The organism is Geomonas diazotrophica (assembly GCF_019063885.1).
Lineage (GTDB): Bacteria > Desulfobacterota > Desulfuromonadia > Geobacterales > Geobacteraceae > Geomonas > Geomonas diazotrophica.
In genome coordinates, this window is sequence record NZ_CP077684.1 from 3,472,501 (window position 1) to 3,517,500 (window position 45,000).

Sequence of the window (45,000 nt, forward strand, 5' to 3'; positions counted from 1 at the left end):
CTTGGTCAGGGAGTAGACGACGATGTCGGCTCCGTGCTTCAGCGGCTGGAACACGAACGGGGTCGCCGCTGTGTTGTCAACGATGTACGGGATGCCGGCATCATGGGCGACTTTGGCGATAGCTTCGAAATCGTCGACGTTGTTCTTGGGATTGCCGATGGCCTCGCTGTAGACCAGGCGGGTGTTCTCGTCGATGGCTTTGCGAATGTTCTCCGGGTCGGAGGAGTCGACAAATTTCACCGTGATGCCGAGCTTCGGCAAGGTGTAGTGAAAGAGGTTGTAGGTTCCGCCGTACAGGTAACTCGTTGAGATGATGTTCTGGCCTGCGCTCGCAATGTTGAGGACGGCATAGGTGGTGGCAGCCTGGCCGGAAGCCACGGCGAGAGCAGCGACACCTCCATCCAACTCGGCTACCCTCTTCTCCAGCACGTCGGTGGTCGGGTTCATCAAACGCGTGTAGATGTTGCCGAACTCCTTGAGCCCGAAAAGGTTGGCTGCGTGTTCCGAACTCTTGAAGACATAGGAGGAGGTCTGGTAGATGGGCACGGCACGGGACAGGGTGGTCGGATCTACCGTCTGACCGGCATGAAGTGCAAGGGTGTCAAATCCAAAAGATTTTTCTGACATAGTTCTCTCCCGTCCTTTTCTGAAGCTTTTTTATAAAGAATGCACGATGTATCCTCTATACAAAAACATCAGCCAACTTGTCAACAAATTTGCCATTAAAAACTCTACCGATCTAGTCCGGGAGCCTTCCGTAAAGCTCGGTTGCCCGTGCGAGTTTAGTGGCCAGCTTCCCTGAGAAGGCGTCGGACGGGCACCGCCAGCTCCAGTTGCCCCCCGCCACCCCCGGCATGTTCATCCTGCCGCTGCTGGGAAGCTCCAAGAGGTCCTGCATAGGGATGATGGCGTAATCGGCCACCGAGGCGAGCGCGCATTTCACCATCTGCCACACGATGTCGTTTCCGTCCCGGTCGAAATAGGCCAGCACGTTCTTCTGCTCTTTCGCCTTCAAGGAACTGAACCACCCGGCGGTAGTGTCGTTGTCGTGAGTCCCCGTATAGACTACGAACGACCTGACATGGTTGTGCGGCAGGTACGGGTTGTCGGGCCCGGAACCGAAGGCGAACTGGAGGATCTTCATTCCGGGGAAGCCGAACTGGTCCCTCAGCGCTTCCACCTCAGGAGTGATGACCCCGAGGTCCTCTGCGATGATCGGCAGGGTTCCCAAGGCCTTACGCAGAGCGTGGAAGAGCGATTCGCCCGGCCCCTTGACCCAGCGACCGTTGACGGCAGTCTTCTCCCACATCGGCACCTCCCAGAATGCCTCGAAACCTCGGAAGTGGTCGATCCTAACCATGTCGTAGAGGGAGAGATCGTTGCGCAGCCGGGCTATCCACCAGCCGTACCCTTCCTGAGCCATCCTGTCCCAGTTGTAAAGCGGGTTGCCCCACAACTGCCCCGTCTTGCTGAAGTAGTCGGGAGGGACCCCGGCGACGACGATGGGAACGCCTTTCTCGTCCAGATGGAACAAGTGGGGGTTCGCCCAGACATCGGCTGAATCGTAGGCTACGAATATGGGAAGATCGCCGACGATGGAGATGCCAAGAACGTTGGCGTAGGTTTTCAGTTGCTTCCACTGCCGGGAGAACTGCCATTGTATGTACTTTTGCTCGCCGATGGCCGTTCCCAACTTCTCGCTCCAGGAGGAGAGCGCCTCCGGTGCCCGGTTTGCCAGGTCATCCGGCCAATCCTTCCAACTGACCTCCTTGAACTGTTCCTTAAGCGCCATGAAAAGCGCGTAGTCATGCAGCCAGAAGGTGTTGTCGCAAAAATGCCAGAACTCCTCCTTGCGCTTTTGTGGCGACTCCATGAAGAAGCGAGCGGCGGCATCCTTGAGCCTAGCCATCTTATATATCTCGGTGGCGCCGTAATCGACCCGCTCTGAATCAAGTTCCTGCTTGAAATCCTCCGTCAGCAGATCGCCCTCGTCCTGCAGCATCTCAAGATTGATCAACAAGGGGTTGCCGGCAAAGGCCGAGTAACAGGAGTATGGCGAGTTGCCGTAGGCTGTGGGGCCAAGGGGAAGGATCTGCCACAGGGACTGTCCTGACTTGTGCAGAAAATCTACGAATCTCTTTGCTTCTTCACCGAAGGAACCAATCCCGCCCGGGCCGGGCAAAGATGTGGGGTGCAACAGTATCCCACTCTTTCTCTTTCTCAGCATGTAGACCTCGATAACATCGAAATGGGCAACAGAAGGTGGTGCCGGAAATGAGCAGAAATCACTATGACATAAAACGCCTGTAATGCAATGATGCAAAGACTTTACGGCACGGACGGCAAATGGTATAGTGCCGCCCATGGAAACCATAAAGACTGCATCTTTCGAATCGCTGATCGAGCTCGCGGTACCTGATGGGGATGGGTACATCTTCACCCTGGATGGTGAGACTTTCCGGATCAAGGACACTCTTGAAATAACGGGGATCGCCAGCAGGAAAGGGTACATCATCATCTATTAGGAGCGGACGGGACTGGTTGGGCCTGTTCCGACTGATCGGAACTTTTCTGACTGGTTGGAGCGAGAGTGGGCGGCGGCGTCTTTGTGGCCGGTCATGCGGCGGCCAGGATCTCGTCCACACGCACTCCATCCAGGGTCTCCTCCTCGAGCAGGGCTACGGCAAGCGCATCCAGCTTGCTGCGGTTGCCGCCGACCAATTCCATCGCCTTCAGCTCAGCGGAATGGATCAGGGTCGCTATCTCCTGATCAATCAGCCAGGCCATCTCTTCCGAAAAGGTCTTTTCCTCCGCAAGCTTCATCCCCAGAAACGGGTGTTCCTCTCCGCGCGGAAAGGTCATGGCCCCTATCTTTTCACTCATCCCCCATTGACAGACCATCCTCTCGGCGAGTTCCGTGACGTGCTTCAGATCGCTCTGAGCACCTGAAGAGACGTCGTTGAACACGATGCGCTCCGCGACCCGTCCCCCCAAGGCCACACAGAGGCGGTTCACCAGGTAGGCACGCGGGTAGTGGTAACGATCATCCTCGGGCAACTGCTGGGTCACGCCCAAGGCGCGCCCCCTTGGCAGGATGGTCACCTTGTGCACCGGGTCGGTACTGGGAAGCAAGCGCGCCACAAGCGCGTGGCCCGCCTCGTGATAGGCGGTGATCCGCTTTTCCTCGTCCGAGATCACCATGTGGCGTTCCCCCCCCATGAGGATCTTATCCTTCGCCCGTTCCAAGTCCTCCAACCCCACCACGACCTTGTTGTCGCGAGCGGCCAGGATGGCACCCTCGTTGACCAGCCCTTCCAGGTCGGCCCCGGTCATGCCAGGGGTTCCCTTGGCGATCACGGCCAGGTCCACCTCCGGCGCCAGGGGAATCCTCCTGGTGTGCACCTTGAGAATCTTCTCCCGATCCCGCCAGTCCGGGCGCTCGATGACCACATTGCGGTCGAAGCGACCGGGGCGGAGCAAGGCCGGATCGAGCACGTCCGGTCGGTTGGTCGCCGCGATCACGACGACCTCGGTGTGAGGATCGAAGCCATCCATCTCGGAGAGTAGCTGGTTCAGGGTCTGCTCCCGCTCGTCGTGACCGCCGCCGAAACCGGCGCCGCGGCTTCGTCCCACCGCATCCAGCTCGTCGATGAAGATTATGCTGGGCAGCACCTTCCGGGCGCTGGCGAACAGGTCCCGGACCCGGCTGGCGCCGACGCCGACAAACATCTCGATGAAGGCGGAGGCGGAAATGGAGAAGAAGGGAACGCCGGACTCCCCCGCCACCGCCCTGGCCAGGAGCGTCTTGCCGGTTCCCGGGGGACCTACCAGGAGCACCCCCTTCGGCACCTTCCCCCCGATCTGCTGGAATTTCCTTGGTTCCTTCAGATACTCCACCACCTCGCGCAGTTCCTGCTTTGCCTCTTCCATCCCTGCCACGTCCGCGAAGGTGACATCGATCCGCTCGGAGGTGTAGGCCTTGGCCCCTGAGCGCGAGAAGCCTCCCATCATGCCGCTCGCCCCCTGCTTGCGCATCCCTCTCATCACGAAGAGCCAGACCCCGATGATGATAAGCCACGGCAGCAGGTACAGGAAGATGGACCCCAGAGGAGACCCTTCGGTGGAAATGACGTTCACGTCGACGCGCCGGGCGCTCAGTTCCGGCAAAAGGGTGGGATCTTCCAGCGCAGGGAGGGTGGTGCTGAAGTTGGCAGCATCGACACTCTGACCTTTTTGTTCGACGGTCGCAGCCGGCACCTTGATGGCGGTGCGGAACTGCCCCTTGGCGCTCTTTCCCCTCAGGGTCAGCTTGGCAATGTTATCGGCGGCAAGCTCGGCGCGGAAACGGCTGTAGGTGATTTCCGCCCCACGCTCCGCCGTCTGCTTCACCATCGTCCCGTAGAAGAGATCGAGCAGCAAAACAAACAAGGCGGTGATCAGCAACGGCCTCCAAAAGGTGTGGGCCATGACCCTGCTCCTTCAACTCAGGCTGAAAAAGGCACCTCGGTATTCTAACCAAGTTGGAGAACATTACAAGATTTTAACCGTAGCTCGGACCGGCGCGCCCCTTACCCTTCCACGCGGTAGGAGCCAAAGCCAAACGATGCGCTTTTGCCGAGATGGGTAGCTTGTCCCAACTGCAGCAACAGGTGGAATGGTTCCAAGTCGCCGGCAAAGCGGGCACTACCGAGGATCCCCGCCGGGCGGCCGTTCCAGGATACGAAGCGGCAGTCCGACTCCACGGTGCGCACAGACTCACTGTGCTGGGACAGCCAGCGATAATCCAGGGCAGGTTCGGCGCCTTCATAGTGGTAGGCGAGCGAGGACACCCGGCGCATCAGGGTGCGGGCGAAGTTGGCAAAGGTGAAGGTCTTGAGCAGGCGGCCATCCTGCACCAGCTTCAGGGGGGTCAGTAGACGTATCGCGACGGTTTCCGTCGGCAGCGGTCCGGTAAGGGCCGGGTCCAGGGAACCCAGCAGAGGGAGGGAAAGGGAGCCGTCGCCGGAGTATGCGGTGCGCTCTCCCCCCGGGGATTCGGCCATCACACCGACCGGGGCGCCTCCCTTTTGTTCGATGAGGAGTCCGACCGCCGCGAGGTAGGTCGGGAGGTGCTGGATGGCGCTGCCGACGAGGGTGAGCACAAGTTCGCAGACGCGGCCGCGGTTTGGGGGTGGCAAAAGCACCGGGAAGTCGAAAATGAAAGGAAGGGGCGGCTTCTGGTGGCGTCGGACCGCCTCCGGGTCCTCCGCTATCTGCTGGTCGAACGTCGCCGCAAAAGCACATTCCACGTTACGGCAACCGGCGCAGTCGCCCCTTTTGCAGGAGAGGGCCGTACGGAAGGCGGCCTCGAAGTCCGCCCTGGTGGCGTAGAAGGCGTAGGGATCACCGAGATCCTGCCTGAGGGTGAAGCTGAACCACAGCCTCGCGTAATGCAGTTCCACTGGTATTTCCTTTTACTGCTGGGGGAAGTGCGCCGATTCGCGCAGCCTGCGCTCGAGGTACCGGCCGACCTGCGCCATGACGTCCAGGACCTCGCCATCCTGGGGAAGCATCGCGCGGAACCGTTCCAGCACCGACCGTTCCCGGATCAGCCTCAAGGTCGCAGGATAGTTGATGTCGTAGATCCAGGAAACCTGCAGCAGCTTGAAATCGTTGAGGCTCTTCAGCGTGGAGAGTTGGACCATCTTCCCGGCGGTTACGGCGGCGAGAGGTTCGGCGGAGCAGCCGGGGAGATCGGGGAAGCCAAGCCCCGCGCCGGAGGCGCGCTGGTCTGCGGGGGCATTGAAGTACTCAATGAAGACGCGCCAGATGTCGAGTTTGTCGGCATCACGCAGCAGCCTGAGCAGGTCGGTGGTTACGGCGGGGAGTCCATCGGGCACCTGAAAGGCGTTGTGCATCCGCACCGCTATCTCGATGCAGGCACGCTCCTCCCCGGGAAGGAACTCGAGCAACTGGTGCTGTTTCATGAGTTGCGCGGAGAGGTGGGCGTGGTTCAGCGAGTCGCTGTCCTTGAAGGTGTGGTGATCCCTGAATTGGGGGAAGCGGCCGAGGTCGTGGCACAGCGCGGCGATTTCGGCCAGCATCTCGAAGCGCGGCCCCATCCCCTGCGCGATGAGCAGGGCATCCCGGCAGACGTTACGGGTATGCTCTTCCTTCAGGTCGAAGTTGCGCTGCACTTCCCGGTCCGGGGTGCGGAAGGAATTGCAGTAGGAGGTGAACCAGTCGCGCAGCGGCGCCAGGTCCGGCAGAGGTACCGCTTCACTCATCGTGCATCTTCTTGACCACGTACTCCGAGAACTCCGCCATCACCTTGGACTCGTCGCCCCCCTGGTAGGAGATGATGCTGCGCAGGTGGGCGAAGGACTCCACGTCCATTTTGTCGAAGGCGCAGCCGAGGCCTCCGGGGACCAGCCGCGCCACCGTACCCTTCACGTTGATGACGACCGGGTCGGGGGCCGCGGAGAGGTAGATGGTCACCTCGACCGGCGTGCCGACCGGAATCAGCTCCTGCGTCTCCATGTAGAGGCCGTGCAGACTCACGTCCGTCACCTCTCCCTTGACTGCCACTCCCTCCGCCTGCAGCAAGGCGGAGACCCTGAAATCGACCCGTGAAAAGTTGCGCCTTTCTTTCATCGTGTTCCCCCTTCAGACAGCCAGCTACAAAAGGGGGCGCGAGGCCCCCTCTCGGTGTTTCTCAGCTTGATGGCGGTGCTAGTCCTCGAAGTTGCCTTCCGGTCCCTTGTCCCGGGTAAGTCCCTGGGCCTGCTTGGGGAGCTGCTCCTTGGTCCACTCAGCCGGGTTCTCGATCCGCTTTCCTTTGGGGCCGAGGTCGTAGGATCCGGCCTTGAGGATGGCGTCGATGGCAAGCGGCGCCGTGTCGGCGGAGTTGAAGACGTTGGCGATCAGGTTGTAGGCGAAATCCTCGACCCTCTTACTCATGCGCTCGCGCACTTCCTTGGGCTGGGCCAAAAGTTTGTTCTCGAACGGGAGGTTGAGGTTCTTGTAGTCCCCCTTCTTCCACCCCTTGGACTCGGCGAATGCAACCATCTCGGCCCACAGCTCCTCGCTCATCCCCTCGCCCTTCACCTTGATGAAGTTGCCGTTCTCGTCGAGCTTGGCGTTGCCGTAGTCGTTGACCTCGAGCCCCCAGGAGATGAACTGCAGGGCGGTCGCCACGTTGGCCTTGGTGGTGCGGGTGTTCTGCGCGATCTGGCGCAGCCTGTCGTAGCTGTTGCCGGAAGTGCCGTGCTGGGCGCCGTTAACGCCGTACTGCTTGATCGCCTCGTGGATTTCTGCGGTGAGGTCGACCTGGATGCCGGCGTCGGAGGCCTCGATGCCGTGGGTGGTGCCGTTGTTCAGAGCGATCCAGTCCGGGAAGATACCGTGGGCGTTGAGGCCGCGGATCAAAAAGAGCGCTTCGGGAACGGTGGAAAGCCCCTCCTTCCCCTTGATCTCGCCCACCTCGGTCTCGAGACCGGCCCAGGCCGGGATCACGCCGCTGAGTTCGATGTTGGCGAGGAGGTTCTCCTCGTCGGGAAGGTGCGATGCGTCGATGGCGATGGAGGTGATGCCGGCTTCGAACATGCTCGGAATCTCGACCTTGGCCGACTTGACGTCCCCTTCCCCCTTGATGCCGTAGTGGTCGGCGTGGATGGCTACCGGGATGGTGATGCCGAGCTCGTTGGCGACGGCGTCGACCTGGCGGGCCATGTTCCAGTAGTTGACCGGGCAGTATGCCTTCTGACCACCTTCGCTCTTGGCGATCTCGATGATGACGGCGGCGTTGGCGCGCTGGGCCGCGGCGAGCACCCCGCGGATGACGAAGTGGTTGCGGCCGTTGGCAGCCAGGGCCAGGGCATGTCCCTTGGCGTTCATGGCGCGGTCGATGACCTTGCCGCTTACGAGCAGTGCTTTGGAATTGGGGAAGAGTTTCGCTACGTTGGGGGGACGCCCTACTTCGAGCGCTTTGACGAAATCTGAAGATGTTGCAGTCATATCTCCTCCTTTGGGTGGGAATATCAAATCACATGAAAAAAGCCGCTTTCTTATAGCATCTTAATCATACAAAGGCAAGGACCTTCGCTACTGCCCCAGGGTGAACACGGTGCTGCCTCCCCCGGAGAACGGCGCGCTGCCTAGATATTCTCCCTTCCAGTAAAGAGCGGCGTCCCCGGCAGGGAGACCGGCCTCGACCGGGGCGAAAGCGAAACGCTCGGGAGGCTCTGCACCGGCGGCACCGGTGACCGTGAGCGGGTAGCGGGCCAGGACCGGGAAATCTCCCCGCACCGCATCGACCGCTCCCGGCTTTGCCGTCGTTCCTCGCGCCACCTGGTACTGCACACCTTTCTCGCGCTGCTGGAGCTTCGCGTGCAGCAGCAACTCGGCGCCCCCCTCCCCCGAGAACCGGAGATCGTAACTGGGGATCCAGCGCTCGTTACCCACCAGGTAGGAGACGCGGGTTTTGCTGCCGGTGACCCAGATACGCGCCGACGCGACCCCCTTGGCGGCCATCGCCAGCTCCCGCTCCACGGCGTCGAGGGCGAGTCGGCACTTGCGCTTGCTGCGGTAAACCGCCTCCATCTGGTTCAGAGCGAACTCGGTCCCCTGCTGCAGCGTGACCACCGGATCGGGGTTGGCCTTCGTCTTCCTTGGGGCCTTGCCACTTTGCGACCTGGCAGCGGCGGAGAAGATCTCCTCGCGCCGGTTCAGGGCGTCCATGCGGTCCTGCAACTCGCCGCGGCGTTCCCGGAGCCTGGCTATCTCGCCAGCCCGGCGCCGGTCCTGTTCAGCCGGGACCAGCTCTACCCTCAGCACGCTCCCCCCCGGCGCCTTCACCCGGAGCGACCCCGGTGCGAAGCCGTCCGGCAACGGGAGTTCGAGGTAGCCGCCGGAGGCGGAAAACTCCTGCTCCACCCGCGCCCCGTCCAGGTACAGGGTGACGCTCTTTTGCCCGGCGACGGCCTGCTGGCAGAGCAACACCGGGAGCAGAAAAAAGGCAAGCGGCATCAGGCGCATGGGGCACCTCGCAACGAAGCCTGGGGCTAAAAAGCACAAAGCACAACTTTACAGCGCCCCGGTACCATTGCAAGCAGCCGGTATGATTACTTCTCTACGTCGAGAAGCTCCACTTCGAAGATCAGGGTGGCGTTCGGGGGAATCACCCCGCCGGCGCCGTTGGCACCGTAGCCCAGCTGCGGCGGGACCACCAGCTTACGCTTGCCCCCCACCTTCATGGACATGACCCCCTCGTCCCAGCCCGGGATCACTTCGCCTGCCCCGATCCTGAAGATGAAGGGCTGGCCGCGATCGAGCGAGCTGTCGAACTTGGTGCCGTTTTCCAGGGTCCCGGTGTAGTGCACCTTCACCCCCTTGCCCGAGGTCGGGGAGGGGCCGGTACCTACCACGAGGTCGGTATAGGAAAGACCGGAGGGGGTGGTCACCGCCCCCGCGGCGACCTTGGCTGCGGTTTTTTCGGTTGCCGGCTGCTTGGCGGGATCCTTCTGGGAGCAGGCGGGTATGGCTACCGCCGCCATGAGCAGCAGCAGCACGAGGAACTTCTCTACGTTGCGCATCAATTTTCCTCCGTGAGGTTTTGGTATGCAGTTAATCCAGCAAATGGATGAAGAGGCCGCTTCTGAGTTTGGGCTCGAACCATGTCGATTTGGGCGGCATGATCTTGTCCTCGTCGGCAAGCGACATCAGTTCCTCGATCGAGGTCGGGAACAGCGAGAAGGCCACCATGTACTCCCCGGAGTTGACCACCCGCTCCAGTTCCTCGACGCCGCGGATGCCGCCGACGAAGTGGATGCGCTGGTCGGTGCGGGGGTTGCGCACCCCGAGGACCGGGCTGAGCAAGTTGTCCTGCAGGATGGAGACGTCCATGGAGGCGACCGGGTCGTTCTCCTGGAAGGAATCCTCGCGGGGGGTGAGCTCGTACCACTTGCCTCCCAGATACATGCCGAACTGGTGGCGCTCCCCCGGGTTGACCGCGCCGGAAACCGGGGTGACCTCGAAACGCTCGCCGACGCGCGCCATGTACTCGGCGACGCCGCGGCCGTTAAGATCCTTCACCACCCTGTTGTAGGGCATGATGGTCATCTCGTTGTCCGGGAAGATCACGGTGAGGAAGTAGTTGTACTCCTCGCTGCCGGTGTGCTTCGGGTTGGCGTCCCTTCTCAGGTCCCGCACGCGGCTCGCTGCGGCGCTGCGGTGATGCCCGTCTGCGACATAGAGGGTCGGTATGGCGGCGAAGCTCATGGTGAGGGATTCGATCAGCTTCGGGTCGGCGATGTCCCAAAGGGCGTGGGAGACGCCGTCATCGGTGGTGAAATCGTACAGGGGCGTCCCCTGGGTCACCCGATCGATGGTCGCCGTGATCGCGGCATCGTGACGGTAGGTGTAGAAGACCGGTTCGTCGTTCGCGTTGAGCGCGTCGATATGTTTGACGCGATCCTCCTCTTTGTCCGCCCTGGTCAGCTCGTGCTTCTTGATGGTGCCGGTCTGGTAGTCGTCCACGCCGGCACAGACCACGAGGCCGGTCTGGGTGATGCTCCCCATCTTCTGGCGGTACACGTAGTAGCGCTCGGTCTCGTCCTGCAGCAGCGCCCCCTCGGCCAGGAATCGCTCAAGGTTTTCACGCCCCTTGAGGTACACCGGCTCCGAATGCACATCGACCTCCCGGGGAAGATCGATCTCGGGACGGGAGATGTGCAGGAAGCTCACCGGGTTGCCGGCGGCCATCTGGATGGCCTCCTCGGTGTTCATCACGTCATAGGGAAGGGCGGCGACCTTCTCAGCCAGCTCCTTTTTGGGGCGTACCGCCTTGAACGGCTTGATAAATGCCATAACTGCTCCTGTCTCTTTTTTCGTTCAACGTTCAACGTTCACCGTCAACGTCTTAACACAAGTTCTCGGTTCGATGTTCTACGTTTGAGGCTTATCGGCCGCCGGAGCGCCGGGATTAAAAATACCGTTTCGCCCCGACGAACTTCTTCTGGAAGTAGGACTCGTCCATGGAGCTCACCTTGATGTCGTCGCCGCGGCGCGGCGCATGCACGAACCGGCCGTTGCCGACGAAGATGCCGACGTGGTTGATCTCGTCGGAGGAAGCCCCGAAGAAGACCAGGTCGCCGTCTTTGAGCTCTTCACGCCCGACCGCGTCCCCCACCCGGTACTGCTCCCGCGAGGTGCGCGGGATGTTGACGCCGCACAGGTTGTAGACCGCGCGCACGAATCCGCTGCAGTCCATGCCGTCCACCACGGTGTCCCCGCCCCAGCGGTAGGGGATGCCCACGAACCGCTCGGCGGTGCGGGCCGCGATGTTCCCCATGTCGCTGCGGTCGCGCTTCACCGGCTCCTCGCGCTTCCTGCCAGGCTTCACCGGGGTGGTAATGGAGGGCGCGGGCGCCTTCTCGATCACGGTCTCCCGCACCAGCGCGGTGCGGTCGGGCTGCGGCGGCGCGATGAAGTAGGAGCCGATGGTGCGCTCCTTCACCAGCTTCTGGGCCGCCTTGCGCGCCTCTTCCCGGCGGGGGAAGTCCCCGAAACGGACCGCGTAGATGCCGTTTTCCCGCTTGAAGTAAAAGGCCTCGATACCCTGCTCCTGCAGTTTCCTGGTGAGGCGCTCGGCGTTTTTCACGTCGGAGAAGGCCCCCACCTGGATGGCGAAACCGACGCTGGAAAGGCCGGCGCGCTGCGCGGCGCAGCCGGTGGCCGCGGGTGCGAGGAGGAGGAGATATACAATCAACAGTCTTGCCGTCTTAAGCATTATGGTTCCTTGTCTGGTCCCGCCCCGGAGGGGGAGAGGTACAGCTCGTACGCTTGCAGGGAGGAGGTCGGAGCCCCTAGATGTCCTTGGTTTCCCGGCGCACGCCCATTAGGTAGGGAACCACGAAGTCGTCCAGGGCGCCGTCCAGCACGTTGTCCGGGTTGCCGCTCTCCACGCCGGTGCGCAGGTCCTTGACCATCTTGTAGGGGTGCAGCACGTAGGAGCGAATCTGGCTCCCCCAGCCGATCTCCTTTTTCTCGCCCGCGATATCGGCCGCCTTCGCCTCGCGCTCCCGGAGCTCCATCTCGTAGAGCTTGGAACGGAGCACCTTCATGGCGGTGGCCTTGTTCATGTGCTGGCTGCGCTCGCTCTGGCAGGCCACCACGGTGCCGGTGGGAAGATGCGTGATCCTGATGGCCGAGTCGGTGGTGTTGACGTGCTGGCCGCCGGCGCCCGAGGAGCGGTAGGTGTCGATCCTCAGGTCGCTCTCCGGGATCTTGATCTCGATGTCGTCCTCCTCGATCACAGGAAAGACGAACACGGACGCGAACGAGGTGTGACGCCGCGCGCTGCTGTCGAAGGGGGAGATGCGCACCAGCCGGTGGATGCCCGCTTCCGCCTTCAGGTAACCGTAGGCGAACTCGCCGGTGGCCGCGAAGGTGACCCCCTTGATCCCGGCCCCATCACCCTCCTGGTAGTCGGTGATCTCGGTCTTCCACCCCTTCTTCTCGCAGTAGCGCAGGTACATGCGCAGGAGCATCTCGGCCCAGTCCTGAGACTCGGTGCCGCCGGCCCCGGAGTTGATGGAGACGAAAGCGCCGGAGGCGTCATGGGGGCCGGAGAGCATCCTGCGGAATTCCGCCTGGCTCACCCCGATCTCCAGCTGCTCGTTCATGCCGTGGACCTCGGCCAGCGTCGCCTCGTCCTGCTCCTCGTTCCCGAGCTCGATCAGCTCCTGGATGTCGCGGGCCTGGCGCTCGAGGGTTTCCCAGGTGGTGACGTCCTTCTCCATCGCCATCCTGTCCTTGAGCACCTTCTGGGCCTTTTCGGCGTCGTTCCAAAAGTCGGCGCGCGAGGTCAACTCCTCGAGCTCGTGCATCCGCTCCCGCTTGTCATCTACGTCAAAGAGACCCCCGAAGCTTGTGGATTCGCTCGGCAAGGTCCTCGATCTTGGCAATTTCTTCTCTGAACATCTCAAAACTCCTTATGGTCGCATCGCCGGCAAGGCGATCACTGGTATTGGCAAAGCGTCAGTTACGGCGCCCGCGGTAACAGGCGATCCCCATCCCGATACTGCCGGAGAGGCAGAGCAGGGCGAAGAGATCGCCGAAACGGTTATAGAAGGTCCGACCGGTCCCCGGCCTCACCTCGCCGCTCAGGGTCGCCTCCTGGAAAAGCTGGGTCATGCCCCGGATGTGCCCCTTGCTGTCTATCACCGAGGAGATGCCGGTGTTGGCCGCCCGCACCAGGGGAACCCGGTTCTCCACGGCCCGGAACACGGTCATGGAAAGGTGCTGGTAAGGGGCGGAACTGCGCCCGAACCAGGCGTCGTTGGTGATGTTCACCAGCACCTGGGCTCCCCTTTCAACATAGGCGTTGGCCACTTCCGGGAAGATCCCCTCGAAGCAGACCAATACGCCGAGTTTCCCGACCGAGGCCGGCAGCACAACAGCCTCCCTGCCGGGGGAGAAGTCGCCGATCCCGGTGACCAGCTTGTTCACGAAGGGGAGCAGCGGGGCCAGCGGCACGTACTCGCCGAAGGGGACCAGGTGCAGCTTGTCGCTTCTCCCCGCGATGGCGCCCTGTTCGGAGATGAGGTACGCGCTGTTCAGGTAGCGCATCCTTCCCCCCTCCTGCTCGTAGGCGGGGCTCCCCACCACCAGCGGGCTCTTCAACTCTACGGCCAGCGCACGCACCCGCGCCGCGTAGGCCGGCTCCCGCTGCAGGAAAAACGGCAGGGCACTCTCCGGCCAGACCACCAGGGTCCCCGGCTCCCGGCACGCCTCCCGGGTGAGCCGTTCGTAGGTCTTAAGCGTCGCATCCTGGAAGGCGGGATCCCACTTCACGTCCTGCGGGATGTTCCCCTGCACCAGGAGGACCTTCCGGGGCTCCCCCTTTTCGACGCGGGTCAGCGCGGTGACGCCGTAGACCATGGTCGCCGCCAGCAGCAGCACCAGCAGCAACAGGGCGCGCACCGGGTAGGGTTTGCGGTGGCGCATCGACACCCAGTTCCGGTAGAACACCACGTTGCCCAGGGCGACCAGGAAGCTTACCCCGTACACCCCGGTCACGTCGCTGATCTGGATCAGCGGCAGGGTCCGGTATTGGGAATAGCCGAGGCTCGCCCAAGGAAACCCGGTCAAAATGTAGGAGCGGATCGCCTCCCCCGATACCCACAAAAGCGGGAAGGAGCAAAGGAGCGGAATCCGGCTCCCTTCGCAGCGCCGCACCAGCCAGAGCACCGCGCCGGGATAGAGCGCCAGGTAGCCGACCAGGGTGAGGTAGAGCGTCACGCTCACCGTCCAGTGCAGCTTCCCGTAGTTCATCATCACCACGTTGAGCCAGTACAGGATGCCCGCGTAGGCGACGCATCCGGCCGTGAAGCCGAACTGGAAACCGAGCCGGGGCGAGACGCGATCGGTCGCCAGGAAAAGCGGCACGAAGGCGATCCAGGCCAGGGGCGATATCCCGGGCAGCGGGAAGGAAAGTGCCAGCAAAACGCCAGAGAACAGCGCCAGCAGGTAGCGTCCCGCGGTCGCCTCACCGGCGATGGCGGTGCGCGCGGTCACGGTTCCTCGGACTCCCCGGCCTGTTGCTGCCTCCTCGCGATGTGCACCTTGGCGATCCGTCTCTCGTCCGCTTCCAGCACGGTGAGCACCAGCGAGTCGTTCTCGATCACCTCGCCCTCGGCGGGGATGCGGCCGGTCAGGTGGAAGAGGAGCCCCCCCACCGTCTCGAAGTTTTCCTTCTCGATCTCGACGTCGAACTGCTCTTCCAGTTCCTCGATGGGAAGCCTGCCGTCGGCGACGATGGAGCCGTCCGTCTGCACCGAGAGGCGCTCGGTCTCAAGGTCGTACTCGTCCTGGATGTCCCCCACGATCTCCTCCAAGAGGTCCTCGATGGTGACCAGTCCCGCGGTGCCGCCGTACTCGTCGATGACCACCGCCATATGGACCCGGCGCTTCTTGAAGTCGTGCAGCAGCTCCTCGAGGTTCTTGGTTTCCGGGATGAAGAAGGGGGGACGGATCAGTTTCCTGAGCTCGATGGCGTGGTCGGGCTCCCCCCAGTAGCGCAGCAGGTCCTTGGCGTATATGAGGCCGATGACGTTGTCGATGGTCCCCTCGTAGACCGGAAGGCGCGAATGGCCGGAGGCGATGATGGACTTCAGCACCTCGCGCACCTCGTCCTCGATGGAGACGCAGGCCATCTCCATGCGCGGCAGCATGATCTCGCGCACCATCGAGTCGCCGAGGGTCAGGATGGAACGGATCATCGCGTTCTCTTCCTGGTTGATGACCCCTTCTTCCTCGCCGGCATCCATGATCTCCTGGATCTCCGCCTCGGTGACCTTCTTTTTGCCGTACAAGAGCCGGGTCAGGGATTCGATGAGTCCCTGGCCCCTGCGTCCGTTACCCTCTTCCAAGGATCTGTCTCCTTAATGTTGCTGCGTTGTCTGTCAAAGCCGTCTCACCAGAAGGCGCGGAACAGCAGGTGCACCGCCATGGTGATCCCCACCCCGACCAGCGCGCCCACCACGATCTCCCGGGGGCGGTGGATCCTGAGCAGCAGGCGCGAGTGGCTGACCATCACGGCCAGGATGAAGCTGAAAAGCGCGATGAGCGGTTCCTGGGTGCGCAGCGCCACCGAGGTGGCGATGGAAAAGGCGACCGCCGAGTGGCCGCTGGCGCCCCCCCCTTCGAGCGGCTTTCCCGTCCCGCCGTGCGCCTTGAGGATCACGACCACGATGAGCACCAGGATCGCCGAGACCACCATCCCCAGTTCCGACTCCGTCCCCAGCATCTCCAGACCCTGCCTTTGCCAGGGGAGCACGTACTTGGCGAGCACCAGGTATCCCATGATGGCGGTGCCGAAAGCGGCCACCAGCACGGCCCCCGCCGCTACGTCCTTGGCCAGCTTGGCCATGGGATGGTAGTCCGGCGAGATCATGTCCACCACCACCTCGATGGCGGTGTTGAGCAATTCGGCGAAGAGGACGAAGCTGATGGCCAAGGCCAGCAGCATGAACTCTATAGAGGAGACCCGCAACAGCAGCGCAACGAACAGCACGGCGAGCGCGGCCAGGAAGTGGTAGCGCATGTGCTTCTGCGTGCGGGTGGTGTGAAGGATCCCCTCGATGGCGCAGTTCACGGAGTCGATGAAGCGGGTCGGCTTCATATCAAGCCCCTGCCCCGGCTAGACAAGCCCTTCCTCAACCAGCAGGGAGAAGATCTCCCGCTCCTTGGCCTCCATGCGGGCGGCTTCGGCCTCGCCGCTTCTTTCATGGTCGTAGCCGGTGATGTGCAGGACGCCGTGCAAAAGCAGGAAGTACAGGCGGTTCAAGAAGGTGTCGCCGGCCTCCTCGGCCTCGCGCGCCGCGGTGTCGACGGAGATGACCACGTCCCCGAGAAGGCCGGGGTTGATGGAGCCGAACTCCCCCTCCTGCATGGCGAAGGAGATCACGTTGGTAGCCTTGTCCCGCCCCAGGTACTCCCGGTTCAGGACCCGGATGGCCCGGTCCCCGACGATGCTGACGGAGAGTTCCGCCTCAGGACATCCCAAGGCGTCTAAGATCCTCTGCGCCACCTTTCGCAGCTGCGTCTTCGCGACCGGTATCCGCCTTTGGCGATTCGCTATCGTTATCCTCTGGCTTCTTGGCAATCGTCTTCTCCTTGTAGGCAGGCTCGGGGTAATCGATGCGCTGGTGATAGATCCCCGCCAGTATCTGGTTGAAGCTCTTGGCTATCTCGTGCAGGTTCTTGAGTGTCAGCTCGCACTCGTCCAGCTGGCCGTCGATGAAGATGTTGTTGATGATCTTCTGCACCAGCCCCTGGATCCTGGCGGGCGTCGGGTCGGTGAGGGTGCGCGAGGCGGCCTCCACGCAGTCGGCCAAAAGCACGAGCCCCGCCTCCCTGGTCTGCGGCTTGGGGCCGGGATAGCGGAAGTCCCGCTCGTCGACCGGGGGAGAGCCCGGCGTCTCGAGCCCCTTCGCCTTCAGGTAGAAGTAGTTGATCAGCGAGGTGCCGTGGGACTGCCGGATGATCTCGATGATCGGCTGCCCGATGCGGTGCTCCTTGGCGAGTTCGACCCCGTCCTTCATGTGCGAGATCAGGATCAGCGCGCTCATGCTGGGGGAGAGCTTGTCGTGGCGGTTCTCGCCGTCGCGGATGTTCTCGATGAAGTACTGCGGCTTCTTCAGCTTCCCGACGTCATGGTAGTAGGCGGCAACGCGCGCGAGCAGCGGGTTGGCGTTGATCGCCTCGGCGCCCGCCTCGACCATGTTCCCCACCAGGACGCTGTGGTGGTAGGTGCCGGGGGCGCGGATCATCAGTTCGCGCAGAAGCGGCGAGTTGAGATTGGCCAGTTCCAGCAGCTTCACGTCGGTGGTGTACTGGAAGAGCGCCTCGATGAGCGGGATGGTGCCGGAGACGTAGACCGCGTTGATCAGGCCGCCCAGGAAGGCGAAGATGATGCAATAAAGCGGCTGCAGGGAAAGCGGGCTGTCGTTGTAGACGTGGAAGCAGACGGCGAGCGCCATGTTCACCGCGCTTACCTTGAACCCCGCGCTGTAGATGGTCCCCCGCTCCTTGCACTGGCGCACCCCGTGGGCGCCCACGATGCCTCCGAGCAGGGCGTAGACCACCACCTGCAGCGAGTTGTTCAGCATGATCCCGGTGAGCGGCGCCGTGATGGCGCAGTAGACCAGGGCGACCTCGGAGTTCAGGATGATCCTGACGATGATGGCGGAGGCCGCGAACGGGAAGAGGTAGAAGTAACTCGCCGTGTCGATGGAGGGGAAGAGCCCGCCCAGGGCGGTCGACACCGCCGACACCAGCTTGAGGACCGCGAAGTTGGCCACCGTCAGAAGGGACAGCAGCAGGACGTCCTTGTTGCTCGGGTTGAACTTCCTGATGTTCTTGCGGCCGAAGCGGTACGGGGCGTAGCAGAGCACCAGGATCAGGCCGAAGATCCCCAGGCCGGTGAGAACGGGGGTACTGTTCCTGGTCTTGAAGATCTTCTCCAGCTTCATCGCCTGCTCGGAGGTCACCCGCTCCCCCACCCGGACGATCATCTCGCCGCGCTTCATCTTGAAGAGCACCGGGCGCACCGCGGCGCGCGCCTCGCTCTTCTTGGCGTCGGTACCGTTGCGATCGAAGGTGAGGTTGGGCGCGATCATGCGTAGCGCCACCCCCTTCAGCAGTTCCAGCTCGTGGGGCGCCGCCCCCTGGGTCAGGGCGGCCTGGGAGAAGATGCGTCGCGCGGCGGGGAGGTCGATGCTCGCGCTGTAGTCGCCTCCGGCGACGTCCTGCCTGGTGGCATCATCCACCACCACGATGCCGTGGCGCAGGTCGGCGGCGAAGTGGCCGCGGTCGGCAACGATGCGCTGCCGGTACAGGGGGGCCAGCTGCCGCGCCAGGTCGGCGAGGAAAGCGCGCTGTTGCTTGACGTGGGAGAGTGCCGCGAGTTCCTGGGCCGAGATATCGACGCCGAGCACGGCGACTGCCGCCTTGCGCCTGGCCTCCCCGTGCAGGGTGGGATCATCCACGACATCCAGCGCGTCATCGAAGCGGCGCACCAGTTCAATGTTGCCGTTGGCGGCGAGGGTGTAGACGAAGGGCGCGGCACCCTCCGCCTCCGCCCGTTTCTTCTCGGTCAGCAGCAGGTCCTCGATGAGGTAATCTTGGCTGGCACGGATGTCGGAGGTGGCAATGTCCCCCTCGCGGTACTGCACCGAGAGGAACTGCGGGCTCGGAATGATGAGCAGGGTGAGGAACAAGGCGGTGAGGAACAGCATGATGAAGCGGCTGCGCTTCTCATACCGGTCGCAGGTGAAACCCTGGGCAACCGCGTCCATCCAGCTGTCGCAAAGCCGGATCAGCGAACTCTTCTGAATTGTCTGTTTGTCGCCGCTTTCGGTGGGCATTATCTTCAATGGTTCCCGTGTCGTAAGGACAGAGACTGCAAGAATAGCAGCAAGGGGACAATATATCCCGTTTATTTGAGTACTGTCAATCTAAACCAAATGCCTTGGGAACCGCTGTCGCTTCGGCATGTTAGCAAAAATTTACAAAACCTGCTTCCCTTTGAGGGCAGATATGTTATATAACGGAGGCTCCATTAAGACGGGCGGCGCTGCCCGTTCACAATTAAAATTTCAATCCAGGGGGGTAGAGATGAGCCAGATAACCGACGTTTACGCCAGGGAAATACTTGATTCCAGGGGAAATCCGACACTTGAGGTCGAGGTGTTCCTGGATTCCGGTGCTATGGGCAGAGCCGCGGTTCCCTCCGGCGCCTCCACCGGCGAGCGCGAAGCGCTGGAACTGCGTGACGGCGACAAGGGGCGCTATCTCGGCAAGGGCGTGGAGAAGGCCGTCGCCAACGTCAACGACATCATCGCGGACGAGATCACCGGCATGGACGCCACCGACCAGGTGGGGATCGACAAGAAGATGCTGGAGCTCGACGGCACCGAATTCAAGAGCCGCCTGGGCGCCAACGCCATCCTCGGCGTCTCCCTCGCCGTGGCCAAGGCCGCGGCCGACGAGGTAGGCCTGCCGCTGTACCAGTACATCGGCGGCTCCAACGCGAAAGAGCTGCCGCTGCCCATGATGAACATCATCAACGGCGGCGCCCACGCCGACAACAACGTCGACATCCAGGAATTCATGATCATGCCGGCAGGCGCCAAGAGCTTCAAGGAGGCCCTGAGGATGGGCGCCGAGATCTTCCACGCGCTGAAATCCGTCCTCAAGGGCAAGGGGTACAACACCGCCGTCGGCGACGAGGGTGGCTTCGCGCCGAACCTCAAATCCAACGAGGAGGCCCTTGAAGTGATCATGGAGGCCATCGTGAAGGCGGGGTACAAGCCGGGCGAGGAAGTGCTGCTCGCGCTCGACGTCGCATCTTCCGAGCTCTTCGAGAACGGGGTCTACACCCTGGAGAACGAGGCGGAGCCTAAGAAGACCGCCGACCAGATGGTCGATTTCTACGAGAACCTGGTCAACAAGTACCCGATCATCTCGATCGAGGACGGCATGGCCGAGAACGACTGGGACGGCTGGAAGAAGCTCACCGACCGCCTGGGCAAGCGCATCCAGATCGTGGGCGACGACCTGTTCGTGACCAACCCCTCCATCCTCAAGGAAGGGATCAAGAAAGGGATCGCCAACTCCATCCTGATCAAGCTGAACCAGATCGGCACCCTGACCGAGACCCTCGACGCCATCGAGATGGCCAAGCGCGCCGGCTACACCTGCGTCATCTCGCACCGCTCCGGCGAGACCGAGGACGTCACCCTCGCCGACCTCGCCGTGGCCGTCAACGCGGGGCAGATCAAGACCGGTTCGCTCTGCCGTACCGACCGCGTAGCCAAGTACAACCAGCTGCTCAGGATCGAGGACGAACTGGACGAAGTCGCGCTGTTCAGAGGGGCCGAGGTCTTCTACAACGTGAAAAAGTAGGGGCGAATAAACATTCGCCAGCTCTTTGGATGTACCAAGGGCGCACCCTCAGCGGGTGCGCCCTTGTCTTTGTCCCTCCCCCCGGACCCGGGATCATCACATGCGGGGCAGATTCCCTTGCGCCTTCTTCCTCATGAAGGTATACTCCGTCCCATGTTAACCTACCAGATAACGGCCCAAGACCACCTGCGGCGCGTGGACAGCTTCATGCGCAACCTCCTTCCCAGCGCGCAGTTCTCCTACATCAAAAAGCTGATCAACTCGGGGCACCTCAAGGTGAACGGTGTTCCGGCCGAGCCCGGCGACGCCCTGCACTTCGCCGACCAGGTGACGCTCAAGGAGAGCGCGAAGACCGCGGCCTTCCTGGCCCGGCTCACCCCGGAACTGGACATACTGTTCGAGGACAGCTGGATCCTCTGCCTGAACAAGCCGGCAGGGCTGGCCGTGCACCGTACCGAAGATCCCGAAGAGATCACCCTGGTCGACCTGGCCGAGGCGCTGCTGAAAAAGCGCGACGGGGTCGGGAGGCTGCGCCCGGTGAACCGGCTGGACAAGGGGACGTCGGGGGCCATCATCCTGGCCAAGAGCGCGGTTGCCGCCGGGATGTTCGGCAAGATGGTGCAGGAGGAAGGGCTCGGCAAACTGTACCTTGCCATGGTGGAGGGGAAGCTGCAGAAACAGGGAACCATCGATGCCGCTTTGGACGGCAAGGAGTCCCAGACCAGCTACCAGAGGATCTTCCAGGGGGGAGGGGTTTCCCTGCTGGCCGTGTACCCGCTCACCGGGCGCATGCACCAGATCAGGCAGCATTTCAGGATGATCGGGCACCCGATCCTGGGCGACAAGCGCTACGGCGGCAGGGGGCTCTCCGGCTTCACCGGGCACGCGCTGCACTCCTTCCGGACCACGCTGATTCACCCGGCCACGGGGGAGGAGATCGACATCCCGGCGCCCTTGCCGGAACAGCTGCTGCGGCTTGCTACCCGCTGCGGTGCGGTGAGCGACGAGTCCTTCCTGAGGACCCTGAACGAGGTCCCGGCCGCCGAGACACTGGCACTTTCCTAGTCCTCCCACCCCTGCGCGCCGATCAGCGGCACGAAGCGGACCCCGCAGAGGGCTTCCCGGTGCAGCGCGCCTTCTTTATCGCGGCGCACACGCACCAGGTCCTGCAGGTGGGGGGTCGGCCCGACGGGGATCACCAGCCGCCCTCCCGGCGCCAGTTGCAGCTCAAGCTCCTCCGGAACGCCGGGCGCTCCGGCGGTCACCACGATGGCATCGTAAGGGGCATGTTCCTGCCACCCCAGGGTGCCGTCCCCCAAGCGCACCGCCACGTTGCCGTAGCCGAGCTCGCGCAGGCGCTCCGCGGCCAGGTGCGCCAGGGACGGGAGCCGTTCCACGGTGAAGACCTGGGCCGCGCACAGACTCAAGACGGCTGCCGCGTAACCGGAGCCGGTGCCGATCTCCAGGACCTTCTCGGTCCCCTGCAACTCCAGCGCCTCGATCATGTAGGCGACGATGTAGGGCTGGGAGATGGTCTGCCCCTCCTGGATCGGCAGCGGGCCGTCCTCGTAGGCCAAAAGCTCCAGCCCGGCGGGAAGAAACGACTCCCTGGGCACCTCGCGCATCGCCCTCAACACCGCCGCGTCCCGGATGCCGCGCCCCACGAGGTGCAGGCTCAGCATCTGCTCCTTCCTCGCTTCGAGTTCCCTTTTCGCATTGCTGCTCATGGCTCCTCCAGAAAGGTCAATGGTACCACAGTGGTGTTCTGTAACAACGGCGGCACGGCGGCAGTATTGCACGACTGATCGCTGTGTTCCTAGCCGTCGCAACAGTAGCAGCTGCGGGTCTTACAGCATCAGACAAAACCGCCTCGAATCACAAAAACCACGCCCATTCAGGCTGTTGACTCTTATGCAAGGCAGGGGTACACTATAATCGTAACAAAGAGATGTTCTTTGAAAACAGCTCTGGGGTACAGGTAAAGGTGGCGTGAGGTACCCTGATTATTCCACACTGAAAATTTCCCAGGTATCAGACGTGGTGTGCAATCCCGATGCTTCTAAAGGAATTGCCTGAAGCGTTTCCCGGGGAGATGCTTTACAAAAGAGCGTGGTCTCACATAAACCTTTACGGCACTTTGGAGCTAGTAGCTGGCGCTTAAGGAGATCAAGCCGATTGGCCTATAAATCTCATCCGTCATGCGCGTAACAACCGCTTCAAAAAGGGGAAGAAACCGCGAGAAACGGGTGGCATGGTCCTGCCGGAGCATGTCTCTACGCCCGATGGAAAAGCTTCCACCGGCGGATAGGGGTAAAGGATCTCGAGATTTAAGCGCCAGTTACATTTAAAGGGAAGGCCCAATGCATCGGCATCGGGCCTTTTTCGTGTCCGCGGTTCCTGCAGCCGTCCCCCATCCATCCCCATCCATCCCCATCCATCCCCATCCCTTCTCCTCCCTTCCCCTCCCTTCCCCGGCCCTTCCCGGCCCTTCCCGCCCTTCCCGCCCGTCTCGCCCTTCCGCCCCGCCCTTCCCTTCCCGCCCTCAACCGGGCCCCGTACCCAACCGCCCCTGTACAAGCGTTGAAAGTGCCGGAGACGCGCACGGATGGAGCATCCCCCTGTCGTATGCGGCTCGCACCCGATTCGAAGGGAAAAGGCCCGCCGGCCGAAGCCTTGGCGAAGGCTGGAGGCGCGATGCAGCGGGAACCGGGAGTGTTATACTTAGCCAGTGCTAATCCTGGCGAATTCAAACAACGGAGGTAGCCATGCCACACGGATCCAGAATAACTATGGAAGAGAAAGGACAAATGGCGGCCCGCAGCCCCGAGCCTTACCTGCCCAAACGCGGGCCTGTGGACGGAACCGTCTGCAAGGGGTGCGGCATCGTCTACCACAACAAACGTTGGCAAATCGAAGGCGCATCCTCTGCCGCCCCCAAGGGAGACGTGCTCTGCCCCGCCTGCCAGCGCATCGTCGGGCAGGACCCGGCCGGCGTCGTCACCCTTTCGGGAGCGTACCTGGCCCAGCACAGGGAGGAGATACTGAACATGGTGAAACAACAGGAGACGAAGCACAGGGAGAAGAACCCCTTGGGGCGCATCATGGAAATCAGGGAGGAGGATGGCGGCATCATCGTCACCACGACGGAGGACAAGCTGGCCCAGAAGATCGGACGCGAGCTTTACAAGTCGCAGCGCGGCGAGTTGCACTACAAGTGGAGCCATGAACAGCGCATGGTTCGCGTGGAGTGGAGCCGCTGACTCCTCGAAGGCCCAAACGAAAAGCCCCCCTTGCCTTGCGGCAGGGGGGGCTTTTTCTTTTTTGAAGGGAGCGGCCGATCAGCCGCGACGCAGCGGATCGAACAGGTACTCCAGGCCGTTGGCCTTCACCTCGTACATGCACTCGAGCATGGCTCCGAGGTCCCCTTCCGGGAACCCCTTCTGCCTCATCCAGACCAGGTACGGCTCAGGCAGGTCCACCAGCAGTGAGCCGGCGTACTTGCCGTAGGGCATCCGGGTGCGGGCCAGCTTCAGCAGTTGGGCGGGGTCGGGAAACAGCTCCTCCAACGTCTATCCCTTCAGCTTCGCCTTGAGCAGGTCGCCCAGGGTGCCCATCCCCTTGGGGGCCTCTGCCACGGTCTTCTTGTAGGCGTCCATGCTCTGGGCCTGCTCCTCTGCTGCACGGCTCACCGAAGCCAGGGCGAGCGAGATCTTTTTAGCCTCGCGATCCACCGACTCGACCTTCACCTCGACCTCCTGACCTTCGCTGAGGACCTCCTTCGGGTGCTGAATCCTCTTGCCGGCCCCGAGCTTCGAGATGTGGATCAGACCGTCCACGCCACTGGCCAGGGTCACGAAGGCGCCAAAGGGGGTGAGCCTTGCCACCTTGCCGTTCTGGTAGGACCCCTCCGGGAAGGCGCTCGCCGCCTCTTCCCAGGGATCAGCCAGTGTATCTTTCAAGGAGAAGGAGATGCGGTTCTTTTCCCAGTCGATCCCTTTCACCACGACCTCTACTTCCTGGCCGACGGAGAGGACCTCGCTCACGTGGTTCACGCGCGCCCAGGCCACCTCGGAAACTGGCAGGAGCCCCTCGACGGCGCCGATGGAAACGAAGGCGCCGAAGTCGCGCAGCGAGGTTACGGTCCCCTTCACGCGGTCGCCCACGTTGAGGGTTTCCTTAAGCGCGTCCTTCTGCTGCTGCAGTTCCTCCTCGAGCAGCGCGCGATGGGACAGGACGATGTTGCGCCCCTTCTCGGAATACTCGGTGATCTTGAAAGACATCTGCTTGCCCAAAAGGGCTGCGGTGTCCTCCACCCTTCTCAGGGCGATCTGGGAGAACGGGCAGAAGGCGCGGGAACCGGCGACCTTGACCTCGAAACCTCCCTTTACTTCCTTTTCGACCACGCCCTGGACCGGGATGCCGGCGGCGTAAGCCTCTTCGAGCTGCGCGTTGCCGGCGGAGTGGCTGCCGCCACCGCCAAGCTTGGTGGTGAAACGCATCTCGTTGTTGCGCGAAGAGACGAACCAGGCGGTGACCTTGTCACCGACCTTGACGCTCAGGTTGCCATCGGCGTCAAGGAGCTCCTTGATGTCGAGGACCCCTTCGCCTTTGCGGCCGGTGTCCAGAAAGATCCAGTCCTTGGCGATCTGCAGTACCGTCGCCTCGACCTTGGCACCCGGCTCCAGTCGGCCGGCGTCCTTCTGGCTCCGCTCGAACAGATCGGCAAAGCTCTCCTCTTCGGTTTCCATCTCTTCCCTGTGATCGTTATCCATTTAAGTACCTCTTCAACGTAATTGTTGCGCTTTAGCACTCATGGAGCATACAGGGGACCCCGTACCCTTGTCAACTACTTGAGCCCCTGACAACTCATGTTTTAAGACTGTGCGCGCCGCCAAACAGGTTGAAAGGAGCCGACAGGGGCACGCGGACCGTACATGAAGGCACGCAAGAGGCCCCGGACGGCAGCTTAGCCCGGGGCAACAAGTAAAACTTTCTTAAAGTCGCGGGGCAAAGCTCCGATAGGTATAGCAATGAAACTTCACGGATGCACACGGGAGGGCGACAATGGGAGTGCTGGTCTGCTACGACGACTTTACCTATGATGTGATCAACGACTATTTCCTGGATTACCTGCTGTCGACCGGTTGCATCATCGGCTTTGACCGCTCCGAACACTGGATGAAAAAAGAGGAAGCCCCCCTGCCCGCCACGCTCCAGCAAAGACACACCTCGGCGTAACGAGGCACTATGCCGGAGCCGCCACCGCCCCCGGTGCCGCCCACGGACGAAACGGCCGCCATGCGCGCGGCACAAGGCCCCGCCCCGCCTCTGAACATCTCGAAAAACCATCCCCCCGTCACTACTAGGCAATTCCAGTTGTGGTAACATCTCCGGGTGCATCGCCATCTGAGAGAGACGGAGGTCCTATGAACGTACCAGCTGCGCTGAAGCGGATCAGCGACACGATATGGGAACTGCCGGTGAGCTACAAGGAAGGGATGCTGGTTCCCGCCAGGATCGTCGCCAGTGAGAAGCTGGTCAACGAGATGGACGCCGGCGTATTCGAGCAGGTAAGCAACGTCGCCACGCTCCCCGGCATCCAGCGCTACGCCTACTGCATGCCCGACGGGCACTGGGGCTACGGCTTCCCGATCGGCGGGGTCGCCGCCATGGACCCCGGCTCGGGCGTGATCTCTCCCGGAGGGATCGGTTTCGACATCAACTGTGGGATGCGGCTCGTGCTCACCAGCCTGACCGCCGAGCAGGTCCAGCCCAAGCTGCACCAGCTGGTCGACCGCCTCTTTGCCCGCATTCCCACCGGGGTCGGTTGCCACGGCTTCGTCAAGCTCAAGCAGGACGATTTCCGTACCGTGGTGCAGCAGGGGTCGCGCTGGTGCCTCAAGAACGGTTTCGCAACGCAGGACGACCTGGAGATGACAGAGGAGGGGGGCTGCTTCCCGGGAGCGGATGCCTCCCATGTCAGCGAGAAAGCGGTGGAGCGTGGCTACAACCAGCTGGGGACGCTGGGGAGCGGCAACCACTACTGCGAGATACAGGTGGTGCGGCCGGAGAACATCATGGACCGGGGGCTTGCCGACGCCTTCGGCCTGACCACCGTCCCCAACCAGGTGGTGATCATGTTCCACTGCGGCAGTAGGGGGTTCGGACACCAGGTCGCCACCGACTACCTGAAGCTCTTCCTCTCGGTCATGGAACGCAAGTACCACATCAAGATCTTGGACCGGGAACTCGCCTGCGCCCCCTTCCGCTCTCCCGAGGGGCAGGCCTACTTCAGCGCCATGAAATGCGCCGTCAACATGGCCTTTGCCAACCGACAGGTGATCCTGCACCGGATCCGGGAGGTGTTCTCCGACGTCTTCCACGCCGCGCCGGACGAGCTCGGCCTGCGCATGGTCTACGACGTGGCCCACAACACCGCCAAGCTCGAAAAGCACCTTGTCGACGGCACTCGCAAGGAACTGCTGGTCCACCGCAAGGGATCGACCCGCGCCTTCGGTCCCGGCCTCCCGGGACTTCCGGAGTGCTACCGGGAGACGGGACAGCCGGTGATCATCGGGGGGAGCATGGAGACCGGCTCCTACCTCCTGGCCGGCATGTCGACCGGGGGGGACGCCTGGTACACCACGGCGCACGGCAGCGGCAGGACCATGAGCCGGCACGAGGCCAAGAGGAGCTTCCGCGGCGACAAGCTGCAGCGCGAGATGGAACAGCGCGGCATCTACGTGCGCACCGACTCCTTCGGCGGCCTCGCCGAGGAGGCCGGGGCGGCGTACAAGAACATCGACGAGGTGGTGGAGACAACCGAGCAGGCGGGGCTGAGCAAACGGGTGGCACGCCTGGTGCCGATCGGGAACATCAAGGGTTAAGGGAGGCAAACCATGCCGTTTGAGTACCGCAGCGACATCGCGCACGCCGATGTTGCCTTCGACGCCTGGGCACCGACACTCGAAGAGCTGTTCCGCGAAGCGGCACGGGCCACCATGCAGGTCATGGTCGAGAACCCGGAGCAGATTCGCCAAGCCCAGACGCTGGCGCTGAAGCTGGAGCAGGAAAACGAGGAGATGCTTCTCTTCGACTTCTTGAACGAACTCATCTTCTACAAGGATGCCCGCAGGCTGGTCCTGCTCCCCGGCGAGATGAGCATCACCCCCTCCGATGGCGGGCTGACGGTCCGGGCGACGCTGTCGGGCGAGGAAATCGACCCGACGCGGCACGAGATGGGGATAGACGTAAAGGCGGTGACCATGCTGCGCTACAAGGTGGAGCAGGTAGCACAGAGGTGGCAGGCAACGGTAGTGCTTGATGTGTAGGATCAGCCGATAGTGAAGGACGGCTCCACGATGCGCTCGCCGCGGCAGACCGGGCAACGACCGGGTTTTTTCAGTCGCTCCCTCTTCTGAAATGAAAAACCGCACTCCAGGCAACGGGGCGGGGTCATATCCAGCCGGCCATGGAGTGCGATTCTTAGGTGCTCGAGGTGCTCCAGCACCTCCTTTTCCGAAATCCCCACCAGCCCCGAGAGCTCCTTCGCCGTGAGACTCCCCTCCCGCAACAAGGCGGTCAGCTCCTGGCGCACGGTATCCTGCCGCCGCGCCGGGACGAAGGGATGCCTGGGGCGCTCCTTCACCCGGTCACCACAAGATTGTTCACCACCTCGTTTACCCCCAACACGTACCACGCATCGGACTCGGCGGCCCGCTTGTTGTTAGGGGTCGGCACCGCCCCCTCCAGGGTCACGGCGCCGGCGTTGCTGCGGACCGTGATCTGCGCCGCGTTCACCAGCGGATCCTTCTCCAGGACGATCCTGATCAGGTCAACCAGTTCATCGTCGTTCTCCTCGGTGTCGGACCACACCTCGATACCGTTGACCACGTCTCTGCTCCCGGGCACCCACCAAGCGAGGACGCCTGCCAAGCGCTTATGCGAGACGCTCTCGGCCCTGCCGTTGAGGGTCACCACGCCTTCGTTGACCTCGACCTCGAGCACCCGTTCCAGTCCCCGTTGCGCGGTGCCGCGCACCTCTTCCAGGCCCTGCTTCACGATCGCCTGGACGGCGTACTGCATGAAGGCGGGCTCGCTGGCGAGCGCGTTGCAGACATGGTCGCGGATGGCGCCATCCTCCATCTGCTCCGACGGTTCGACGCGCAGCCGGTCCACCACACCGGAAACCGGCTGCGGCCTGGCGGCAATCTCAAGGGCAAGCTTCTTGGCGGCGACCCCCCCCACTTCGCCCGCGATGGTGATGACGCCGTCGGCAAAACTCAACTCGATCGGGTGGTCATGGAGGTTTACCCGCGCCTCCCGCTCGAGTCCTGCCCGAATAGTTCCGATGACCTCTTCCGCTCTGATCATGGCACTCCTCCTTTTTCCCATGTGAATGGCGGCCCGAGCGCATTAATAAGCACCAAGCCAACAAGGGTACATTGTAGCACGGGCAGAAGGGTTGTCGACGGTGCGACGGGTGGCGAGGAACGGGTGCGAGGAAACGGGGGGAGTTGCAGGGGGGGAGGCGACGGCGGCAGGGTCACTGCCGCCTTTCTCTTAAAGGATGCGGTTCAGGAAGGACTTGATGCGATCGTGTTCCATCTGGTTGGCGAAGAAATCCTCCGGGGTCCCCTGGGCCACGAAGGAGCCTTTCTCCATGAAGATGACCCGGTCCGCCATCTCCTTGGCAAAGCCCATCTGGTGGGTGACGATGATCATGGTCATCCCCTCCTTGCCGAGCTCGCGTATGGTGTCGAACACCTCGCCGATCAGTTCGGGATCGAGCGCGGAGGTGGGCTCGTCGAAGAGCATCAGCTTGGGGCGCATGGCAAGCGCCCGCGCGATGGCGACGCGCTGCTTCTGCCCCCCGGAAAGGGTGGCGGGATAGACGTCGCGCTTGTCGGAGAGGCCCACCTTGGCCAGCATGTCCACGGCGATCTCGCGCGCCTGCTCGGGGCTCTTCTTCTGCACGGTGAGCGGCCCTTCCATCACGTTGCCGAGCACGGTCATGTGAGGGAACAGGTTGAAGTGCTGGAACACCATGCCGATCTCGGAGCGCAGCGCGCAGATCTTGTGCGGTGCGTCCAGGTGCCGGCGTCCGTGCTTGCTGGTCACGTAGCCGATCTCGTTCCCCTCGAAGAGGATGGTCCCCTCCTCGATCTCCTCGAGGAAGTTGATGGAGCGCAAGAGGGTCGACTTCCCGGAGCCGGACGGCCCGATGATGACGACGATCTCACCGGGGCAGACGTCGAGGTCCACACCGTTCACGGCGGTGAGCGATCCGAACTTTTTGGTGATCCCCTTGAGGCTTAACAACGGTTGGTTAGCGGTTTTCATAGATGCCGGCCCGGACCTCGATCTTCTCGAAGACGAAGGTAAAGATGGTGGTGAACAGCAGGTAGATGAGTGCCGCCAGGATCAGCGCGGTCACGTTGAAGTAGGCGTTGAACATCTGGTCAGCCGAGCGCATCAGCTCGACCATGGCGATGGTGGAGACGAGCGCGGTGTCCTTGATGAGCGCGATGAATTCGTTGCCGATCGGCGGCATGAGCCGCTTGTAGGTCTGCGGGATGATCACCCGGCGCATCGCCTGCCAATAGGTCATGCCGATGGCCTTGGCGGCCTCCATCTGGCCGTGCTCGATGCTCTGGATGCCGCCGCGGATGATTTCACCGAGGTAGGCGGAGTAGTTGAGCCCGAGGCCGAGGATGGCGGCGGTGAAGGGTTTGAAGGTGATCCCCATGGACGGGAGGCCGTAGTAGATGAAGAAGAGCTGCAGAAGAAGCGGGGTGCCGCGGAAGAGCCAGATGAAGAACCAGCAGACCGCCGAGATCGGCTTGAAGGTGCTGATGCGCCCGAGCGCGATCAAAAGCCCCCCCACCGGGGAGATCAGGATGATGCAGACCACGAGGGTGATGGTCATCACCGCCCCCTTCAGCAGCTGCGGCAGGAAGCGGAGGCAGTCCTGGATGAACACCTGGTAGCGGGGCGTCTGTTCCTGCTTGACCGAGGCGAGAAAGTTGAGCGCCTCGCTGTTGTCGGGATAGACGGCAAGCACTTCCTTTGCTGCGGAACTCGCCTTTTCCATGTCCTTCAGGGCAAATTGCAGCCTGGCGATCTGCATCCTGCTCCTGACGAATGCGCCGCTTTCGTCACCCTTCTCGAACTCCACCTTCTTGAGCAGGGCGATGGCGGCGGGGAGATCCCCCTGCGCCATGGCGTCGTTGGCATCGGTGAAGAGCTGATCGTAATCCGTGGCGAAACAGACCGAGGCCAGGAGTAACATTAAGCACGAAAAAAGCAGGATCGCTCTTTTGACGACCCTGCCGGTAAAAAATTTCATCGGCACACCTGATTAACTGTGGCAGTCCCCCTCCCCGCGCACGGGGAGGGGAAAGCGTTAACTATTTCCACTTCTTCGGGTTGGTGATGTCCTCGCCGAACCACTTCTTGGAGATCTTGGCCATGGTGCCGTCCTTGACCATCTTGTCCAGGGTCTTCTGGACGGCCTCGCGCAGCTCAACGTCTTCCTTGCGGAAGGCAACGCCGAACGGCTCCTTGGTGATGTTGCCCGGCAGGATGCGGAACTTGCCGGGACGCTTGGCGATGAAGTCGCGGCCGGTGGCGTCGTCGATGATGACGGTGTCGAGACGGTCGGATTCGAGGTCCAGCAGCGCCTTCGGGTTGTCCTCGTACTCACGCACCTCGGCGGGGGCTGCCGGCAGCTTCTTGACGGCCTCGACGGCGGAGGAACCCTTCTGAACGCCTACCTTGGCGCCTTTCAGGTCGGCCAGCTTCTTGAGCTTCTTGTCGGCGAAACGGACCACCGCGACCTGGCCGTCCATCTTGTACGGCTTGGTGAAGGCGACTTCCTTCTTGCGCTCGTCGGTGATGGTCATGCCGTTCCAGATGCAGTCGAACTTCTTGGAGTTGAGAGCGTGGATGACGCCGTCCCATGCGGTCGGCTGCCAGTTGATCTTGATGCCGAGACGCTTGCCCACTTCTTCGGCTGCATCGATGTCGAAGCCGACCAACTGCCCCTTGTCGTTGCGGTACCCCATCGGCGGGAAGGCATCATCGAGGCCGATGGTCAGAGCACCCTGGCTTTTGACCCTCTTGAAGGAACCGTCGCCGGCAAAGGCGGATACGGCACAGGCAAGGACGAGCAGAGACGACAGGACAACCCAGATCTTTTTCACGTTTACGCTCCTTTTCTTCGCTATGGTCGGTGATGGTGAAGCTTAGAAAGATTTGATGTAAACAAACAGGCGTTTGGACCGGCGGATTATTGCAGAATATCACGCAAGCGTCAAGAAGATAACGGGAGTTGCCCCAGGCTCCAGAGGAGGGTTCCATCGTGGCTCAGCAGGCAAAGCGCCCCCCCCTTTTTGGGTCAGTCTCCGGGCCGGTACCGTATACCATGTTGCCCCTATTTTTCCAAAAACGTATAATCCGGGTGATAGCGTATCAACACGTAAGAAAGGCCACGAGGCTTAGATATATGTGTAAGAAAATCTTCATTGCTGCTACCGGCCAGCACTGTGGCAAGACCACCATCAGTCTGTCGCTGCTTCATCTGGCCAAAAAGAAATATGCACGCGTTGGTTTCATCAAGCCGATCGGCCCCAAGGTCTTCATGCTGGACGGCGTTGAAATGGACATGGATGCGGCCCTCATCGCCGGCATCTACGGCATGGAGGCGGACCGCAAGCTCATGTCGCCGGTCGTGGTGGGAAAAGGCTATACCAAGAGGTACCTCTCCGGCGAGATCGCACCCGATGCCCCGCTCGAAGCCATCAAGCAAGCCTGTGCCGAACTGGAAGCCAAGAACGACTTCCTGATCATCGAGGGGTCCGGTCACGGCGGCGTCGGCTCCGTGGTAGGCATCAACAACGCCCAGATCGCCCGCACCCTGGATGCCCCGGTGATCATGGTAGCCAGCGGCGGCATCGGCTGTGTCATCGACTCGGTGCAGTTGAACCTCTCCCTGTTCCAGCAGCAGGGCGCCGAGGTCAAGCTGGTCTTGGTGAACAAGCTGCTGGCCAACAAGCGCGAGGAGACGCTGGGCTACCTGAGGACCTTCTTCGAGAGCCGCCAGCAGAATGTGGCCGGCGCCTTCGATTACTCCCCCACCCTGGCCAACCCCACCCTGCTCGACCTCTCCAAGCTCCTGAAGCTGCCGTTGCAGGGAGACCAGGAGGGCAAGAACCGGATCATCAACCACATCCAGTTGGGGGCCGCATCTTCGCAACGCGTCATCGACACCCTGCAGGACTCCACACTGCTGATCACCACGAGTTCCCGGGACGAATTGATCGTGACCGCGTCCGCCCTTTATAACATCCCGGCCTACCGGCGTAAGCTCGCCGGCGTTGTGATACCGGGGTCGGCTCCGGTTTCCGCCATCACCCAGAGGATCCTGGACGACAGCAACATCCCCTACCTGCGCACCTCGCAGAACACCGCCGAGACCTTCATCACCCTCACCGAGCATGTCTCGAAGATCACGGCGGATGACAACGAAAAGATCGACCTGATAAAGTCCACCGCAGAGAGCGTCTTCGACTTCGACGTCATCGACGCCATGAGCCGGTAAAACTGGCCACGAAGAGCTGCCCGAGCACCTGCGCCCCCCCTTCTGCAAAGGGGGGACAGGGGGGATTTCGCCAACATGGCCACAGCATCCGAAAACACATTTAAACAGAAAGAGCCGGAGGGGACGCATCCTCTCCGGCTCTTTTCTTTTGCTTTTCTTTTTGCCTTCCGCTTTTATCCCAGCCTCTGCACCAATGCGTCATAGATGCCGTAGGGCGTCGACTCCACTACCTGCACCTCCGCCCCAAGCTGCCGCTCCACGTCCTCCAGGGTCAGGTTGTCCAGGAAGACCCCTTCCCCCTCCTTCAGCATCACGTCAGGCACGAGCACCAGCTCTCCCAGCTCCATCCCCTGCAGGGCGGCAACGACGTCGGCCCCGCAGACCAGGCCGGTAACCGTGACCGTGGGACCGAACAGCCTGTTGCGCACCGCCACCGGCTGCATGGCCACCCCGGTCGCCCCGGAGAGCCGTTCCAGGAAGTCGGAGAGGTAACGGTAGGGAGACTCGCCGGTAACGACGGTCAGTTTTCCCGGCTTCAGTGCCTCGGCCTCCTGGAGCACCTGGTCCGCCTCGGAGAGGAACAGCGGGATCATCCCGACGCCGTTCTCCAACTGAGGCAGGTCGCCGTAATTGTCGAGTTCGGGAAACGGCACATCGCCCTTGATGTAGAATTCATCCGCCAGAAACAGGAAGGGTTCGCCCAGGCGCTCTTGCAGCAGCCGGGACTCCGGGTACCACTTGCCGATGAACTCGGCGGCGAACTCCTTGGTGACCGGGGCCAGCGCCGGGAGGTTCTGCCTATGCTCGGTCAACCCCACCGGCACGACCGCCAGGGATGCCACCCACGGGTGCAAGGCGGCGAGGTCCTCCACCGTCCGGGCAAAGGCATCGCCGTCGTTCCAGCCAGGGCAGAGCACGACCTGGGTGTGCATGGTAATGCGTGCCTCGGCCAGCTCCCGCATCACGTCCAGGATGGGGAGGATGCCGGACTTGCCCAGAAGCTTTTCACGCAGCGCCGCGTCGGTCGCGTGCACGGAGATGTAGAGCGGGGAGAGCCGCTGCTCCTTGATGCGGTCCAGCTCGGCCCGGCCGATGTTGGCCATGGTGACGTAGTTGCCGTAGAGAAAGGAAAGGCGGTAATCCTCATCCTTCACGTAAAGGGGGCCGCGCAGCCCGCGGGGCAGCTGGTGCACGAAGCAGAAGACGCAGTTGTTGCCGCAGCGTGCCGGCGCCGGCGCCTGAAAGGAGATCCCCAGGGGCTCCCCCTCTTCACGTTCCACTTCGAGTCCCCAGAGCTCCCCGTCGGCCTTTTCGACTTCCAGCTCCAGTTCCTCGTCGGCAGTGAAATAGTTGTAGTCGATAACGTCCCGCAGCGGATGCCCGTTCACCGACAGCAGCCGGTCCCCCGGCGCGAGTTCCAGCTCGTCGGCGATGCTTCCAGGCATCACCTTATCAATAGTCAGACCTGACATGAAATCCCTCCTGGTGCGCGCCCGGCAGCGGAGGTCGAGATTTTCCGGCTGCGGTAACAGCAGTCGCAGGATACCCCGCGAGGCAACTGGCGTGAGAGCGGCGGCGCGCAGACTTTAATGATAGGTGGAGAAGGAGGAATTTGGCAACAGATAAAAAACGAGCCGGCCCTTTAGAGCCGGCTGGAAGGAGGTACCGTGGTGACGAGCATGTACCGTCCGGATTGATACGGCTAATCCGGATCCGTGGTTCCTGCACAAGTGATCACGCTACTGGTGCAGTCGGAAAACGCCGTCTACAGAAGTGATGCTGCAGATCGCGTGCTTATAGATGAGGATATCGCCGTGCACTTCCATGAGTACGGAGAAGTTATCGAAAGATTTGATATGCCCTTCCAGTTTTTCACCGGACATGAGCTGCACCAAGACCTTTACGCGCTCCTTGCGAGACTGGTTGAGATACTGGTCCTGGATGTTAAAAGGCGTTTTAGGCATGATTCCGCTCCTTTACCCAAAGAATTCAATCACATGAACAAGGATACTAGCAAAACCTGCGGGATATTCAAGCCAATAAATATCATTTTCCCTGCCGAACCAGGTCATCTGCCGCTTGGCATAGCGGCGGCTGTCCCGCTTGATCAGCGTAACTGCCTCATCCAGCGTCATTTCACCAGCCAGGTAGGCCGTCACTTCCTTGTACCCTATGGAGCGCATTGACTTCAATTCACGGCTGTACCCTTGGAGCAGAAGTTTCCGGACCTCTTCCACCAGCCCCTTTTCCAGCATCCTTTCCACCCGTGCATCGATACGCCGGTACAGTTCGGCCCGGTCCACGCTGATCGCCAGCTTCAAGGCACGGTAATGGTCGCCCGAGAACCCGTGCTCGGCCCGGAAGGCGGAGATGGGGCGGCCGGTCTGGGTGTACACTTCGAGGGCTCGCACCAGGCGCACCCGATCGTTGGGGTGAAGCCTCGCCGCGGTCTCGCGGTCGACATCTGCCAAACGCCGGAGCAGTTCGTCTCCCGGGATATCGTCAAACTGACGGCGCAATTGCGGGTCGCCGGTCGGGGAGTCGACCAGCCCCTCCAGCAGGGCACGCAGGTACAGCCCGGTCCCGCCGACCACGATCGCCCTTTTCCCCCGCCGGTCGATGTCTTCGATGGCGGCAGACGCCTCGCGCCTGAAGTCAGAGGCGGTAAAATCCTGGTCCGGTGACACGATGTCGATCAGGTGGTGCGGCACCCTGGCCAGCTCTTCCGGGGAGGGCTTGGCAGTCCCGATGTCCAGACCGCGGTAGATCTGCATCGAGTCCGCATTGACGATCTCGGCGTCGATCTGCTCGGCCAGCTTAAGGGCCAGGTCACTCTTGCCGGACCCCGTGGGTCCCCCCACCACCAGCAGTTTTATCTTCTCTTGCGTCATGGTTTCTCATCTACCGCGGCAGCGGTTCGGCTGCCGGTCTACACCCGCTTGAACATCTTCTCCACCTCGGCCAGGGTGAGGGTCTGCATCACCGGCCTGCCATGGGGGCAGTTGCTGGAGAAGTCCGTCTCGTCCATCTGCCTGAACAGGGCCGAGATCTCCTGCGCGGTCAGGGTGCGTCGGCCGCGCACCACGCTATGGCAGGCGATGCGCGCCAGGAGGTCCTCCTGGATGTCCGTGAAGGTCCGGCTGCGACTCAGGCTGGAAAGTTCCTCGAGGATGTCGCGGATGGTGCGCAGGTAGTCTGTGCCGGACAGGATCTGCGGCACACCGTTCAACAGCCAGGTATTGCCCCCGAATTCCTCGAAGGAAAAGCCCAGCCGACGCAGCTCCTCCAGGTTCTCCCCGAGAACCGCCGATTCCCTGAAGGAGAGCTCCAAGGTCTCCGGGAAGAGAAGCCCCTGGCTGTCCACCTCTTTGCCGGCGAACTCCCCTTTGAGTCTTTCGAAGGCCACCCGCTCGTGCGCCGCGTGCTGGTCGATCAGCACAAGGTCCGTGCCCCGCTGGCACAGGATATAGGAGGCGTTGAACTGGCCGATCACGGCAAGCGACGAGAAATAGCCCGGTGCCTCGCTCCCCTGGCTCGGCGCAACCTCCGGCTCCTGGGAGGCTGGTCCCTGGGGGCACGGGGCGGGGGCGGCTTCCTCTCCCCTCCTGGCGGGCGACTCGAAGTGGTACTGGGGGCGCAGCGGGGGCTGGGGCTTTGGCTGATATCCCACCAGCAGCTCGCGGATCTCGGCCACCTTGGCCTCGCTGACCGATTGCGTCGCCGGCTGTACCGTCTGTGTCATCTGATGCACCGAATGCGTCGGTGCCTGACCTGCTGTTGCTACCGCCGCCGGAGTGGGCGCGACGGCGTGAGGCGACGCACCCTGCGATGCGCATGAAGGGCCCGGGGCACGAAGTGGCGCGCTGACGGTGCTGCTGCGCTGCTCGGCACCCAGCTCCGGCGGAGCTGAAGCCGGTACGGCCGGCCGTTTCAGCCAGGGGGTCTGCTTCAGCACGCTTTCCACCGCGTACTGGATCGTGTCGTGCACCTTCCCCTGTTCGCGGAACCTCACCTCGTGCTTGGTCGGATGAACGTTCACGTCTACTTCGCCCGGGGCGATATCGATGAACACGGCGACGACGGGATAACGCCCGCGCTCCAGAAAGTTCCGGTAGGCCTGGAGGATGGCGTGCTGCACCACCTTGTCCTTTATGAACCGGCCGTTTATGTAGGTGTACAGGTGACTGGCGGCGCTGCGGCTGCATTCAGGTGCCGCCACAAGGCCGGTCACCCGCACGCCCCCCGGCACCTCGTACGACACCGGATAGAGGAAGGAGGCGATGGACCGGCCAAGCAGGGTCGCCACCCGCTCCTTGAGGTCGGCGTCGAGCGCGCGGAACACCACCTTGCCGTCATTTTTATAGGTAAAACGGACGTCGGGGCGGGAGATGGCCAGCCGGGTCAGCAGCTCCCCCACATGTCCCCCTTCGGTCTCTGCGCTCTTCATGAACTTGAGTCGCGCCGGCGTATTGAAGAAGAGGTTGCGGACCGCGATGACCGTCCCGGCCGCCATGCCACACTCCTTGACCTCCTTGATGCGCCCCCCCTCGACGTAGATCTCGGTCCCCTCCAGGCTGTCGCTGGTGCGGGTGGAGATGGTGAGGCGGGACACCGAAGCCACCGAGGGCAGCGCCTCGCCGCGAAAACCGAGGGTTGAGAGGGCGAAGAGATCCTCGTCGCTGGCGATCTTGCTGGTGGCGTGTCGCTCGAGTGCCAGGAGCGCGTCCTCGCGCGACATCCCGCTGCCGGAATCGGTGACCTTTATGAGCCGCCTGCCGCCGGACTCGATCTCCACCACGACCTCTTTGGAGCCCGCGTCGAGGGCGTTCTCCACCAGTTCCTTGGCCACGGAGGCCGGCCGTTCCACCACCTCGCCGGCGGCGATTTTGTTGGTCAGGTTCTCGGGAAGTATTCGTATCTTGGTTGCCAATGTCATCCTCTCGCTGCGGTAATCGAAGTGAGCAAGATACCTTAAGGGGCGCCCCTTTGTAAATCCAAGATTCGCTGTCGCAGGCAACCCTGCGCGCGTGCCTTTGCGCTCATTGCGGGAGCGGGAAACGATGCTATAACATGCAGAATGAAAATTTTCTCATCCACCAAAAGATATATTTTCATCGCGTCAGTAATCTGCGGCTTCGTCCTTCCTCAGCCAACCACTGCACGCTCCTACCATCCCGCCACGACCTACCTGGTCAAGATCAACGGCCAGATATTCCGCCAGCGAAACGCCGCCATCCGCCGGGCGCCGGCCAGCCTCACCAAGATGATGACCGCCTTGGTCGTCCTGGAAAGGTGCGACCTGGACGAGGTGGTCGTAGTGAGCCGCAGCGCCGCACGGGAAACCGGCAGCAGGATCGGGCTGAGGCGTGGTGAGAAGTTCCGGGTGCGCGACCTGCTGGCGGCGACGCTGATCGCTTCGGCCAACGACGCTTGCCGAGCCCTCGCCGAGCACGCCTGTGGCAATCAACGCGATTTCGTGATACAGATGAACGCGCGGGCCCGGGCCCTTGGCCTGGAAAACACCCATTTTGCCAACGCCTGCGGCCACGACAACAGGGGGCTCTATTCCAATGCGCATGACCTGGCGCGCCTGGCCGAGAGGGCGATGCAACTGCCGCAATTCGCGAAGATAGTCGCGAGCCCCAACATGCGCATCGCCACGCTCGACGGCAGGCGCAGTTATTATCTGAGGAACAAAAACAGGCTGATCGGCAGGTATCCTGGGGCTATTGGAGTCAAAACGGGGACCACGCCCAACGCCGGCCAATGCCTCGTTGCTCTGGCCGAGCGGGAGGACAGGAGGGTCCTGCTGGTTATCATGCACTCCAGGAACAGGTGGCAGTCGGCACCGGCCCTGCTCGATGCCGCGTTCGCCGTCTCCTCACCGCGTCATGCCGCAAAAAGAGTCACCGAATCAGCGACACCAGGAAGGAGAGAGGATGAAGCATCACCGGAAGGAGTTATGGTTCCAAATCAAGAGTAGGCGCGGCTTTGTCAACATCACCCCTGACCTCGAAGCCGCCCTGGCCGAAAGCGGAATACGCGAGGGGCTCTTGTTGTGCAACGCCATGCACATCACCGCCAGCGTCTTCATAAACGATGACGAATCCGGGCTGCACCAGGACTTTGAAGAATGGCTGGAAGGACTGGCACCCGAGAAACCGCACAGCCGGTACCGCCACAACTATGGCGAGGACAACGGCGACGCGCACCTGAAAAGAACCATCATGGGGCGGGAAGTGGTCGTTGCGGTAACGGGCGGAAAGCTGGATCTGGGGCCTTGGGAGCAGATTTTTTACGGAGAGTTCGATGGCATGCGCAAAAAGCGAGTCCTGGTAAAGATCATCGGCGAGTAGTCACATGGGAACCGGGCCACTGGGCGAAGCACTTATAGCCCCCCCCTCACACAGCGTGCAGCACCAAAACGGTAATGTCGTCGGGCTGCGGGTCAGGCTTGCCTATCAGGGCAATGAGAGTGTCGGCCATCTCCTGGGCGCTCTTCTTTCCCGAAAGCTTCCTTGCCAGCTTCTCGTGAGTGAGTTCCAGTTCCGGCTTCGCATCTACCAAGCCGTCACTGTAGAGGACCATCACATCGCCCTTCCCGAACTGCACCGCCCCCTCCTGGTACACCTCATCACTCTGTATCCCCAAAGGAAGCCCGCGAGGGTTCAAAGTCTCTACTGCACCGTTGGCACGTCTGACGAAAACGTAGCCGTGACCGCAGTCGACAAACGAGAGTGTTCGTGACGCGGAGTCCAACTGGGCGTGGAACAGGGTCACGAAACTCTCAGAATTCTCCAGATCCTCGTTCAGCGAGTTTTCGGCCAGGTGCACAGCTTGCGCCGGCGGATTGTAAAGAGTGACAGCATGAAGCGCCGCCCGGACCGTGGCCATCAACATGGCGGCGGCCATCCCCTTCCCCATTACATCCCCGAGGGTCAGGTTGAAGAGCGTAGGCGACACCTGCTGCCAATCATAGTAGTCGCCGCCAACCTGTTTGGCAGGGAGACAGCGGGCGGCGATCTCGAAATTCGTGATTTGGGGATATACCCTCGGCAGGAGCTTGGCCTGGATCTCTGCGGCATACACCAACTCAAGCTGCAGCTGCATGCGGCGCAGCTCGCTCTCCCGTAGATCAGCCTCCGCCTTTTTCCGTTCGCTGATGTCCCTGAAGATGGAGATGTTGCCGGTGACGTTGCCAAAGCGATCCAGACGCTTCATCGCGTAAAGCTCGCCGATAAAGACTTCGCCGCTTCTCCTACGGAAATGCAGTTCCACCAGCTTTCCCTTCACCCGGGTTTTGGCGTCGAAAACCTCCTTGCCGGTACTGTCGTAATCGTCATCCTTGGCATAGAGAATTCTGCTGCTCTTGCCGATCACCTCCGGCGAATCGTAGCCGAAGATGTCGTGAAGCGCGGGCTGGTTCACATGCAGTATGGTGCGGTTGTGATCGGCGACCACGATGACGTCGCGAATGCTGTTGAACAGGTTGCGGTAGTCTTCGGCTCGCTTCTCGATTTCGGCGTGCGCTACTTCCAGGTCCCGCTCGGTTTGCCGCTGCTTGGCCCGTTCCTGTGCCTCGGTAAGCGCGCGCTGCACCGCGGGAACCAGCCGGGATAAGCGGCTCTTGAGGACGTAATCCGTTGCACCGCTCTTAAGAGACTCGATGGCCGCTTCTTCGCCCAACTTCCCCGATACAAAGACGAAGGGCAGATCGGGCAGTTTCTGACGCACCATCGCCAAGGCGGTCATGCCATCGAAAGCGGGAAGCGCAAAATCAGCCAGGATCAGGTCCATCCCGCCGCGCTCCAAAGCGACACTGAACTCGTCCCGCCTCGACACTACCTGGACCTCGCAATCGAGCCCCTCCGAGGTGAGTGTCAGCAGAACCAGTTCCGCATCCATTGGATCATCTTCAAGGTGCAGTATGCGCAGACGCTCCTGTTTCATTGATTATGGCCCTTATGAGGTAGCGGAGGAGGCTCGTTGATTATGGCCCAAAAGGCGCCGACTTCCTTGACAGCTGTAATGAACTCGGAAAAGTTCACCGGTTTTACGACGTATGCGTTGACCCCCAACCGGTAGCTGTCCACAACATCCCTCTCCTCCCGTGAAGAGGTCAGCACAACCACCGGGATGCATTTGAGCTTCTCATCCCGTTTGAGAATGCCGAGCACCTCTAGACCGTCCACCTTCGGCAGTTTCAAGTCCAAAAGTATGACCGCCAGGTTCAATGACGCCTCACCGGCATACGCCCCACGCCTGTAAAGATAATCGAGGGCTTCTGCACCGTCTCTGACAACATCGACCCCGTTGGCAAGATTATGCTCAGCGAGGGCCTCCAAGGTAAGTTCAGCATCATTGGCGTTGTCCTCAACCAACAATATCCGCTTTAGCTTTAACATCCCCGTATCTCCTTAGTCCCCTCACCGCATACCAGGAAAACATGCAAGGAAAATATCCGTTGGACACACAGATTTTACCACGTCCTGTTTGAGATACACCAATGGCCTTTGCCCCTTGGGGACTCCTCATGCCTACAACTGAAGGACAGAGACTTACTGTGGAACAGATCATTTTTAACGGAAAAAACAGGCTGCCATCCCTTTTCAAGTTTGGTTTATCCCTATGCAGGTGGTGAAAATACCTTTCCTTAGGAGCAAGGACATGATTTTCTGCTATATCTTAATGCAAAGTTACGCTCGACATCACGAGTAAAAGGAGAAGCAATGAAAGATTTGATTGTTGTGGCATTAGCGGTAACCGCACTTTCCATCACCACCCTCCAGGCTGCACAGGAAGCACCCAAATCTGCCCCCACATCTGGGACCAATCTTGGCAGTGTCACTGGTGGCGTGTTCAAGGAAGCACACTTGGTTATCGACAAAAAGTGCGTTTCGTGCCACACCGCTGAGCGCATCGAAAGCGCGATCGTCGCCGGCAAGGACATGCAAAAGATCCAGCACAGAATGGAACTCAAGGGAGTAAAGCTGACTGCCGACGAACAGTCCGTGCTGGGAATCTTCTACAAGCAGAGTCCGCTGAAACCAAAGAAATAGTCAACGCCAACCAGGACCGGGGGGGGGACCGCCCCCCCTTACCTATGGATCTGTCCAGGTTATTTCCACCGGATACCCCTTATTCTCATAATAGGCACGAACCAGTTTCCCCATGTCAACCCGTTGCAGCAGTCCCTGATCTGCCAACATGTGCAGGATATCTCCAACCCCCACCGTGTCTCTATCCTGGTGGTGGAATTCAATGAATACCTTCCCCTCCTTGACTCCCACCTTCACCGGCTGGTTTATAATCCATACCCGCATCCCTTGCTGAACTTTGGCAAACAGCGACGCGATGTCATCTGGATACAGGCGCAAACAACCGTGACTCGACCGTCTGCCAATCCCCCAGGGACGGTTCGTCCCGTGGATAAGAATTTCCTTGCGAGACAGGCGCAAAGCATGTCGCCCGAGCGGGTTACGCTCTCCAGGCGCGACCACCGCGGGAAGTTGTGGTCGCTGACGCCGGATGGAAGCGGGGACATGCCAGCTAGGATCGAGGATTTTATCAACTATGACAAACCTTCCAACCGGCGTGTCGGTGCCTTCATCGCCTATGCCTATAGGGTAGGACTCGACCCCGTAGGCATCGGTCGTTGGAAAAACGAATAGCCGCAACTCAGCCAAGTTGACCACGATGGAAGGACGTTCAGATACTGCCGGGGGGATCCACGCCGAAGGTATGGTAACAACCGTACCAGACTTAGGGAGAATCGGGTCGACTCCGGGATTCGCGTCCCGCATCTCGTTGTAGCCGAGATCAAACCTCCGGGCGATTTCAATGAGGGATTCCTTTGGACGCACTTTGTACTGGCGTAGTTGTCCAATATACCCGCCAGCGTAGTAGGGAGGCAACGCAGCAGCCGCCTCACCTGCACGCGCGGAACAGGTCGGCAGCACAAGCGCCGCTACGACGGCACAGAGGACGACAAGCACGTTGCAAACCATGGCTATTGTCGTCGCTATTTCTTCTGCCCAAGCTCGAACATCTTTTCCGCTCTTTCAGCAGCCTGCGTGGCAATGGTCGCAGCAGCTTCTGCTCTTTGTGCGCTGCCATCCGCCCTAGCTGTAGCATCATCGAGCATGGCCTTGTTAGCAAGTTGCGCCTGAGAGACTTGGTTCTCAAGCGTGGCAAGCCTGCTCTCTAAAGAGTTAACTCGCTCGGCGAGCGAGGCACTCTTTGCTTCGAGAACATCAACCTTGCAGGAAACTTGATCAAGTTGCCTGCTGACGTAGCCCTTGGTGGCACAACCAGACACCATGAAGGGGACTGCAATAACGATAAGGAAGGTGAGCTTCAAGATGAACCTCCACGCATAATAATTGACATTCGCCAATTTTATACACCATGCCAGCATTTGCAACGTGAACCTGTGAGAGATTGAAGTGGGGGCGGAGGGACGTGTTTCGAGGGGCGAAGCTGCAGGAGAAAGGAACAACGTCAGAGGCTCTGGGCAAGCAGCGCATGCGCAGAACGCGAAAAAGCCCCGTCTGTTTTCAGACGGGGCTTTCTCTATTAAATTCCCTGCGGCGACCTACTCTCCCACATCGTTTCCAATGCAGTACCATCGGCCCTGAGAGGCTTAACTTCCGTGTTCGGGATGGGAACGGGTGTGACCCTCTCGGCATAGCCACAGAGAAACTCTTAGCTTTGGCTTACGCCATCGCAGTATGTTTCTCACAATCGCATTTCGTGTCTGTAGGATTTTTGGCAGTTTATGATCGGGGGGTGGAGAACCACCCCCCTCTCTAAGAATTTTTTATGGTCAAGCCTCACGGCCGATTAGTACCGGTAAGCTGAATGCATTACTGCACTTACACACCCGGCCTATCAACGTTGTGGTCTACAACGGGCCTTTAGGGGATTGCTCCCAGGGATACCTAATCTTGAAGGAGGCTTCCCGCTTAGATGCTTTCAGCGGTTATCCTTTCCGTACATAGCTACCCAGCGACTGCTCCTGGCGGAACAACTGGAACACCAGAGGTACGTTCAACCCGGTCCTCTCGTACTAAGGTCAACTCTTCTCAAGTATCCTACGCCCACAGAAGATAGGGACCAAACTGTCTCACGACGTTTTAAACCCAGCTCGCGTACCGCTTTAATTGGCGAACAGCCAAACCCTTGGGACCTACTTCAGCCCCAGGATGCGATGAGCCGACATCGAGGTGCCAAACCTCCCCGTCGATGTGAACTCTTGGGGGAGATCAGCCTGTTATCCCCGGCGTACCTTTTATCCGTTGAGCGACGGCCCTTCCATACAGAACCGCCGGATCACTAAGACCTACTTTCGTACCTGCTCGACTTGTTGGTCTCGCAGTCAAGCTCCCTTATGCCTTTACACTCTACGGCTGGTTTCCAATCAGCCTGAGGGAACCTTCGCGCGCCTCCGTTACTCTTTGGGAGGCGACCGCCCCAGTCAAACTACCCATCAGACAGTGTCCCCGACCCGGATGACGGGCCTGGGTTAGACATCCAAACAAACCAGGGTGGTATTTCAAGGTTGACTCCACCGAGACTAGCGTCCCAGCTTCAAAGTCTCCCACCTATCCTACACAAGCTTATTCGAATGTCACTGTCAAACTGTAGTAAAGGTGCACGGGGTCTTTCCGTCTTTCTGCGGGTACTCGGCATCTTCACCGAGAATTCAATTTCGCTGAGCCACTGGTTGAGACAGCGCGGAAATCGTTACGCCATTCGTGCAGGTCGGAACTTACCCGACAAGGAATTTCGCTACCTTAGGACCGTTATAGTTACGGCCGCCGTTTACCGGGGCTTCGGTTCAAAGCTTCACCTTGCGGCTAACAAATCCCCTTAACCTTCCGGCACCGGGCAGGCGTCAGACCCTATACGTCGTCTTGCGACTTTGCAGAGTCCTATGTTTTTAGTAAACA

At 61.3% G+C, this 45,000-nt stretch carries 44 protein-coding genes and 2 rRNA genes (2 of these 46 cut by a window edge); 11 read left to right on the top strand and 35 right to left on the bottom strand.

The genetic code is table 11. From position 1 onward, the window contains the following. Together KP003_RS15045 and malQ are read right to left on the bottom strand one after the other, a co-directional pair. Positions 1 to 627: the 5' portion of an O-acetylhomoserine aminocarboxypropyltransferase/cysteine synthase family protein gene (locus tag KP003_RS15045; RefSeq protein WP_217299854.1), read on the bottom strand. Its footprint begins 657 nt before the window's first position; the window shows 627 of its 1,284 coding nt (coding positions 1-627); it begins with the start codon at positions 625 to 627; the stop codon falls past the left edge of the window. A 112-nt stretch (positions 628 to 739) separates the two neighbouring features. Further along, complete coding sequence (malQ, locus tag KP003_RS15050; RefSeq protein ID WP_217299855.1) at positions 740 to 2,227, bottom strand: 4-alpha-glucanotransferase; 1,488 nt, start codon at positions 2,225 to 2,227, stop codon at positions 740 to 742. A 136-nt stretch (positions 2,228 to 2,363) separates the two neighbouring features. Here malQ and KP003_RS15055 point away from each other — a divergent pair, with 136 nt between their 5' ends. Continuing rightward, positions 2,364 to 2,525, top strand: a complete 162-nt coding sequence (locus KP003_RS15055; RefSeq protein ID WP_216500562.1) for a hypothetical protein — start codon at positions 2,364 to 2,366, stop codon at positions 2,523 to 2,525. Positions 2,526 to 2,616: 91 nt separating this feature from the next. On the opposite strand, the gene ftsH is transcribed toward KP003_RS15055, so the two are convergent. The 15 genes from ftsH to KP003_RS15130 form a co-directional block, all read right to left on the bottom strand. After that, a complete protein-coding gene (gene ftsH / locus KP003_RS15060) occupies positions 2,617 to 4,467 on the bottom strand; it encodes an ATP-dependent zinc metalloprotease FtsH (RefSeq protein ID WP_217299856.1) in 1,851 nt (616 codons plus the stop codon). A gap of 101 nt (positions 4,468 to 4,568) precedes the next feature. Then, positions 4,569 to 5,441, bottom strand: a complete 873-nt coding sequence (gene cas6 / locus KP003_RS15065) for a CRISPR system precrRNA processing endoribonuclease RAMP protein Cas6 (RefSeq protein ID WP_217299857.1) — start codon at positions 5,439 to 5,441, stop codon at positions 4,569 to 4,571. Between the two features lie 12 nt (positions 5,442 to 5,453). Next, positions 5,454 to 6,266 carry an HD domain-containing protein gene (locus KP003_RS15070; protein ID WP_216789061.1) on the bottom strand — a complete coding sequence of 271 codons (813 nt, stop codon included), beginning with the start codon at positions 6,264 to 6,266 and terminating at the stop codon, positions 5,454 to 5,456. Further along, positions 6,259 to 6,633: a PilZ domain-containing protein gene (locus KP003_RS15075; protein WP_216500566.1), complete on the bottom strand. Its 375-nt coding sequence runs from the start codon at positions 6,631 to 6,633 to the stop codon at positions 6,259 to 6,261. The genes KP003_RS15070 and KP003_RS15075 overlap by 8 nt, the downstream gene beginning before the upstream one ends. A gap of 78 nt (positions 6,634 to 6,711) precedes the next feature. Then, complete coding sequence (locus KP003_RS15080; protein ID WP_217299858.1) at positions 6,712 to 7,995, bottom strand: class II fructose-bisphosphate aldolase; 1,284 nt, start codon at positions 7,993 to 7,995, stop codon at positions 6,712 to 6,714. An 87-nt stretch (positions 7,996 to 8,082) separates the two neighbouring features. Beyond that, complete coding sequence (locus KP003_RS15085; protein ID WP_217299859.1) at positions 8,083 to 9,015, bottom strand: DUF4140 domain-containing protein; 933 nt, start codon at positions 9,013 to 9,015, stop codon at positions 8,083 to 8,085. 86 nt (positions 9,016 to 9,101) lie between these two features. Beyond that, complete coding sequence (locus KP003_RS15090; protein WP_216500569.1) at positions 9,102 to 9,572, bottom strand: FKBP-type peptidyl-prolyl cis-trans isomerase; 471 nt, start codon at positions 9,570 to 9,572, stop codon at positions 9,102 to 9,104. A 31-nt stretch (positions 9,573 to 9,603) separates the two neighbouring features. After that, a complete protein-coding gene (locus KP003_RS15095; RefSeq protein ID WP_217299860.1) occupies positions 9,604 to 10,845 on the bottom strand; it encodes a DUF1015 domain-containing protein in 1,242 nt (413 codons plus the stop codon). A 115-nt stretch (positions 10,846 to 10,960) separates the two neighbouring features. After that, positions 10,961 to 11,767, bottom strand: coding sequence for an NlpC/P60 family protein (locus KP003_RS15100; RefSeq protein WP_216789072.1), 807 nt, complete (start codon positions 11,765 to 11,767; stop codon positions 10,961 to 10,963). A gap of 76 nt (positions 11,768 to 11,843) precedes the next feature. Continuing rightward, positions 11,844 to 12,960, bottom strand: a protein-coding gene (prfB, locus tag KP003_RS15105) for a peptide chain release factor 2 (protein ID WP_216500572.1) whose coding sequence is annotated in 2 segments (ribosomal slippage) — positions 11,844 to 12,890 and positions 12,892 to 12,960 — 1,116 coding nt in all. Because the reading frame shifts where the segments join, the coding sequence is not laid out codon by codon here. A 57-nt stretch (positions 12,961 to 13,017) separates the two neighbouring features. Then, positions 13,018 to 14,556, bottom strand: a complete 1,539-nt coding sequence (lnt, locus tag KP003_RS15110) for an apolipoprotein N-acyltransferase (RefSeq protein WP_217299861.1) — start codon at positions 14,554 to 14,556, stop codon at positions 13,018 to 13,020. Then, entirely contained in the window at positions 14,553 to 15,410 is an 858-nt protein-coding gene (locus tag KP003_RS15115; RefSeq protein WP_217299862.1) for a hemolysin family protein, read from the bottom strand. Before KP003_RS15115 ends, lnt begins: the two co-directional genes overlap by 4 nt. Before the next feature lie 44 nt (positions 15,411 to 15,454). Continuing rightward, positions 15,455 to 16,162 carry a diacylglycerol kinase gene (locus KP003_RS15120; protein ID WP_217299863.1) on the bottom strand — a complete coding sequence of 236 codons (708 nt, stop codon included), beginning with the start codon at positions 16,160 to 16,162 and terminating at the stop codon, positions 15,455 to 15,457. Between the two features lie 18 nt (positions 16,163 to 16,180). Further along, a complete protein-coding gene (ybeY, locus tag KP003_RS15125) occupies positions 16,181 to 16,579 on the bottom strand; it encodes an rRNA maturation RNase YbeY (RefSeq protein WP_496197155.1) in 399 nt (132 codons plus the stop codon). After that, positions 16,533 to 18,908: an HD family phosphohydrolase gene (locus tag KP003_RS15130; RefSeq protein WP_216791990.1), complete on the bottom strand. Its 2,376-nt coding sequence runs from the start codon at positions 18,906 to 18,908 to the stop codon at positions 16,533 to 16,535. The genes ybeY and KP003_RS15130 overlap by 47 nt, the downstream gene beginning before the upstream one ends. A 250-nt stretch (positions 18,909 to 19,158) precedes the next feature. Here KP003_RS15130 and eno point away from each other — a divergent pair, with 250 nt between their 5' ends. Together eno and KP003_RS15140 are read left to right on the top strand one after the other, a co-directional pair. After that, a complete protein-coding gene (gene eno / locus KP003_RS15135) occupies positions 19,159 to 20,448 on the top strand; it encodes a phosphopyruvate hydratase (protein WP_216500577.1) in 1,290 nt (429 codons plus the stop codon). Between the two features lie 153 nt (positions 20,449 to 20,601). Continuing rightward, on the top strand, positions 20,602 to 21,513 hold the full coding sequence (locus KP003_RS15140) for an RluA family pseudouridine synthase (protein ID WP_216500578.1): 912 nt from the start codon (positions 20,602 to 20,604) through the stop codon (positions 21,511 to 21,513). Here KP003_RS15140 and KP003_RS15145 read toward each other — a convergent pair. Then, positions 21,510 to 22,175: a protein-L-isoaspartate(D-aspartate) O-methyltransferase gene (locus KP003_RS15145; RefSeq protein ID WP_216500579.1), complete on the bottom strand. Its 666-nt coding sequence runs from the start codon at positions 22,173 to 22,175 to the stop codon at positions 21,510 to 21,512. The two genes, KP003_RS15140 and KP003_RS15145, sit on opposite strands and share 4 nt — an antisense overlap. A gap of 1,038 nt (positions 22,176 to 23,213) precedes the next feature. On the opposite strand from KP003_RS15145, the gene KP003_RS15150 reads away from it, so the two are divergent. After that, the gene (locus KP003_RS15150) at positions 23,214 to 23,708 is read left to right on the top strand and encodes a BCAM0308 family protein (protein ID WP_216789079.1); all 495 of its coding nucleotides are present in this window, start codon (positions 23,214 to 23,216) and stop codon (positions 23,706 to 23,708) included. 78 nt (positions 23,709 to 23,786) lie between these two features. On the opposite strand, the gene KP003_RS15155 is transcribed toward KP003_RS15150, so the two are convergent. Further along, positions 23,787 to 24,014, bottom strand: coding sequence for a DUF3820 family protein (locus tag KP003_RS15155; RefSeq protein WP_216500581.1), 228 nt, complete (start codon positions 24,012 to 24,014; stop codon positions 23,787 to 23,789). Positions 24,015 to 24,017: 3 nt separating this feature from the next. Then, entirely contained in the window at positions 24,018 to 25,220 is a 1,203-nt protein-coding gene (gene rpsA / locus KP003_RS15160) for a 30S ribosomal protein S1 (RefSeq protein ID WP_216500582.1), read from the bottom strand. A gap of 292 nt (positions 25,221 to 25,512) precedes the next feature. On the opposite strand from rpsA, the gene KP003_RS15165 reads away from it, so the two are divergent. From KP003_RS15165 to KP003_RS15175, 3 genes are all read left to right on the top strand, one after another. Continuing rightward, a complete protein-coding gene (locus KP003_RS15165) occupies positions 25,513 to 25,686 on the top strand; it encodes a GSU3473 family protein (RefSeq protein ID WP_216789081.1) in 174 nt (57 codons plus the stop codon). A 188-nt stretch (positions 25,687 to 25,874) separates the two neighbouring features. Then, a complete protein-coding gene (locus KP003_RS15170; protein WP_217299864.1) occupies positions 25,875 to 27,335 on the top strand; it encodes an RtcB family protein in 1,461 nt (486 codons plus the stop codon). A 12-nt stretch (positions 27,336 to 27,347) separates the two neighbouring features. Continuing rightward, positions 27,348 to 27,779, top strand: coding sequence for an archease (locus KP003_RS15175; protein ID WP_216500585.1), 432 nt, complete (start codon positions 27,348 to 27,350; stop codon positions 27,777 to 27,779). A gap of 2 nt (positions 27,780 to 27,781) precedes the next feature. Here KP003_RS15175 and KP003_RS15180 read toward each other — a convergent pair whose 3' ends face one another. The 5 genes from KP003_RS15180 to KP003_RS15200 all read right to left on the bottom strand — a co-directional run bounded on the left by KP003_RS15180 (position 27,782) and on the right by KP003_RS15200 (position 31,652). Then, entirely contained in the window at positions 27,782 to 28,096 is a 315-nt protein-coding gene (locus KP003_RS15180) for a transcriptional regulator (RefSeq protein WP_217299865.1), read from the bottom strand. Then, on the bottom strand, positions 28,093 to 28,821 hold the full coding sequence (locus KP003_RS15185; RefSeq protein WP_217299866.1) for a BON domain-containing protein: 729 nt from the start codon (positions 28,819 to 28,821) through the stop codon (positions 28,093 to 28,095). Before KP003_RS15185 ends, KP003_RS15180 begins: the two co-directional genes overlap by 4 nt. Before the next feature lie 189 nt (positions 28,822 to 29,010). After that, entirely contained in the window at positions 29,011 to 29,790 is a 780-nt protein-coding gene (locus KP003_RS15190) for an amino acid ABC transporter ATP-binding protein (protein ID WP_239027555.1), read from the bottom strand. Further along, on the bottom strand, positions 29,777 to 30,739 hold the full coding sequence (locus KP003_RS15195; RefSeq protein ID WP_239027556.1) for an ABC transporter permease subunit: 963 nt from the start codon (positions 30,737 to 30,739) through the stop codon (positions 29,777 to 29,779). The genes KP003_RS15190 and KP003_RS15195 overlap by 14 nt, the downstream gene beginning before the upstream one ends. A gap of 118 nt (positions 30,740 to 30,857) precedes the next feature. Further along, positions 30,858 to 31,652 carry an amino acid ABC transporter substrate-binding protein gene (locus KP003_RS15200; protein WP_216500589.1) on the bottom strand — a complete coding sequence of 265 codons (795 nt, stop codon included), beginning with the start codon at positions 31,650 to 31,652 and terminating at the stop codon, positions 30,858 to 30,860. Between the two features lie 302 nt (positions 31,653 to 31,954). On the opposite strand from KP003_RS15200, the gene KP003_RS15205 reads away from it, so the two are divergent. Continuing rightward, positions 31,955 to 33,049 (top strand): AAA family ATPase, encoded by a 1,095-nt coding sequence (locus KP003_RS15205; RefSeq protein ID WP_216789086.1) that lies wholly within the window; start codon positions 31,955 to 31,957, stop codon positions 33,047 to 33,049. Between the two features lie 173 nt (positions 33,050 to 33,222). On the opposite strand, the gene KP003_RS15210 is transcribed toward KP003_RS15205, so the two are convergent. From KP003_RS15210 to mutL, 4 genes are all read right to left on the bottom strand, one after another. Continuing rightward, the gene (locus tag KP003_RS15210; RefSeq protein WP_217299868.1) at positions 33,223 to 34,521 is read right to left on the bottom strand and encodes a DUF512 domain-containing protein; all 1,299 of its coding nucleotides are present in this window, start codon (positions 34,519 to 34,521) and stop codon (positions 33,223 to 33,225) included. A 267-nt stretch (positions 34,522 to 34,788) separates the two neighbouring features. Continuing rightward, a complete protein-coding gene (gene hfq, locus KP003_RS15215; protein ID WP_012529414.1) occupies positions 34,789 to 35,013 on the bottom strand; it encodes an RNA chaperone Hfq in 225 nt (74 codons plus the stop codon). Between the two features lie 12 nt (positions 35,014 to 35,025). Next, the gene (miaA, locus tag KP003_RS15220; RefSeq protein ID WP_217299869.1) at positions 35,026 to 35,940 is read right to left on the bottom strand and encodes a tRNA (adenosine(37)-N6)-dimethylallyltransferase MiaA; all 915 of its coding nucleotides are present in this window, start codon (positions 35,938 to 35,940) and stop codon (positions 35,026 to 35,028) included. A gap of 38 nt (positions 35,941 to 35,978) precedes the next feature. Then, positions 35,979 to 37,985: a DNA mismatch repair endonuclease MutL gene (mutL, locus tag KP003_RS15225; RefSeq protein ID WP_367620865.1), complete on the bottom strand. Its 2,007-nt coding sequence runs from the start codon at positions 37,983 to 37,985 to the stop codon at positions 35,979 to 35,981. 141 nt (positions 37,986 to 38,126) lie between these two features. Here mutL and KP003_RS15230 point away from each other — a divergent pair, with 141 nt between their 5' ends. Continuing rightward, positions 38,127 to 39,032: a D-alanyl-D-alanine carboxypeptidase family protein gene (locus KP003_RS15230; protein ID WP_217299871.1), complete on the top strand. Its 906-nt coding sequence runs from the start codon at positions 38,127 to 38,129 to the stop codon at positions 39,030 to 39,032. Further along, complete coding sequence (locus KP003_RS15235) at positions 38,989 to 39,405, top strand: secondary thiamine-phosphate synthase enzyme YjbQ (protein ID WP_216500595.1); 417 nt, start codon at positions 38,989 to 38,991, stop codon at positions 39,403 to 39,405. Before KP003_RS15230 ends, KP003_RS15235 begins: the two co-directional genes overlap by 44 nt. Before the next feature lie 46 nt (positions 39,406 to 39,451). On the opposite strand, the gene KP003_RS15240 is transcribed toward KP003_RS15235, so the two are convergent. After that, positions 39,452 to 40,999, bottom strand: coding sequence for a SpoIIE family protein phosphatase (locus KP003_RS15240; RefSeq protein WP_216500596.1), 1,548 nt, complete (start codon positions 40,997 to 40,999; stop codon positions 39,452 to 39,454). Further along, positions 40,996 to 41,454 carry a response regulator gene (locus KP003_RS15245; RefSeq protein WP_216500597.1) on the bottom strand — a complete coding sequence of 153 codons (459 nt, stop codon included), beginning with the start codon at positions 41,452 to 41,454 and terminating at the stop codon, positions 40,996 to 40,998. Before KP003_RS15245 ends, KP003_RS15240 begins: the two co-directional genes overlap by 4 nt. Positions 41,455 to 41,778: 324 nt before the next feature. Between KP003_RS15245 and KP003_RS15250 the strand changes: the two genes are divergently transcribed. Continuing rightward, positions 41,779 to 42,108 (top strand): cytochrome C, encoded by a 330-nt coding sequence (locus KP003_RS15250; RefSeq protein WP_216500598.1) that lies wholly within the window; start codon positions 41,779 to 41,781, stop codon positions 42,106 to 42,108. Between the two features lie 42 nt (positions 42,109 to 42,150). Here the strand turns inward: KP003_RS15250 and KP003_RS15255 are convergent, their stop codons facing one another. The 4 genes from KP003_RS15255 to KP003_RS15270 all read right to left on the bottom strand — a co-directional run. Beyond that, the gene (locus KP003_RS15255; RefSeq protein ID WP_216500599.1) at positions 42,151 to 43,056 is read right to left on the bottom strand and encodes a L,D-transpeptidase family protein; all 906 of its coding nucleotides are present in this window, start codon (positions 43,054 to 43,056) and stop codon (positions 42,151 to 42,153) included. 14 nt (positions 43,057 to 43,070) lie between these two features. Further along, a complete protein-coding gene (locus KP003_RS15260; protein ID WP_239027557.1) occupies positions 43,071 to 43,409 on the bottom strand; it encodes a hypothetical protein in 339 nt (112 codons plus the stop codon). Between the two features lie 221 nt (positions 43,410 to 43,630). Then, positions 43,631 to 43,747, bottom strand: a 5S ribosomal RNA gene (gene rrf, locus KP003_RS15265). A gap of 123 nt (positions 43,748 to 43,870) precedes the next feature. Beyond that, positions 43,871 to 45,000 (bottom strand): 23S ribosomal RNA (locus KP003_RS15270) (it continues 1,829 nt past the right edge of the window).

What these genes read in the sequence shown, in the direction of transcription:
- malQ (WP_217299855.1), bottom strand. Translation starts at nt 2,227, where the DNA reads ATGCTGAGAAAGAGAAAGAGTGGGATACTGTTGCACCCCACATCTTTG.
- KP003_RS15055 (WP_216500562.1), top strand. Translation starts at nt 2,364, where the DNA reads ATGGAAACCATAAAGACTGCATCTTTCGAATCGCTGATCGAGCTCGCG.
- ftsH (WP_217299856.1), bottom strand. Translation starts at nt 4,467, where the DNA reads ATGGCCCACACCTTTTGGAGGCCGTTGCTGATCACCGCCTTGTTTGTT.
- KP003_RS15070 (WP_216789061.1), bottom strand. Translation starts at nt 6,266, where the DNA reads ATGAGTGAAGCGGTACCTCTGCCGGACCTGGCGCCGCTGCGCGACTGG.
- KP003_RS15075 (WP_216500566.1), bottom strand. Translation starts at nt 6,633, where the DNA reads ATGAAAGAAAGGCGCAACTTTTCACGGGTCGATTTCAGGGTCTCCGCC.
- KP003_RS15080 (WP_217299858.1), bottom strand. Translation starts at nt 7,995, where the DNA reads ATGACTGCAACATCTTCAGATTTCGTCAAAGCGCTCGAAGTAGGGCGT.
- KP003_RS15085 (WP_217299859.1), bottom strand. Translation starts at nt 9,015, where the DNA reads ATGCGCCTGATGCCGCTTGCCTTTTTTCTGCTCCCGGTGTTGCTCTGC.
- KP003_RS15090 (WP_216500569.1), bottom strand. Translation starts at nt 9,572, where the DNA reads ATGCGCAACGTAGAGAAGTTCCTCGTGCTGCTGCTGCTCATGGCGGCG.
- KP003_RS15095 (WP_217299860.1), bottom strand. Translation starts at nt 10,845, where the DNA reads ATGGCATTTATCAAGCCGTTCAAGGCGGTACGCCCCAAAAAGGAGCTG.
- KP003_RS15100 (WP_216789072.1), bottom strand. Translation starts at nt 11,767, where the DNA reads ATGCTTAAGACGGCAAGACTGTTGATTGTATATCTCCTCCTCCTCGCA.
- KP003_RS15120 (WP_217299863.1), bottom strand. Translation starts at nt 16,162, where the DNA reads ATGAAGCCGACCCGCTTCATCGACTCCGTGAACTGCGCCATCGAGGGG.
- KP003_RS15130 (WP_216791990.1), bottom strand. Translation starts at nt 18,908, where the DNA reads ATGCCCACCGAAAGCGGCGACAAACAGACAATTCAGAAGAGTTCGCTG.
- eno (WP_216500577.1), top strand. Translation starts at nt 19,159, where the DNA reads ATGAGCCAGATAACCGACGTTTACGCCAGGGAAATACTTGATTCCAGG.
- KP003_RS15140 (WP_216500578.1), top strand. Translation starts at nt 20,602, where the DNA reads ATGTTAACCTACCAGATAACGGCCCAAGACCACCTGCGGCGCGTGGAC.
- KP003_RS15145 (WP_216500579.1), bottom strand. Translation starts at nt 22,175, where the DNA reads ATGAGCAGCAATGCGAAAAGGGAACTCGAAGCGAGGAAGGAGCAGATG.
- KP003_RS15150 (WP_216789079.1), top strand. Translation starts at nt 23,214, where the DNA reads ATGCCACACGGATCCAGAATAACTATGGAAGAGAAAGGACAAATGGCG.
- rpsA (WP_216500582.1), bottom strand. Translation starts at nt 25,220, where the DNA reads ATGGATAACGATCACAGGGAAGAGATGGAAACCGAAGAGGAGAGCTTT.
- KP003_RS15165 (WP_216789081.1), top strand. Translation starts at nt 25,513, where the DNA reads ATGGGAGTGCTGGTCTGCTACGACGACTTTACCTATGATGTGATCAAC.
- KP003_RS15170 (WP_217299864.1), top strand. Translation starts at nt 25,875, where the DNA reads ATGAACGTACCAGCTGCGCTGAAGCGGATCAGCGACACGATATGGGAA.
- KP003_RS15175 (WP_216500585.1), top strand. Translation starts at nt 27,348, where the DNA reads ATGCCGTTTGAGTACCGCAGCGACATCGCGCACGCCGATGTTGCCTTC.
- KP003_RS15185 (WP_217299866.1), bottom strand. Translation starts at nt 28,821, where the DNA reads ATGATCAGAGCGGAAGAGGTCATCGGAACTATTCGGGCAGGACTCGAG.
- KP003_RS15190 (WP_239027555.1), bottom strand. Translation starts at nt 29,790, where the DNA reads ATGAAAACCGCTAACCAACCGTTGTTAAGCCTCAAGGGGATCACCAAA.
- KP003_RS15195 (WP_239027556.1), bottom strand. Translation starts at nt 30,739, where the DNA reads ATGTTACTCCTGGCCTCGGTCTGTTTCGCCACGGATTACGATCAGCTC.
- KP003_RS15205 (WP_216789086.1), top strand. Translation starts at nt 31,955, where the DNA reads ATGTGTAAGAAAATCTTCATTGCTGCTACCGGCCAGCACTGTGGCAAG.
- KP003_RS15210 (WP_217299868.1), bottom strand. Translation starts at nt 34,521, where the DNA reads ATGTCAGGTCTGACTATTGATAAGGTGATGCCTGGAAGCATCGCCGAC.
- hfq (WP_012529414.1), bottom strand. Translation starts at nt 35,013, where the DNA reads ATGCCTAAAACGCCTTTTAACATCCAGGACCAGTATCTCAACCAGTCT.
- miaA (WP_217299869.1), bottom strand. Translation starts at nt 35,940, where the DNA reads ATGACGCAAGAGAAGATAAAACTGCTGGTGGTGGGGGGACCCACGGGG.
- mutL (WP_367620865.1), bottom strand. Translation starts at nt 37,985, where the DNA reads ATGACATTGGCAACCAAGATACGAATACTTCCCGAGAACCTGACCAAC.
- KP003_RS15230 (WP_217299871.1), top strand. Translation starts at nt 38,127, where the DNA reads ATGAAAATTTTCTCATCCACCAAAAGATATATTTTCATCGCGTCAGTA.
- KP003_RS15235 (WP_216500595.1), top strand. Translation starts at nt 38,989, where the DNA reads ATGAAGCATCACCGGAAGGAGTTATGGTTCCAAATCAAGAGTAGGCGC.
- KP003_RS15240 (WP_216500596.1), bottom strand. Translation starts at nt 40,999, where the DNA reads ATGAAACAGGAGCGTCTGCGCATACTGCACCTTGAAGATGATCCAATG.
- KP003_RS15245 (WP_216500597.1), bottom strand. Translation starts at nt 41,454, where the DNA reads ATGTTAAAGCTAAAGCGGATATTGTTGGTTGAGGACAACGCCAATGAT.
- KP003_RS15250 (WP_216500598.1), top strand. Translation starts at nt 41,779, where the DNA reads ATGAAAGATTTGATTGTTGTGGCATTAGCGGTAACCGCACTTTCCATC.
- KP003_RS15255 (WP_216500599.1), bottom strand. Translation starts at nt 43,056, where the DNA reads ATGGTTTGCAACGTGCTTGTCGTCCTCTGTGCCGTCGTAGCGGCGCTT.